General features: G+C 73.8%; 54 protein-coding genes, 1 tRNA gene and 1 pseudogene (1 of these 56 only partly in view). 33 read left to right on the top strand and 23 right to left on the bottom strand.

The features are described from left to right. Positions 1-391, top strand: partial view of a 1-acyl-sn-glycerol-3-phosphate acyltransferase gene (locus tag HPT28_RS04100; protein WP_219089288.1) — the 3' portion only. 320 nt of this gene lie to the left of the window's left edge; only the last 391 of its 711 coding nucleotides appear in the window; its start codon lies off the left edge, out of view; it ends in the stop codon at positions 389-391. A 15-nt stretch (positions 392-406) separates the two neighbouring features. On the opposite strand, the gene HPT28_RS04095 is transcribed toward HPT28_RS04100, so the two are convergent. The 4 genes from HPT28_RS04095 to HPT28_RS04080 all read right to left on the bottom strand — a co-directional run bounded on the left by HPT28_RS04095 (position 407) and on the right by HPT28_RS04080 (position 4,454). Beyond that, positions 407-1,018, bottom strand: coding sequence for a transglutaminase domain-containing protein (locus tag HPT28_RS04095; RefSeq protein ID WP_219089286.1), 612 nt, complete (start codon positions 1,016-1,018; stop codon positions 407-409). A gap of 58 nt (positions 1,019-1,076) precedes the next feature. Further along, entirely contained in the window at positions 1,077-2,192 is a 1,116-nt protein-coding gene (locus HPT28_RS04090; RefSeq protein ID WP_308119065.1) for a low specificity L-threonine aldolase, read from the bottom strand. Then, on the bottom strand, positions 2,171-2,944 hold the full coding sequence (locus HPT28_RS04085) for an SDR family NAD(P)-dependent oxidoreductase (protein WP_219089284.1): 774 nt from the start codon (positions 2,942-2,944) through the stop codon (positions 2,171-2,173). Before HPT28_RS04085 ends, HPT28_RS04090 begins: the two co-directional genes overlap by 22 nt. Before the next feature lie 76 nt (positions 2,945-3,020). After that, positions 3,021-4,454, bottom strand: a complete 1,434-nt coding sequence (locus HPT28_RS04080; protein ID WP_219089282.1) for a DUF6421 family protein — start codon at positions 4,452-4,454, stop codon at positions 3,021-3,023. A gap of 303 nt (positions 4,455-4,757) precedes the next feature. On the opposite strand from HPT28_RS04080, the gene HPT28_RS04075 reads away from it, so the two are divergent. After that, entirely contained in the window at positions 4,758-5,441 is a 684-nt protein-coding gene (locus HPT28_RS04075) for a glycerophosphodiester phosphodiesterase family protein (RefSeq protein WP_219089280.1), read from the top strand. Here HPT28_RS04075 and HPT28_RS04070 read toward each other — a convergent pair. Continuing rightward, entirely contained in the window at positions 5,425-5,979 is a 555-nt protein-coding gene (locus HPT28_RS04070) for a GNAT family N-acetyltransferase (RefSeq protein ID WP_219089278.1), read from the bottom strand. The genes HPT28_RS04075 and HPT28_RS04070 overlap by 17 nt on opposite strands. An 84-nt stretch (positions 5,980-6,063) precedes the next feature. Between HPT28_RS04070 and HPT28_RS04065 the strand changes: the two genes are divergently transcribed. The 5 genes from HPT28_RS04065 to HPT28_RS04045 all read left to right on the top strand — a co-directional run bounded on the left by HPT28_RS04065 (position 6,064) and on the right by HPT28_RS04045 (position 10,613). After that, the gene (locus HPT28_RS04065; protein WP_219089276.1) at positions 6,064-6,456 is read left to right on the top strand and encodes a VOC family protein; all 393 of its coding nucleotides are present in this window, start codon (positions 6,064-6,066) and stop codon (positions 6,454-6,456) included. A 103-nt stretch (positions 6,457-6,559) separates the two neighbouring features. Then, positions 6,560-7,078, top strand: a complete 519-nt coding sequence (locus HPT28_RS04060) for a DUF5134 domain-containing protein (protein ID WP_219089274.1) — start codon at positions 6,560-6,562, stop codon at positions 7,076-7,078. A gap of 83 nt (positions 7,079-7,161) precedes the next feature. Continuing rightward, positions 7,162-8,115, top strand: a complete 954-nt coding sequence (locus tag HPT28_RS04055; RefSeq protein ID WP_219089272.1) for a M56 family metallopeptidase — start codon at positions 7,162-7,164, stop codon at positions 8,113-8,115. 227 nt (positions 8,116-8,342) lie between these two features. After that, positions 8,343-9,077: a TetR/AcrR family transcriptional regulator gene (locus tag HPT28_RS04050; protein ID WP_219089270.1), complete on the top strand. Its 735-nt coding sequence runs from the start codon at positions 8,343-8,345 to the stop codon at positions 9,075-9,077. 132 nt (positions 9,078-9,209) lie between these two features. Beyond that, positions 9,210-10,613, top strand: coding sequence for an FAD-dependent oxidoreductase (locus HPT28_RS04045; protein ID WP_219089268.1), 1,404 nt, complete (start codon positions 9,210-9,212; stop codon positions 10,611-10,613). 12 nt (positions 10,614-10,625) lie between these two features. Here the strand turns inward: HPT28_RS04045 and HPT28_RS04040 are convergent, their stop codons facing one another. Further along, positions 10,626-10,985, bottom strand: coding sequence for a helix-turn-helix transcriptional regulator (locus HPT28_RS04040; RefSeq protein WP_219089266.1), 360 nt, complete (start codon positions 10,983-10,985; stop codon positions 10,626-10,628). Between the two features lie 101 nt (positions 10,986-11,086). Here HPT28_RS04040 and HPT28_RS04035 point away from each other — a divergent pair, with 101 nt between their 5' ends. Then, positions 11,087-12,169: an NADH:flavin oxidoreductase/NADH oxidase gene (locus HPT28_RS04035; RefSeq protein WP_219089265.1), complete on the top strand. Its 1,083-nt coding sequence runs from the start codon at positions 11,087-11,089 to the stop codon at positions 12,167-12,169. A 157-nt stretch (positions 12,170-12,326) separates the two neighbouring features. Then, entirely contained in the window at positions 12,327-13,433 is a 1,107-nt protein-coding gene (locus tag HPT28_RS04030; protein WP_219089263.1) for a sialidase family protein, read from the top strand. Between the two features lie 121 nt (positions 13,434-13,554). Here the strand turns inward: HPT28_RS04030 and HPT28_RS04025 are convergent, their stop codons facing one another. After that, positions 13,555-14,232 carry a uracil-DNA glycosylase gene (locus HPT28_RS04025; protein ID WP_219089261.1) on the bottom strand — a complete coding sequence of 226 codons (678 nt, stop codon included), beginning with the start codon at positions 14,230-14,232 and terminating at the stop codon, positions 13,555-13,557. A gap of 90 nt (positions 14,233-14,322) precedes the next feature. On the opposite strand from HPT28_RS04025, the gene HPT28_RS04020 reads away from it, so the two are divergent. Further along, complete coding sequence (locus HPT28_RS04020) at positions 14,323-15,345, top strand: N-acetylglucosamine kinase (protein ID WP_374226910.1); 1,023 nt, start codon at positions 14,323-14,325, stop codon at positions 15,343-15,345. Between the two features lie 165 nt (positions 15,346-15,510). Continuing rightward, a complete protein-coding gene (locus HPT28_RS04015; protein WP_219089257.1) occupies positions 15,511-16,461 on the top strand; it encodes a hypothetical protein in 951 nt (316 codons plus the stop codon). A gap of 102 nt (positions 16,462-16,563) precedes the next feature. Here the strand turns inward: HPT28_RS04015 and HPT28_RS04010 are convergent, their stop codons facing one another. The 4 genes from HPT28_RS04010 to HPT28_RS03995 all read right to left on the bottom strand — a co-directional run bounded on the left by HPT28_RS04010 (position 16,564) and on the right by HPT28_RS03995 (position 21,629). Next, a complete protein-coding gene (locus tag HPT28_RS04010) occupies positions 16,564-17,610 on the bottom strand; it encodes a lactonase family protein (RefSeq protein WP_219089255.1) in 1,047 nt (348 codons plus the stop codon). A gap of 118 nt (positions 17,611-17,728) precedes the next feature. Continuing rightward, the gene (locus HPT28_RS04005) at positions 17,729-19,252 is read right to left on the bottom strand and encodes an FUSC family protein (RefSeq protein ID WP_219089254.1); all 1,524 of its coding nucleotides are present in this window, start codon (positions 19,250-19,252) and stop codon (positions 17,729-17,731) included. A gap of 252 nt (positions 19,253-19,504) precedes the next feature. Beyond that, positions 19,505-20,743: an SMI1/KNR4 family protein gene (locus HPT28_RS26570; protein ID WP_308119063.1), complete on the bottom strand. Its 1,239-nt coding sequence runs from the start codon at positions 20,741-20,743 to the stop codon at positions 19,505-19,507. A gap of 463 nt (positions 20,744-21,206) precedes the next feature. Beyond that, positions 21,207-21,629, bottom strand: coding sequence for a YjbQ family protein (locus HPT28_RS03995; protein WP_219089252.1), 423 nt, complete (start codon positions 21,627-21,629; stop codon positions 21,207-21,209). A gap of 69 nt (positions 21,630-21,698) precedes the next feature. On the opposite strand from HPT28_RS03995, the gene HPT28_RS03990 reads away from it, so the two are divergent. The 6 genes from HPT28_RS03990 to HPT28_RS03965 all read left to right on the top strand — a co-directional run bounded on the left by HPT28_RS03990 (position 21,699) and on the right by HPT28_RS03965 (position 26,103). Continuing rightward, on the top strand, positions 21,699-22,832 hold the full coding sequence (locus HPT28_RS03990; protein ID WP_219089250.1) for an NAD(P)-binding domain-containing protein: 1,134 nt from the start codon (positions 21,699-21,701) through the stop codon (positions 22,830-22,832). 309 nt (positions 22,833-23,141) lie between these two features. Continuing rightward, complete coding sequence (locus HPT28_RS03985) at positions 23,142-23,930, top strand: maleylpyruvate isomerase family mycothiol-dependent enzyme (protein WP_219089248.1); 789 nt, start codon at positions 23,142-23,144, stop codon at positions 23,928-23,930. Between the two features lie 79 nt (positions 23,931-24,009). Then, a complete protein-coding gene (locus HPT28_RS03980) occupies positions 24,010-24,732 on the top strand; it encodes an MBL fold metallo-hydrolase (protein ID WP_219089246.1) in 723 nt (240 codons plus the stop codon). A gap of 92 nt (positions 24,733-24,824) precedes the next feature. Continuing rightward, positions 24,825-25,115: a YiaA/YiaB family inner membrane protein gene (locus tag HPT28_RS03975; RefSeq protein ID WP_219089244.1), complete on the top strand. Its 291-nt coding sequence runs from the start codon at positions 24,825-24,827 to the stop codon at positions 25,113-25,115. A gap of 148 nt (positions 25,116-25,263) precedes the next feature. Continuing rightward, entirely contained in the window at positions 25,264-25,656 is a 393-nt protein-coding gene (locus HPT28_RS03970; protein WP_219089242.1) for a VOC family protein, read from the top strand. Positions 25,657-25,704: 48 nt separating this feature from the next. Beyond that, a complete protein-coding gene (locus HPT28_RS03965; protein ID WP_219089240.1) occupies positions 25,705-26,103 on the top strand; it encodes an NUDIX domain-containing protein in 399 nt (132 codons plus the stop codon). Positions 26,104-26,133: 30 nt separating this feature from the next. Here HPT28_RS03965 and HPT28_RS03960 read toward each other — a convergent pair whose 3' ends face one another. After that, entirely contained in the window at positions 26,134-27,945 is a 1,812-nt protein-coding gene (locus tag HPT28_RS03960) for an ABC transporter ATP-binding protein (RefSeq protein ID WP_219089238.1), read from the bottom strand. Between the two features lie 115 nt (positions 27,946-28,060). Here HPT28_RS03960 and HPT28_RS03955 point away from each other — a divergent pair, with 115 nt between their 5' ends. After that, positions 28,061-28,519, top strand: a complete 459-nt coding sequence (locus HPT28_RS03955; protein ID WP_219089236.1) for a MarR family winged helix-turn-helix transcriptional regulator — start codon at positions 28,061-28,063, stop codon at positions 28,517-28,519. Positions 28,520-28,616: 97 nt separating this feature from the next. On the opposite strand, the gene HPT28_RS03950 is transcribed toward HPT28_RS03955, so the two are convergent. Beyond that, the gene (locus HPT28_RS03950; RefSeq protein ID WP_219089234.1) at positions 28,617-29,408 is read right to left on the bottom strand and encodes a metal-dependent hydrolase; all 792 of its coding nucleotides are present in this window, start codon (positions 29,406-29,408) and stop codon (positions 28,617-28,619) included. Between the two features lie 148 nt (positions 29,409-29,556). On the opposite strand from HPT28_RS03950, the gene HPT28_RS03945 reads away from it, so the two are divergent. Next, positions 29,557-32,070 (top strand): RNA helicase, encoded by a 2,514-nt coding sequence (locus tag HPT28_RS03945; protein WP_219089232.1) that lies wholly within the window; start codon positions 29,557-29,559, stop codon positions 32,068-32,070. Positions 32,071-32,120: 50 nt separating this feature from the next. After that, positions 32,121-32,498: pseudogene (locus tag HPT28_RS03940) on the top strand (acyl-CoA thioesterase); the annotation flags it as partial. Here the strand turns inward: HPT28_RS03940 and HPT28_RS03935 are convergent. Further along, entirely contained in the window at positions 32,385-33,278 is an 894-nt protein-coding gene (locus HPT28_RS03935; protein WP_308119062.1) for a DUF6397 family protein, read from the bottom strand. The pseudogene HPT28_RS03940 and the gene HPT28_RS03935 overlap by 114 nt on opposite strands. Before the next feature lie 266 nt (positions 33,279-33,544). Beyond that, positions 33,545-33,937 (bottom strand): roadblock/LC7 domain-containing protein, encoded by a 393-nt coding sequence (locus HPT28_RS03930; RefSeq protein ID WP_219089230.1) that lies wholly within the window; start codon positions 33,935-33,937, stop codon positions 33,545-33,547. 90 nt (positions 33,938-34,027) lie between these two features. Here HPT28_RS03930 and HPT28_RS03925 point away from each other — a divergent pair, with 90 nt between their 5' ends. Further along, complete coding sequence (locus HPT28_RS03925; protein ID WP_219089228.1) at positions 34,028-34,627, top strand: class I SAM-dependent methyltransferase; 600 nt, start codon at positions 34,028-34,030, stop codon at positions 34,625-34,627. 121 nt (positions 34,628-34,748) lie between these two features. Here HPT28_RS03925 and HPT28_RS03920 read toward each other — a convergent pair whose 3' ends face one another. After that, entirely contained in the window at positions 34,749-34,931 is a 183-nt protein-coding gene (locus HPT28_RS03920; protein ID WP_219089226.1) for a hypothetical protein, read from the bottom strand. A gap of 183 nt (positions 34,932-35,114) precedes the next feature. Here HPT28_RS03920 and HPT28_RS03915 point away from each other — a divergent pair, with 183 nt between their 5' ends. Together HPT28_RS03915 and HPT28_RS03910 are read left to right on the top strand one after the other, a co-directional pair. Next, a complete protein-coding gene (locus tag HPT28_RS03915) occupies positions 35,115-38,030 on the top strand; it encodes a DEAD/DEAH box helicase (protein WP_219089225.1) in 2,916 nt (971 codons plus the stop codon). Continuing rightward, complete coding sequence (locus HPT28_RS03910; protein ID WP_219089223.1) at positions 38,027-38,983, top strand: SWF or SNF family helicase; 957 nt, start codon at positions 38,027-38,029, stop codon at positions 38,981-38,983. The genes HPT28_RS03915 and HPT28_RS03910 overlap by 4 nt, the downstream gene beginning before the upstream one ends. Positions 38,984-39,080: 97 nt before the next feature. Here the strand turns inward: HPT28_RS03910 and HPT28_RS03905 are convergent, their stop codons facing one another. Beyond that, complete coding sequence (locus tag HPT28_RS03905; RefSeq protein ID WP_219089221.1) at positions 39,081-39,905, bottom strand: SGNH/GDSL hydrolase family protein; 825 nt, start codon at positions 39,903-39,905, stop codon at positions 39,081-39,083. 175 nt (positions 39,906-40,080) lie between these two features. Beyond that, entirely contained in the window at positions 40,081-40,710 is a 630-nt protein-coding gene (locus HPT28_RS27570; protein ID WP_219089220.1) for a septum formation family protein, read from the bottom strand. 306 nt (positions 40,711-41,016) lie between these two features. Here HPT28_RS27570 and HPT28_RS03895 point away from each other — a divergent pair, with 306 nt between their 5' ends. From HPT28_RS03895 to HPT28_RS03865, 7 genes are all read left to right on the top strand, one after another. Beyond that, positions 41,017-41,262 carry a hypothetical protein gene (locus tag HPT28_RS03895; protein ID WP_219089218.1) on the top strand — a complete coding sequence of 82 codons (246 nt, stop codon included), beginning with the start codon at positions 41,017-41,019 and terminating at the stop codon, positions 41,260-41,262. 530 nt (positions 41,263-41,792) lie between these two features. Beyond that, complete coding sequence (locus HPT28_RS03890) at positions 41,793-41,945, top strand: hypothetical protein (RefSeq protein WP_219089217.1); 153 nt, start codon at positions 41,793-41,795, stop codon at positions 41,943-41,945. A gap of 38 nt (positions 41,946-41,983) precedes the next feature. Further along, positions 41,984-42,769 carry a DUF4239 domain-containing protein gene (locus HPT28_RS03885; RefSeq protein ID WP_219089215.1) on the top strand — a complete coding sequence of 262 codons (786 nt, stop codon included), beginning with the start codon at positions 41,984-41,986 and terminating at the stop codon, positions 42,767-42,769. An 82-nt stretch (positions 42,770-42,851) separates the two neighbouring features. Next, positions 42,852-44,303, top strand: a complete 1,452-nt coding sequence (locus HPT28_RS03880) for an acyl-CoA synthetase (protein WP_219089213.1) — start codon at positions 42,852-42,854, stop codon at positions 44,301-44,303. After that, the gene (locus tag HPT28_RS03875; RefSeq protein ID WP_219089211.1) at positions 44,300-45,673 is read left to right on the top strand and encodes a carboxyl transferase domain-containing protein; all 1,374 of its coding nucleotides are present in this window, start codon (positions 44,300-44,302) and stop codon (positions 45,671-45,673) included. The genes HPT28_RS03880 and HPT28_RS03875 overlap by 4 nt, the downstream gene beginning before the upstream one ends. A gap of 151 nt (positions 45,674-45,824) precedes the next feature. Further along, a complete protein-coding gene (locus HPT28_RS03870; protein ID WP_257578002.1) occupies positions 45,825-47,102 on the top strand; it encodes an extracellular solute-binding protein in 1,278 nt (425 codons plus the stop codon). Between the two features lie 106 nt (positions 47,103-47,208). Further along, the gene (locus HPT28_RS03865) at positions 47,209-48,525 is read left to right on the top strand and encodes a hypothetical protein (protein ID WP_219089209.1); all 1,317 of its coding nucleotides are present in this window, start codon (positions 47,209-47,211) and stop codon (positions 48,523-48,525) included. A 33-nt stretch (positions 48,526-48,558) separates the two neighbouring features. On the opposite strand, the gene HPT28_RS03860 is transcribed toward HPT28_RS03865, so the two are convergent. The 4 genes from HPT28_RS03860 to HPT28_RS03845 form a co-directional block, all read right to left on the bottom strand. Beyond that, positions 48,559-49,299 (bottom strand): class I SAM-dependent methyltransferase, encoded by a 741-nt coding sequence (locus tag HPT28_RS03860; RefSeq protein ID WP_219089207.1) that lies wholly within the window; start codon positions 49,297-49,299, stop codon positions 48,559-48,561. Further along, positions 49,296-49,907 (bottom strand): DUF2064 domain-containing protein, encoded by a 612-nt coding sequence (locus tag HPT28_RS03855; RefSeq protein ID WP_219089204.1) that lies wholly within the window; start codon positions 49,905-49,907, stop codon positions 49,296-49,298. Before HPT28_RS03855 ends, HPT28_RS03860 begins: the two co-directional genes overlap by 4 nt. 77 nt (positions 49,908-49,984) lie before the next feature. Continuing rightward, entirely contained in the window at positions 49,985-50,650 is a 666-nt protein-coding gene (locus HPT28_RS03850) for a glycosyltransferase family 2 protein (RefSeq protein WP_219089202.1), read from the bottom strand. Between the two features lie 123 nt (positions 50,651-50,773). Next, positions 50,774-51,790, bottom strand: coding sequence for an NAD(P)-dependent oxidoreductase (locus HPT28_RS03845; RefSeq protein ID WP_219089200.1), 1,017 nt, complete (start codon positions 51,788-51,790; stop codon positions 50,774-50,776). Positions 51,791-51,922: 132 nt separating this feature from the next. Here HPT28_RS03845 and HPT28_RS03840 point away from each other — a divergent pair, with 132 nt between their 5' ends. Both HPT28_RS03840 and HPT28_RS03835 read left to right on the top strand, forming a co-directional pair. After that, on the top strand, positions 51,923-53,119 hold the full coding sequence (locus tag HPT28_RS03840) for a thiolase family protein (protein ID WP_219089199.1): 1,197 nt from the start codon (positions 51,923-51,925) through the stop codon (positions 53,117-53,119). A gap of 102 nt (positions 53,120-53,221) precedes the next feature. After that, positions 53,222-54,628 carry a lipase maturation factor family protein gene (locus HPT28_RS03835; protein WP_219089367.1) on the top strand — a complete coding sequence of 469 codons (1,407 nt, stop codon included), beginning with the start codon at positions 53,222-53,224 and terminating at the stop codon, positions 54,626-54,628. Between the two features lie 28 nt (positions 54,629-54,656). Here the strand turns inward: HPT28_RS03835 and HPT28_RS27340 are convergent, their stop codons facing one another. Next, positions 54,657-55,379 (bottom strand): FAD-dependent oxidoreductase, encoded by a 723-nt coding sequence (locus tag HPT28_RS27340; protein WP_308119060.1) that lies wholly within the window; start codon positions 55,377-55,379, stop codon positions 54,657-54,659. A 377-nt stretch (positions 55,380-55,756) separates the two neighbouring features. On the opposite strand from HPT28_RS27340, the gene HPT28_RS03825 reads away from it, so the two are divergent. Further along, positions 55,757-55,830: transfer RNA gene (locus HPT28_RS03825), tRNA-Pro, on the top strand. Positions 55,831-55,908 lie beyond the last annotated feature (78 nt).

The raw sequence follows: 55,908 nt of genomic DNA, 5'->3' as shown, positions 1-55,908 counted from the left end.
CTCCGGCGAGGTCGTCGGCGTGTTCCCCGAGGCGACGATCTCCGAGTCGTTCACCCTCAAGGAGTTCAAGAGCGGCGCCGCGCGGATGGCCCAGGAAGCCGACGTGCCACTGCTGCCGGTCGCCCTGTGGGGCACGCAGCGGCTGTGGACAAAGGGGCGCCCGCGGGACTTCGGCCGCAACCACTTCCCCATCACCATCCGTGTCGGCGCCCCGCTGCGCCCGCGGGCCGGGGAGTCGGTCGCCGCCGTCACCGAGCGGCTGCGGGACCGGGTGCAGGAGTTGCTGGAGGCCGCGCAGCGCGCCTACCCGGCACGGCCCAAGACCCCGGAGGACGCCTGGTGGCTCCCCGCCCACCTGGGCGGTTCCGCGCCCGCTCCCCAGCACCCGTAGCCGCCGCCACGGCCGCTACAGCTCCCGCGGAAGCATCGTCTCCAGCTCCGTGCGGCTGCGAGCCCGCCGCAGGACGGCCAGGGGCACCGGGTGCGGTTCGGCGTACAGCCGCGGGTCGTCGTACTCGCCCAGCTCCCGGGCGGGCGTGTAGGGCAGGTGCTCCTCGTCCGGGGAGAACCGGCTGACGACGCCGGGCCCGTCCCCGCGGGGGTCCAGTCGCAGCCACGGCCGCCCCGGCAGGCGCACCGCGACGAGGCCGTGGACGACCTCCAGCCGCTGGTAGCACAGCGCCGCCGGGAGGCCCTGGGAGCGCAGCAGGGCGGCCAGGGCGTGCGCTTTGGCGTAGCAGATGCCGGTCGAGCGGGCGAGGACGTCCGAGGCCCGCCAGGTGACGTGCTCCTCACCGCTGTCCATCGAGTGGCGCACCCGGTCGCGGACGTGGTGGAAGGCGGCGGAGGCGAAGGCGACGGCGTCGCGGGGGTGCCCCCTGCCCGAGCGAGGCCGAGAGCCCGGGGAAACGTCCGCCCGCAGCCGGGCGGCGACGTCGCGGACGACGGGATGGTGGTGGTCGACGGCCGGACAAGCGGCCAGGTAAGCGGCCGGCGCGGCTACGGGCACGAGATCCATGGCCCGACCGTAGCCGGAACCATGGACCTCGCGCATATATTTTCCTAAGAGCGCATATTCATGCAGGCGCGGTCATCTCCGCGCGGAGCGCCGCCACGAAGCCGTCGACGTCCTCCTCGGTCGTGTCGAAGGAGCACATCCAGCGCACGACGCCCTCCGCCTCGTCCCAGAAGTAGAAGCGGTAGTGCTTCATCAGGCGCTCGCTGACCTCGTGCGGCAGCCGGGCGAAGACGGCGTTCGCCTGCACCGCATAGAGGATCTCCACGCCCTCGACCGTGCGGACCCCCTCGGCCAGCCGCCGCGCCATGGCGTTGGCGTGCCGGGCGTTGCGCAGCCACAGGTCGCCGGTGAGCAGGGCCTCCAGCTGTACGGACACGAAGCGCATCTTGGACGCGAGCTGCATGGACAGCTTGCGCAGGTGCTTCATCGCCCGCACCGCGTCGGGGTTGAGGACGACGACGGCCTCACCGAACAGCGCGCCGTTCTTCGTCCCGCCCAGGGAGAGCAGGTCCACGCCCGCCGCGTTGGTGAACGTCCGCATGGGGACGTCGAGCGCGGCCGCGGCGTTCGCGATGCGCGAGCCGTCCAGGTGGACGATCATGCCCCGCTCGTGCGCGTGCCGGCAGATCGCCTTGATCTCCGCGGGCGTGTAGAGGGTGCCCAGCTCCGTACTCTGCGTGATCGAGACGACCTGCGGCATGGCCCGGTGCTCGTCGTCCCAGCCGTAGGCCTCCCGGTCGATCAGCTCGGGGGTGAGCTTGCCGTCCTCGGTGGGGACCGTCAGCAGCTTGAGGCCGCCGACCCGCTCGGGGGCGCCGCACTCGTCGACGTGGATGTGCGCGGTGTCCGCGGCGATGACGGCGCCCCAGCGGTCGGTGACCGCCTGCAGCGCGACGACGTTGGCCCCCGTCCCGTTGAACACGGGGAACGCCTCGGCCCGGGGGCCGAAGTGCCGGCGTATGACGTGCTGCAGGTGCTCGGTGTACACGTCCCCGCCGTAGGCGGTCTGGTGGCCGCCGTTGGCCAGCGCGATCGCGGCCAGCACCTCGGGGTGCGCGCCCGCGTAGTTGTCGCTGGCGAAACCGCGTGTCAGGGGGTCGTGGTGCCGTCGGGCGTCGGTCCGGGTGTCGATCCGGCCGGAGCCGGCGTCCGTCAGGGCTTCGGTGTGAGCCACAGGCGCTGTCCGTTCACTTCCTCGGTGGGCATCGTCCAGGTGTCCACGATGGCCTCCGCCAGCTCGGTGACGTCGGTGAAGGTGGCGAACTTGGCGTTCGGCCGCTCCTTGCGCATGGCCTCGTGCACCAGGGCCTTGACCACCAGAATCCCAGCCGCCGCCTGCGGGCCGCTCTCGCCCCCGGCCTTGCGGAAGGCGTCGCCCAGGGCGAGCGTCCACGCCTCGGCGGCCGCCTTGGCCGCCGCGTAGGCAGCGTTGCCCGCCGTCGGCTTGCCGGCCCCGGCGGCGCTCACGAGGAGGTACCGGCCCCGGCCGCTGCGGTTCAGCGCGGCCTCGAACGCGAGCGAGGTGTGCTGGACGGTCCGGACCAACAGCCGCTCCAGCACGTCCCAGTCGGCCAGGTCGGTGTCGGCGAAGCTCGCGGAGCCGCGCCAGCCGCCCACGAGGTGGACGAGCCCGTCGATCCGGCCGAACTCCTTCTCCGTGCGCCGGGCCCACTCCCTGGTCTCCTCCAGGTTCAGCAGGTCGACCGTGTCGCCGGTGACCGTCGCCCCGCCGTGCGCGAAGCGGGCGGCGTCCACCCCCTGGGCGAGCCGCTCGGGGTCGGCGTCCGCGCCCACCACGACGGCTCCCGCCTCGGCGAGCCGCCGCAGCACGGCGTGGCCCGCCGGGCCGCCGGCCCCGGCCACCGCCACGACCGCGCCTTCCAGTGATCCCGCACCGCTTCCGTTACCGGCGGTACCGCTCGTCATACTGTTCGCCTCCACTGTGCCTGCCTGTCGGCCTGAGCCGTCTTCCACTGCCGTCGCCCCGCCCGGTGAGGTGTCCTCACGCCGCTACGGGAGCGGTGACGCTGTCCGCGGTGATGCCCTCGGTGGAGGCGATCACACCACGCAGCTTCTTGGCCAGCGCCTCGTAGAACATGCTCAACGGGAACTCGTCCGGGTGCACCTCGTCGACCAGCTTGCGCGGCGGCAGGGTGAGGTCGAGGGCGTCGGGGCCCTTGGCCCAGGTCGAGCCCGGGTGCGGGGCGAGGTAGGTGGAGACCAGCTCGTAGGCCTTGAACCAGTGCACGAGCTTGGGACGGTCGATGCCGCGCCGGTAGAGCGTCTCGATCTCCTCGCGGAGCTGGACGGTGACCTCGCGGGCCCGGTCCCAGTCGATGCTGAGCTTGTTGTCACGCCAGCGCAGCGCGTCGCTCTGGTGCAGGTAGGCGAAGAGGAGCTGACCGCCCAGACCGTCGTAGTTGCGGTTGCGCCCACCGGTGACGGGGAAGCGGAAGAGGCGCTCCAGGATGACCGCGTACTGCACGTCCCGGCCCTGTGGGAAGCCGTCGGCCTCCAGCTTCACGGCCTCGTGGAAGGCGGTCAGGTCACAGCGGAGCTCCTCCAGGCCGTACATCCAGAAGGGCTGGCGCTGCTTGATCATGAACGGGTCGAACGGCAGGTCGCCGTGGCTGTGGGTGCGGTCGTGGACCATGTCCCACAGCACGAAGGTCTGCTGGGTGCGCTCCTGGTCGCCGAGCAGCTCCAGGGCCTCCTCGGGAAGCTCCAGGCTGGTCACGTCGCAGGCGGCCCGCACGACGCGGCGGAACCGGGCGGCCTCGCGGTCACAGAAGATCCCGCCCCAGCTGAAGCGCTCGGGCGCCTCGCGCACGGCGATCGTCTCCGGGAAGAGGACGGCGGAGTGCGTGTCGTAGCCGCTGGTGAAGTCCTCGAAGGTGATGCCGAGGAAGAGCGGGTTGTCGTAGCGCGTGCGCTCCAGCTCGGCCAGCCAGTCGGGCCAGACCATGCGCAGGACGACGGCCTCGAGGTTGCGGTCGGGGTTGCCGTTCTGCGTGTACATGGGGAAGACGACCAGGTGCTGGCGGCCGTCGACTCGCTGTTCGGCAGGCTGGAAGGCGAGCAGCGAGTCGAGGAAGTCCGGCACCCCGAAGCCACCGTCGGCCCAGCGGCGCAGGTCGGCGACGAGCGCCTGGTGATAGGCCTCGTTGTGCGGCAGCAGGGGGGCCAGCCGCTCGACGGCGGCGATGACGCGCGTGACCTCGGCGGAGGCTTCCTCCCGGGTGGGCGCCTCGTCGGCGGCGAAGTCGATGGAGCCGTCCGTGGACTGCCAGGGGCGGATGCGCTCCACGGCGTCCTTCAGCGTCGTCCACTCCGGCCGCTCAACGATCCGCTCGCTTTCGCTCACCGACGCGGATATCCCGGCACTCACCGGACGAACACCATCCTCAACGCTGACCCGCGAAAGAATCTCCGCCATAACCGTCCCTCCACGGAAGAAAATCTTGTCAGTCTCACCGTAGGCATAGTCGCGCGACCATCTCAAGTGCAGACGCAGGAAATCTTCCCGCGCAACCTGAGAAAACACAGGTTTCTTCCGTCACACCCCTGCGAACCCCAGGAATTTCACTCCCGTATGCCGAGATGGCAGGAGTAGATGACCTTTTGTCGTGTTCACCAGAACAGCCCGTTTCATGCCGTTCGCCCCCCTCAGGGGTTCCGCGCCGGGCGGCGGCTAGGCTGACCGGCGGCCGGACCGGGCACGCGAACAGGAGAAGCGCACGTGGCACTGCTGACCGTCGGACACCGCGGGGTGATGGGCGTCGAGCCGGAGAACACGCTGCGGTCCTTCCGCCGCGCGGAAGCCGAGGGGTTCGACATGATCGAGCTCGACCTCCACCTCAGCAAGGACGGTGAGCTGGTCGTCATGCACGACGCGCAGGTGGACCGCACCACCGACGGCTCGGGGCTGGTCGGTGACATGACGCTGGCGGAGCTGCGCGGACTGGACGCCGGGCTGGGCGAACGGGTCCCGGTCTTCGAGGAGGTCGTGGACGCGGTGGACGTCCCCATGCAGGCCGAGATCAAGGACGCGGCCGCCGCCCGGGTCCTCGCCGACCTCATCGAACGCCGCCGACTGCACGAGCGGATCTGGGTCATCTCCTTCCACGAGGAGGCCCTGCGGGAGACACGCGAACGCCTCCCGGACCTCCCCGTCGCCCTCGTGACCGGCGCATCCACGCCGACGGCGCCCGAGCGGGCCGTCAACCTGGGCGCGGCGATGGTCTCCTGCGAGCTCCCGCACCTGACCGCCGAGACGGTGGAGCGGTGCCACGCCGCGGGCCTGAAGGTGATCAGCTGGACCGTCAACACCCCCGAAGAGCTCGCCCGCGGCCGCGAGCTGGGCCTGGACGGTGTGGTCACCGACCTGCCGGACATCCGGCAAGCCGTCAGCGCAGGGGCTTGACCAGCAGCTCGAAGCGCAGGTCGGGGCGGCGCGGCAGGCCGAAGCGCTCGTCGCCGTACGGGAACGGGCTCATCCGGCCCGTCCTGGTGTAGCCGCGGCGCACATACCAGGCGATGAGGTCCTCGCGCTGTGTGATGACGGTCATCTCCATGGCGCGGGCGCCCCACAGCTCCGCCGCCGTGCGCTCGGCCTCGGCCAGCACCCGGCGTCCCAGCCCGCCGCCCTGCAGCCCGGGCCGGACCGCGAACATCCCGAAGTAGGCCGCCACCCCCTCGGCCCCCGGGCGGCGCTCCAGCTGGCAGCAGGCGACGAGCTCGCCGCCCGCCTCGGCGACCAGCACCCGGCTCTCCGGGTCCTTGAGCACCGCACGCACCCCGTCCGGGTCGGTGCGCTGACCGTCCAGCAGGTCGGCCTCGGTCGTCCAGCCCACCCGGCTGGCCTCACCGCGGTAGGCGGACTCGACGAGGGCGACCAGCGGCTCGACGTCGTCCTCGGTGGCCTCCCGGAACGCGAGCGGGGCGGAGTGTGCGCAATCCATGACCGGAGAGCCTAACCGGCGCGCCGGGAGACCGCGGGCCCGCGGCTGACCCGCGCCCGGGGCCCGCAGCCCTAGAGTCGCCGCATGGTGCATGTGTTGAGCAGCAGGGTGCTGCTGCGGCCGACCGACCCGGAAGAGGCCCGCGACTACTACGGACGCCGGCTCGGACTCACCGTCCAACGGGAGTTCGGGACCGGCCCGGAGCGCGGCACGGTGTACTTCCTCGGGGGCGGCTTCCTGGAGGTCTCCGGCCGTGCCGGGCAACCGTCCGCGCCGGGCCTGCGGCTGTGGCTCCAGGTGGCCGACGCCGCAGAGGCGCACGAGGAACTGACCGGGCGCGGTGTGGAGATCCTGCGCCCTCCGGTGCGCGAGCCCTGGGGCCTGGTGGAGATGTGGGTCGCGGCCCCGGACGAGGTGCGGCTGTGCGTCGTCCAGATCCCCGACGACCACCCCCTGCGCTACCGGCCGGGCATCTGACGCCGCCTGCCGTTCCCGCCCAGCACCCCCTCTGCGCCGGTGCGCCCCCTGTGCGCCGCTCCGGCGCCGGGCAGCCTCCCCGGGACGGGAGGGAGCGGTGGGCATGCACGTCCCGGCACAGGTCGGCTGGCTGCTGGCCGGCGTCTGCGCGCTCGCAGGGGCCCTCTGCCTCGCCCGCGCCCGGCAGGCGGTGCGGGCCGGCGCCCGGCAGGCCGGCCGGCGCCCCGCGGAGGCCGCCGCCGCCGAGGCGGTGATGGGGTTCGCGATGGCCCTGATGGCGATACCGGGCGGCGTGCTGCCCGACGCCGCCCACGTCGCCGTTTTCGGCGCCCTCGCCCTGTGGGCGCTCACGCTGGGGCTGCGGGGCGCCCCGCACCAGTTCCACCATCTGATCGAGGCCGCCGCGATGGCCTGGCTGATGCTGCCGCTCGGCTCGGGGCACGGCGGCGGCCCGCCCGCGGTCGCCGGTGCGCTGCTGGCCTACTTCTGCGCCCGGGCCGTGCTCGGCGGCGTCCGGCTGCTGCCGGCCCCCGCCGGTCGGCCGGGGTCGGGCACGGCCGAGGTGGCGGAGGCCTGCCGGCTGATGCTCACGGTGGCCATGTGCGCCATGGTGCTGGGGTGAGAGGCCGCCAGAGCCCGTGAGGTGTACGTCACTTCGGGGACACCGACGTACCGAGCGGTAGTGCGCGGTCTTACCCTGTGCCCATGACGGTCGCGCTCGCGCTCATCCTGCTGGGTGGTCTGACCGCGGCCCTGGCTCCGCGGCTCCTCGCCCGCAGTTCCTGGGCCGACCGTGAACCCGTGCTCGCCCTGTGGGTGTGGCAGTGCGTCGTGGCGGCCGTCCTCCTGTGCTGCGTCCTGGCCATGGCCCTGTGCGGCGCCGAGGCCTGGCAGGCAGTCAGGGGGCACGTGTTCGCTCCCGCCCCGCAGCAGGTGATCGAGGCGTACGCGCTCTCCGGCGAGGGCGACCCGTGGGCGGCGGCGCTGGCCATCACCCTCTTCGCGTGCGGCGCCTGGACGGCGGCGATGCTCACGCGCGAGGTGCTCGGCGCCCGGGCGGCCCGCCGCGCCCGACGCGCGGAGCTGCGCACCCGCTCGCCGCGGCTGCCGGGTGAGGAGGAGAGCGGCGGCGGACAGCTGACGGTGCTGGAGGCCGAGCGGCCCGACGCCTGGTGGCTGCCCGGCACGGACCCCCGGCTGGTGGTCACGACAGGGGCCCTGAGGCGTCTCGAGGGGCGGCAGCTGGCCGCCGTCCTCGCTCACGAGGAGGGTCACGTGCGGGCCCGGCACGACTGGTTGCTGTACTGCTCCTCGGCACTCGCCTCCGCCTTTCCCCGGGTCCCCGTCTACCGGGCCTTCCGGCAGCAGATGCACCGGCTGGTGGAGCTGGCGGCCGACGATGTGGCGTCCCGCCGCTGCGGGCGGCTGACCACCGCGCTGGCGCTGGTGGGCCTCAACGAGGACCGGGGCGTGTTCACCGCCGGCGGCTCCGGCGGGCCCGAACACCACGACCACCTGCCGCACCGGGTGAACCGGCTGCTCGGCCCTGCCGAGCGGCTCTCGGTGGCCCGGCGGATCCGGGTGAGCGCGCTGGCCTCGCTGATCCCCGTCGTCCCGTTGCTGGTGACGTTCGTGCCCGGGCTGCGGGCACTGGGCTGAGGCCCGGCTGAGCGGCAGCGCCACGGCGGATGGCGGTGGTGGGGCGGCGACGGAAAGCCGGGCGGAAGCCCCGGCGGCACTCGACGACCACACGAAAGACGGGGGCCGGTCTCGGGCGATCCCCCGCGTCGCCCGAGACCAACCCCCTGGGAGCAGACCCGACCAGGCATGCTCCCGCACCTGGCTGAGTATATTGGCTGGGAGCCAGTCAACGCAGGAGTTACAGGATGTCCCCTCGGAGCGCTTCGGTCAACGAAGAATTGCGCCGACGCTCGCGCGAGCGGCTGCTCCAGGCGACGGTGGAGCTGGTCGGCGATCGGGGTTACGAGGCCACCACGCTCGGCGACATCGCGGGCCGGGCCGGAGCCGCGCGCGGGCTGATCTCGTACTACTTCCCCGGCAAGCGTCAGCTTCTCCAGTCCGCCGTGCACCGCCTGATGCACCGCACGCTCAGCGCGGCCCTGGACGCGGAGCCGCGACCGAGCGGTCCCGACGCGGGCCGCGAGATGCTCGCGCGGGCGATCGACGCCATCCTCGGGCTCACCCGCACGCATACCACCCTGATGCGGACGCACATGGCGGGCATACTCCAGCAGGAGGGCTTCGTCCAGTGCGAGGAGCAGCAGCGGCTGGCGGCCGAGCTGCGCCGTGCGATGGAGAGCTACGGCTCGACGGACCTGGACACCGACTACCCGCTGCTGCGCGCCCTGTTGATGGGCGCCGTCGTCGCCGCGCTGCTGCCCGGCATCCCGATGCCCCTGCCCCGGCTGCGTGCCGAGCTGTTCAGCCGGTACGGGCTGGACTGGCGGCTCGGATACCCCCCGGGCGACGAACCTCCGGGCGGGTCCCGCCCGCTGCGGCTGGTGCGCGGCGACTGCCGCTGCGGGGAACCGGGCGCCCCCGACGGCCCCGACGGCCCCGACGGCCCCGACGGCCCTCCACAGGCCACACCCGGGCGGTAGTCAGCGGCTCTCCGCGGCGCGTGCCCGACCTGCACGAAGCGCGCCCACATTCCGGTGGAGCGGGCCGCAACGGAGCCTCGAAGCCCGTTTCCCGCGCCGCGAGCGGTCTCCCGTCCGGCCCTTCGCGGTGCCATGCTGGAGGTATCCAGGCGAAGGGAGACCGCGGCCGTGAGTGCTCTCCAGCGCGTTGCCGTCGTCGGCTCGGGTCCCAGTGGTGTCTACACCGTGCAGGCACTGCTGGACCAGGACCCCACGTCCACGCTCGCGGTGGATGTCCTGGACCGGCTGCCGTGCCCCTACGGCCTCGTCCGTTACGGCGTGGCACCCGACCACGAGAAGATCAAGTCGCTCCAGACCAACCTGCGGCGCGTGCTGGAGGATCCGCGGGTGCGGTTCATCGGGAACGTGCCCGTCGGCGAGGGTGGCGTCGCGCCCGAGGAGCTGCGTCAGCTGTACCACGCCGTGGTGTACTGCGTCGGCGCGGCCACCGACCGGCGGCTCGGCATCCCCGGAGAGGACCTGGACGGCAGCTGCTCGGCGACGGACTTCGTCTCCTGGTACAGCGGACACCCGGACGCCCGGGACGGCTTCCCGCTCACCGCCCGCTCGGTCGTGGTGATCGGCGTCGGCAACGTGGCCGTGGATGTGGCCAGGATGCTGGTCCGCGGAGCGGCCGAGCTGCACACCACGGACATGCCGCAGACACCGTTGGACGCCCTCGCCACCGGGCCGGTCCGGACGGTGCACGTGGTCGGGAGGCGCGGCCCCTCACAGGCCAAGTTCACCACCAAGGAGCTGAGGGAGCTGGGCACGCTGCCCGGCGTGCGGACCACGGCACACGCGTCGGAACTGGCTCGCGACCCCGCCCTCGGCGACCCCGGGGAGCTGCCGGCCGCGGCGCGCCGGAATCTGGCGGTGCTGGAGGGCTGGAGCCGGCCGGACGACCCGGCGGCGCTCCCCTCCGGCTCGCGGATCGACCTGCGTTTCTTCCTGCGACCGGTGGAGATTCTCGGCACCGAGGGCGGCGCGGTGCGCGCCGTGCGTTTCGAGCGCACCGCCCCGGACGGGCACGGCGGGGTGACCGGCACCGGCGAGTTCGAGGACGTCGAGGCCCAGTGGGTGCTGCGTTCGGTGGGATACCGGGGCGTGCCCCTCACGGGGCTGCCCTTCGACGCGGCGAGCGGCACCGTCCCCAACGAGAGCGGCCGGGTGCTCCGGGACGGTGCCCCCTCTCCGGGCGAGTACGTGGCCGGGTGGATCAAGCGCGGCCCCACCGGCGTGATCGGCACCAACCGGCCGTGCGCCAAAGAGACGGTGACGGCTCTGATGGCCGACGCCGAGGCCCTCGCCGCCCGCCCCGTCGCCGGGCAGGACCCGCTCGTGCGGCTGAGCGCGGGAGGGCGTCATCCGGTGCCGTGGTCGGGCTGGCTGGGCATCGAGGCCGCGGAGGCGCGGCTCGGGAGCACCCTGGCCCGTACCACCGTGAAGATCCCCGACTGGGACGGGCTGCTGCGGGCGGCCCGGCAGAGCGCCTGACGGCGCGTCCGCTCAGGCGTCCCGCGGCGGGTTGGATCCGGCGGCGGCCGCCAGCACGCTGTCGAGGAGGCCCGGGAAAAGCGCGTCCAGGTCGTCGCGGCGCAGCCGGTTGAGCTTGGCGGTGCCCCGGTAGGTCTGGCGGATCACCCCGCTCTCCCGCAGGACGCGGAAGTGGTGCGTGCTGGTGGACTTGGTCACCGGCAGCTCCAGCGCGGAGCAGGGCTGCTCCGCCAGGCCGTCCGCCAGCTGGCGGACGACGGCCAGCCGCATCGGATCGGCGAAGGCGTGCAGCACGTGCTCCAGCCGGATCTCCGTACGGTCCGGGTGGTCCAGCTCGCGGCCGGCTGAGGGCGGGGAGGAAGTCGGTGTCACGTCTCCATAGTACGAGATCCATCGTAGTTTGACATCTAACGTACTACGACGACTATCGTATGAGCGCCCACCCAGCGCGACACCGCCCCTGAGGAGTCTTCGTGAGCGCCCTGTTCGAGCCCTGCACCCTGCGTTCCCTCACCATCCCGAACCGGGTCTGGATGGCTCCGATGTGCCAGTACTCGGCCCCGTCCCAGGGCCCACTGACGTCCGTGGCGGGCGACTGGCACTTCGCCCACTACGCCGCCCGCGCCACGGGCGGGACGGGCCTCATCCTCCTGGAGGCCACGGGCGTCAGCCCCGAGGGCCGCATCAGCCCCGCCGACCTCGGCCTGTGGAACGACGAGCAGACGGCGGGACTGCGGCGCATCGCCGACTTCCTCACCGAGCAGGGCACCGTGCCGGGCATCCAGCTCGCCCACGCCGGCCGCAAGGCCTCCACCGACAGGCCCTGGCGCGGCGGCGCGCCTCTCGGGCCGGACGCTGAGGGGTGGCTCCCCTCGGCCCCGAGCCCCGTGCCCTTCGACGAGGACCACCCGGTGCCGCACGAGCTGACCGTCGAGCAGATCCAGGAGATCGTCGGGCAGTTCGCCGACTCCGCACGCCGGGCCTTGACCGCCGGGTTCCGGGTCGTCGAGATCCACGGCGCCCACGGGTACCTCATCGGCGAGTTCCTCTCCCCGCACAGCAACCGCCGCACGGACGCCTACGGCGGCAGCTTCGACCATCGCGTCCGCTTCGCTCTGGAGGTGGTGGACGCGGTCCGCGCGGTGTGGCCCGAGGACCTGCCCCTGTTCTTCCGCGTCTCCGCGACGGACTGGCTGGAGCCCGGCGGCTGGACCGTGGCGGACACCGTGCGCCTCGCCGCCCTGCTGCGGCAGCACGGCGTCGACCTGCTCGACGTCTCCAGCGGCGGCAACGCGCCGAACGTGTCCATCCCCACCGGCCCCGGGTACCAGGTCCCCTTCGCCACGCGGGTGCGGTCCGAGACCGGGCTGCCGGTCGCGGCCGTCGGGCTGATCACCGAGCCGGGGCAGGCGGAGAAGATCGTCGCGGGCGGCGAGGCCGACGCGGTCCTGCTGGGCCGTCAGCTGCTGCGCGAGCCCTCGTGGCCCCGCCGAGCGGCCCGCGAGCTCGGCGCCGACCACGTCGCCGGCCCCGTCCAGTACGGGCGCGCCGCCTGACCTGCCCGGACACCCACCCGGGGCGCCGTTGTCAGTGGCCGGGTGCACACTGACGACACGTTCGCGCCGCGCAACTGGCGTTCGCTCCGCGCGTTCGCACGGTGCGCCTTCGGCAGCCGAAGACGCACGGACAACGGCGTCCCGGAGGTGTCCTCGGATGACTGACGTACTGCTGGCCGTCGGCACGCGCAAAGGCCTGTTCCTCTTCCGGCGGCGGGCCGGCGCCCGTCCGGTCCCACCGGGCGGCGGCTGGCAGCGGATCGGCACGCACTTCACCGACCAGGCTGTTTCCGCCCTGACGCTGGACACGCGCTCCGGCCGTCCCCGAGTGCTGGTGGGCGGGGACAGCGCGCACTGGGGGCCGTCCGTGTTCTCCTCGAGAGACCTGGGCGCCTCGTGGCACGAGCCAGGCCGCCCCGCGGTGAGGTTCCCGGACGACACCGGCGCCTCCCTGGAACGCCTCTGGCAGCTCACCCCGGGCAGCACCGCCGAACCCGACGTCTTCTACGCCGGCACCGAGCCCGCCGCGCTGTTCCGCTCGCTGGACGGCGGCGAGTCCTTCGAGCTCGTCCGCCCGCTGTGGGAGCATCCCCACCGGGAGCGGTGGACTCCCGGCGGCGGCGGGCTCGGCCTGCACACCGTCCTCCTGGACCCGCGCGACACGCGCCGGGTGACGGTCGCCGTCTCCACCGGCGGCGTGTACCGCTCGGAGGACGACGGCGCGAGCTGGGCGGCCTCGAACGCGGGCGTGTCCGCCGTCTTCCTGCCCGAGCGGGAGCCGGAGTTCGGGCAGTGCGTCCACAAGGTCGCCCGGGACGCGGTGGACCCGGACCGCCTCTACCTGCAAAACCACTGGGGCGTCTTCCGCAGCGACGACGGCGGCCGTCGCTGGTCGGCGATCGAGGCGGGTTTGCCGTCCACGTTCGGCTTCCCGGTGCTCGCACACCCCCACCGCCCCGACACCGCCTACCTCTTCCCGCTCAACGCCGACTCCGACCGCGTACCGGCCGGCCGCCGCTGCCGCGTGTACCGGACGGAGGACGCGGGCCGTTCCTGGAGGGGCCTGGCCGCCGGGCTGCCCACCGCCGAGCATCACGGCGCGGTGCTCCGGGACGCTCTGTGCACCGACGGCAACGACCCCGCGGGCATCTACTTCGGCAACCGGAACGGTGAGCTGTACGCCAGCGCGGACGACGGCGAGTCCTGGCACCAGGTCGCCGCCCACCTCCCGGACGTCCTGTGCGTGCGGGCCGCGCTCGCCTGAGCCGTCCCCCGCCCGGCGCGGTCGCGGTTCGGCGCGCCCGGGGCCTCGGCCCGCTCACTGCGTCGTGTCCAGCCCGGCCTCAGGGGGCGCTGTCTCGTGAGCTGTCTCGCGGGGCGCCGCCTCAGGGCAGCCGCCAGTCGACGGGCTGGGCGCCCTGCCGCGCGAGCAGCTCGTTGGCCCGGCTGAACGGGCGGGAGCCGAAGAAACCGCGGTCCGCCGACATCGGGGAGGGGTGAGCGGACTCGATCGCCGGAACGTCCCCCAGCAGCGGGCGCAGGCTGCGCGCGTCCCGGCCCCAGAGAATCGCCACCAGCGGCTTTCCGCGTGCGGCCAGGGCCCGGATGGCCTGGTCCGTGACCTCCTCCCAGCCCTTGCCGCGGTGCGCGCCGGGCTTGCGCGGCGCCGTCGTCAGCGCGCGGTTGAGCAGCAGCACGCCCTGCTCCGTCCACGGCGTCAGATCCCCGCTGGACGGCCTGGGCAGACCCAGGTCCGTGTGCAGCTCCCGGAAGATGTTCTCCAGACTCCCGGGCAGGGAGCGCACCTCCGGCGAGACGGCGAAGCTCAGACCGATCGCCATCCCCGGCGTCGGATAGGGATCCTGACCGACGATCAGGACGCGGACCTCGTCGAACGGCTGCTGAAACGCGCGCAGGACGTTCTTCCCCGCGGGCAGGTACGTACGGCCGGCCGCGACCTCGGCGCGGAGGAAGTCCCCCATGGCGGCGATGCGCCCGCCCACGGGTTCCAGGGCCTTCGCCCAGCCTGCTTCGACAACTTCATGCAAGGGTCGTGGTGCCACGACGCGTCACTCTACTGGTCCACGCCCGCACTCCCGGAACTCCCGCCGAAGCAGCGCGCGCGGGCCGCGCTCGGCGCTACCCTCCTGCTCGTGGAGAGCTTCGAGCCCGACGGACGGACCGTCACACGAGCGGCACCCATCGCGGGCGGTCTGGCACTCGGCGTCGACTCCGGCGGCTCCGGTCTGCGGGTCGCGCTGACCGAGGTCACCGCGGGCCGCCCCGTACCGCTCGGCCGCGTGGTCACCGCTCCGCCCGTCCCCACCGGCCCCGAGGGGCTGGACGCCGGGGTGCTGCTGCACCGGGTTCTGGCCGCGGCCCGGTGCCTGCGAAGCGATGCGGGCCGGGCCGGCGGCCGGATCGAGGCCGTGTGCGTCGGGGCCGCCGGAATGGCGTCCCTGGGGACGGGCCTGCGGGACCTCCTGCCGGAGGCCCTCGCGGAAGCACTCGGCACGCGCCACCTCGCCCTGGCCGCCGACGCCGTGACGGCCTACGCCGGAGCGCTGGGCGAGCGGGTGGGGGCGGTGGCCGCGATGGGCACCGGCGTGGTCGCCGTCGGCACGGACCTGCGCGGCTGGCGGCGCGCCGACGGCTGGGGGCATCTGCTGGGCGACTGCGGCGGCGGCGCCTGGATCGGCCGGGCGGGGCTGGAGGCCGCGCTGCGGGCCCACGACGGCCGGGACAGCGGCTCGGCCGCGCTGCTCGCCCGGGCTCGCGCCGTCTTCGGAGCCGTCGAGGAGCTGCCGCGGAAGCTCTACCCGCGCACCGACCGGCCCGCCGTACTGGCCTCCTTCGCCCCCGAGGTGGCGTCCTGTTCCGCCGACGATCCGGTGGCGGCCGACATCCTGCGGGCCGCCGCCGGGCACGTCGCCGACGCGCTGGCCACCACGTGCCCGGAGCGCGAGGGCGCGGCCGTGGCGCTCACCGGCGGGCTGCTGCGGCTGGGCGAGCCCCTGCTCGGCCCCCTGCGGGCCCAGCTCGCCGCCCGGCTGCCGGACGTCCCCGTCCTCGCCCCGGCGGGCGACCCGCTCTCCGGCGCACTGCTCATCGCCGTCCGACAGGCCCGAACGGATGTGCGACTGCCGGCCGACGACGCACTGCTGCGGATCACCTGACGGCCACCGGGAAGAGGACCGGCGCGGACGGAGCCGGACGGCTGTGGTGGTTCCACGAAACACCCGGCGTGCGCGCGCCACGGCGCGCGGGATGAATCACCCACGGGCGGATAATCCACCCCCGGCAGAACCGTCATGTCCGCCAAGGCATTAGCATGCGGCGCCATGAGCTCCTCCACTGGACCCGAAGGCGGCCTGCCCGTACGAATGCCGCGTCCCCGCAAGCCCGGCAGGCATCGCCGGCCGGAGCCCGTCGTCGCCCCCGAGGGCGCCCCCGCCCTGGTGCTGGCGGTTCCCGGGGCCCCGTCCGACGCGGCACGTGGACTGGCCGAGGAGATCATCAGCATCGCGCGTTCCGAGCTCCCCGGCCTGGACGCCCGTATCGCCTTCGTCGACGGGACGGATGAGGCGTTCCCCGGCGTCGAGGCCGTGCTGGCCCAGGTCGCCGCCGAGCGGGCGGCCCGCGCCGCCCGCCGCGCCCAGGACCCGGCCGCGGCGGAGGAGGCCGTCGAGGAGCCGGGGCCGGAGGGTCCCGCGCCGTCGGCCGTCGTCGTGCCGCTGCTGGCCGGCCCGGACGCCTCGGTGCTCGGCCGCATACGCGAGGCGGTGCGGAGCAGCGAGGCGGGCACGGAGCTGACCGACGTGCTCGGCCCGCACCCGCTGCTCGCCGAGGCCGTCCACGTCCGCCTGTCCGAGGCGGGCCTGGCCCGCGCCGACCGGGCACGCCTGTTCACCGTGGCCACCGCCGCCGACGGCATCGTGCTGGCCACCTCGGGTGGTGCGGAAGCGGTGCAGGTCGCCGGCATCACCGGCATGCTCCTGGCCGCACGGCTGGCCGTGCCGGTGCTGGCGGCGCCACTGGACGAGCCGGGCGCCATCGCCCGGGCCGCCGGGGAGCTGAAGTCCTCGGGCTCCCAGCAGCTCGCCCTCGCCCCGTGCCTCATCGGCCCGGAGGCGCCGGAGGGCCTGGTGGAGACCGCGGCACAGGAGGCGGGTTGCCACGCGGCGGAGCCGCTGGGCGCCTACCCGGCCGTCGGCAAGCTGGTGGCCTCGGCGTACGGCGCCAAGGCGGGTATCAGCCCGGCGAGCGCGCCGCAGGGCACGATGGTCCGCTGAGGGCCCGGACGTCCGGTCGCCGCGTGCGGCCGGAGTGACGTGCGGTGGGGGCGGGAGCTCGGGGCCCGCCCCCCACCGCACTTTCGCGTCATGGCGCCCCGGTCAGTCGAAGACGACGCAGCTCGGCGCGGCGATGGCGAGGCTTCCGCCCAGGTGGGGCACGCCCGTGGCGGGGTCGAGGTCGAAGCGGGCCACGTCACCCGAGCGCTGGTTGGCCACGTGGAGGTGCCGCCCGGCCGGGTCCACCGCGAGGTCCCGGGGCCAGTGACCGCCGCACGGCACGGTGGTGAGCAGTTCCGGCTTCCCGGCGTCACCGGCCAGGGACAGCACGGCGATCGTGTCGTCGCCACGGTTGGCCACCCAGGCGTGCCGCCCGTCGGCCGAGACGGCGAGGGCCGAGGGGAAGTTGTCTCCCCGGGAACCGGGCGGGCGCGTGGGCGTCCGGCCGACCGGTTCCAGGGCTCCGGTGGCGTCGTCCCAGTGGCAGGCGGTGACGCTCGACTCCAGCTCGTTGACGACGTAGGCCCAGTCGCCGCCGGGGTGGAAGGCCAGGTGCCGCGGCCCGGTACCGGCCGGCATGGGCACCTCGTGCCGGGGCACGGCGCCGGAGTGGTCGAGTCGGCACACCCGGACCGACTCCGTGCCGAGGTCCACGGTGAGCAGCCAGCGCCATCCGGCGTCGGCGACCACGCAGTGCGCGTGCGGGCCGGCCTGCCGCTCGGGATCGGGGCCGCTCCCCCGGTGCGCGCGTACGCTGCGGCCGCCCGCGTCGGGAAGCGCGCCCGGGCCGAGCGGCAGGGTGCTCACACTGCCGGAGCCGTAGTTCGCTGTGAAGACGTACCCGGCGGCGACGGCGAGATGGGTGGGCGCGTCCCCGCCGACGGGTACGGGTTCGGCCAGGAGGCGGGGCGTTCCCCCCTCGGCCACGGAGAAGGCGGCCACGGCGCCGTCCGGCGTCTCGCTGACGGCGTAGAGGGTGCCGGAGCCCGGCGCGAGGGCGAGGAACGAGGGGTCGGGGACGGCGCCGGTCCGCCCGAGGACGGTGAGCGCACCGCTGGCCGGGTCCACGGCGGCCGCCGTGAGCCCGGCGCCCCCCTCGGAGGTGAACGAACCGATGTACGCCCGCCGTCCGCCTCCAGAGTCGGCCACCCCACCGCACCTTTCACCCGCGTCTTCGGCCGGGAAGCCCCGGATGGAGGATTCCCGAGCAGGCACGGTAGCAGTTGGTCTGGACCACAGTGCACCACCGATGCCGGTCCGCCGCGCGTCACGTCAGCTGGAGCGGGCTCCGGGGTGCGCTGTGCAGCGGGACCACCAGGCCCGCGAGGGCCGACTCCAGCCCGTGCAGATGGGCCAGCGCCCCCTCGGCGTCCGGCCGCTGCGCCACAGCGGGGACACGGACGGGCACGGTCTGCGGTGTCCGCCCGTGCCGTCGGGCATCTGGGCCCTGTTGCCGGAGCAGCCGCTCGACGGCCTCCTCGACCCGGCGACAGGCCGCCGTGAGCCGCTCGTCCTGTGAGGCGTCCGGGTCCGCGGCGACGCCCGCCAGGGCCCGCGCCCGGGCGGCACAGGTGTCCAGCAGCTCCAGGACCCGCCGGGCGCGGACCTTGCGCGCCCGGTGCGGATGGAGCGGGTGGAGGAGCGGGGCGAGGGCCAGCCGGGCGCGGCCCAGCAGCAGCTCCAGCTCCGCCACACGGGCCGCGGGATCAGCGCTCCCGTCGCCGGCGATGCGGCGCGCCGACTCCTCGGTGCAGCGGTGCAGGCACACCAGGGCGCGCTGGATCCAGGCGTTCGTCGCGGCGTGCGTGGTCACCGGCAGCACGAGCGCGACGGCGAGGGCCGCGCCCAGCGCCCCGACGAGCGTCTCCCCCACCCGCAGCACCAGCAGCCCGGAGTCCAGCACACCCAGGAGCCCGTACAGCAGGCCGACCATCACGGTCACGAAGAACATCATCCACGAGTACGAGACCGGGGCGGTGTAGAAGATCCCGAAGACGCAGACGGCGACGAGCAGGGCTGTCGGCGCGAGCGCCCCGTCGACGGGCAGCGCTATGGGCAGCCCGGCCAGGATGCCGAGCACCGTGCCCAGCACCCGGCGGAAGCCGCGGACGAGCGTCTCACCGCGCGAGGCGGTGTTGACGAAGATCCACCAGGCCGCGCCCACCGCCCAGTACCAGCGCGCGTCCGACAGGGCCTGCCCCGCGAGGAGCGCGACCCCGCAGGCGACGGTCGCCTGGACGGCCTGACGGGTGGTGGGCCGGGCCAGCCCCCGCTCGTCACCCTGCGGCGGCACGGGCGGCGGTGGGTCGCGCCGCTCGATCGGCCACCCGGCGAAGCGGACGGCCGCCGCGGCGGCGAGGGCCAGGAGCAGGGCGGCGGTCAGGGCGGGCAGGTCCCTCGGCAGCGGTTCCAGGAACTGCGCCACGAAGAACGTCATGAAGGCGAAGATGCCGAGCGCGTTTCCGCGCGGCCCGTAGCGCCGGGCGTACACACCGGCGAAGACGATGGCGAGGAACACGGCGTCCCGGACGAGGGGGGCGTCGTGCAGCAGGGCCGCCGTGCCGAGGACGGGGAGCCCGACCAAGGGAAGCAGCAGCGTGGTGCGCGCCTGCGCGGCCACGCTGGGGTCGGTGACGGTGAAGAGGGCGAGCAGGGCGGCCAGGCCCGCGGTGATGGCCGCCGGCGTGCCAAGCCCCGCGGCGGCGGCCACGGTCACGGCGAGCCCCACGCCGAGCACGGCGCGGCTCGCGGTCCTGAGCCTCAGTCGCCCCGGGTCCGGGGCTGTGAACATCGTCTTCACGGCGGTCGGCCGCCCCCTTGTCCTGCTTCACGCCGTCCGTGGCCGATCCGGGGGTGGTGGACGGCCGAGGCACGACGAAGGCGCCGCGGTCCGGTACCGGCCTCGTTGCCGTCCGGCGCTACGCGGCGCCCATGTGCATGTATGCGACACCTAAAGTCGATGGAAGCATGCCGCGCCACGCCCGGCCAAATCCCCGCGGGGTGACAAGGCCCACGCGCGCACGGCTTCACACGGCCTTCGCGCTCACAGCGTGCCGGCGGCACGGGGAGCGCCGTCGGTGGCCAGGCCGAGCCGTGCCGCCAGGTCGAGAGCGTCGGCGAAGTCGACATCGTCACCGGCCAGCCGGGCGGCGGCGAGGGCGGAGGGCTCCTCGCCGGACTCCAGCAAGGCGGTCCACTGCCGCTGGGTGAGGGCGAGATAGCGCAGGCTCGGAAGGCCGACGAGAACGGACAGGTCGGTGACGTCGGCCCCGGGGAGGTCGAGCCCGCGCAGGTTGGAGGACGTACGCAGCGGCGCGACGTCCACCGGCGTGGTTGTCCTCAGGGCGAGTGAGGCCGGATGGGGATGGCCTGACAGAGGGGTGAGGTCACCGCCCACGAGCGCGATGCGCAGGGACTCGACGGTCAGTCCGCGCAACGGCGTCGGGTCGGCGGTCGTGCAGCGGTTCAGATGCAGCAGGCGGAGCGCGGGCGCGGCGGTGAGCGGGGCCAGGTCGACGATCCCGGAGACGTCGTTCACGTGGATGGCCTGGAGTGTGGGCGGCACCTCGGCGGGGATGTCGCCGATGATCTGCCGCGTGCCGCCGCCGTCGTCCGGTAGCCGCAGGTGGATGTGGTCCTCCACCTTCTCGAAGCGGCCCTTGTCCAGCAACTCCAGGTGCTGCCCGAGCAGGGAGGTGATGGAGTCGGCCACGTACTCGGGGCCCTCGTCGAAGTCGCGGCCGGTGGCGATGACCTGGCCCGGCCGACCGTCACGGGCGGGAGCCATGTCCACGGCCAGGAAGTTGCCGTCCTCACCGGTGGCGAACCGGATCCAGCCCGGATGCCCGCCACATCGGCGGACGGTGTCGGCAGGCGTGCCGTCGAAGACCACGGCGTCCCACTCCAGGTCCCAGCCGAACCAGGGGCGGTCCTGCCACTCGCGCCAGTCCGTGTATTCGGCGACGAGGCTCTGAAGGGACAGCCAGGCGTAGTTCTCGGTCAGGTAGCGGAAGCCGTCGCCGTCGGCGATCAGGTACAGCGCCCGCAGATCCGCGGGCAGGGAACGGCCGAGGGGTTCGCTCGGCCTCGTCGAGTGCGGCCTCGGTGACCGGCGGGGGAAGCGCCTCCGGATGTCCGAGGATGGCGGCCCGCCGCTCGCGGTAGGCCCGGAACCGCGTCGCGGCCAGCTCCGGGTCGCCGGCCGGGGCGGCGGAACCGGCCTGCTGGCCGAGGCCGGGCTGCGGGAGGCGGTACCCGGGGTCCAGGCTGATCTCGAAGCCACCGCCGTGCCCCGTCACACGGCCGACGGCATCGGTGAACGCGACGAGCCGGTACTCACCGCCGGGCCGGCAGTCGATCTCCCAACTGACCCGGTCCCAGCCTGGATCGACGGCCAGCTTCTCCGCGAGATCTCGCAGCGGACCGTGCAGCCCGTCGAAGGCCGCGAACCCCGAGAAGGCGTCGGCACCGGCGTAGCCGCCGGTCATTCCGGTCCCGCCACCGCCCACCTGCCCCGCGATGCGCGCCCCGGTCCAGTCCGACGGCGCGTGCAGGGCGATGTGTTCGGCCATGCGACGGGCGACCTCTTCGACCCTGTGCTGCTGTCTCCCTTCTGCGACGAGGCTGCGGGCCACTCTCCCAGGGGCCACTGACACCCCGGCCATCAGCGGGTCCGGTGCCGCGGACGGTGAGCAGTACGGCCGACGCGGGGGCCGGGCGGGACGGCGGAAGCCGGTACGCCGGAGTCAGCCCAGGAAGCTCAGTCGCACCTGGCGGTGGGGGTTGTCGCGGTTGGTGTCCACGAGGCACACGGACTGCCAGGTGCCGAGCGCGAGGCGGCCGGCGAGGACGGGAAGGGTCGCGTGCGGGGGCACGAGGGCGGGCAGGACGTGGTCGCGGCCGTGGCCGGGGCTGCCATGGCGGTGCCGCCAGCGATCGTCGGCGGGCAGCAGGTCGTGCAGGGCGGCCAGCAGGTCGTCGTCGCTGCCCGCACCCGTCTCCAGCACCGCCACCCCGGCCGTGGCGTGCGGCACGAAGACGTTGAGCAGGCCGTCGCGGCCCCAGGCGACCTCGTCGAGGTGGCGCTCACACTCCGCGGTGAGGTCGTGGACGGTCTCCGTCGAGCCGGTCGTGATGTCGAGCACGCGCGTCCGGAAGTGTTCGCTCATGCCCCTATCCTGCCCTCCGCCCCCCGACCTGCGGGGAAGTTCCCCGGCCCGGGGATGGTTGGCACGGGCATGGAGTACGTGGAGGTCGTCGTCGTCGGAGCGGGGCAGGCGGGGCTGTCCAGCGCCTACCACCTGCGCAGGCGGGGGTTCGCCCCGGGCCGGGAGTTCGTCGTCCTGGACCATGCGCCACGGGCCGGGGGCGCCTGGCAGTTCCGCTGGCCGACGCTCACCTACGGCGCGGTGCACGGGATGCACGCGCTTCCCGGCCTGGAGCTCGGCGAGGCGGATCCGGACCGGCCCTCGGCGGAGGTGATCGGGGACTACTTCGCGCGCTACGAGGAGGCCTTCGACCTGCCGGTACGGCGGCCGGTCGACGTCCGCTCCGTGCGTCCGGCGGACGACGGCGGTCTGCTGGTGCGGACGTCGGCGGGGACGTGGCACACCCACGCGCTGATCAACGCCACGGGAACGTGGGAGCGTCCGTTCTGGCCCCGGGTGCCCGGGCAGGAGGGATTCCGGGGGCGGCAGACGCACACGCGTGACTACCCGGGGCCGGAGGCCTTCGCGGGGCAGCGCGTCGTGATCGTCGGCGGCGGAACGTCCGCGGTCCAGCATCTGCTGGAGGTCGCCGGGACGGCCACGGAGACGACCTGGGTCACGCGCCGTCCGCCGCTCTTCCGCGAGGGGCCCTTCGACGCGGAGGCCGGCCGCCGTGCCGTCGCTCTGGTGGCCGACCGGGTGCGGCGGGGGCTGCCGCCGCGTTCGGTCGTCTCCGTGACCGGCCTGCCGCTGACCGACGCCCTGCGGCAGGCCCGGGAGCGTGGCCTGTTGGAGCGCCTGCCGCTGTTCGACCGGATGGCCCCGGACGGCGTCGCGTGGGACGACGGCCGTTTCGTGGCCGCCGACGCCGTGGTGTGGGCCACCGGCTTCCGTCCCGTGCTGGACCACCTCGCGCCCCTGCGCCTGCGCGAACCCGGCGGCGGAGTGCGGCTGGAGGGCACCCGTGTCGTCCGCGACCCCCGCGTGCACCTGGTCGGCTACGGGCCGTCGGCGAGCACCATCGGGGCCAACCGCGCCGGGCGAACGGCCGTCGCCGACCTGTACGCCCTCCTCGGTCGCGGCCAGAAGGACGCAAGAGAGGTCGAACACCCTCACGGTTCTTCATCCTTGCAGATGATCGTTCCCCAACTCGCTGTCGCCTAGCTGTGTGACACACGATGCTGACGGTGTGCAAGCGACGGGCTGCAGACCGCGACTGCACCCCCGCCCGGTGTCCCATGACGTGGCGGGGCAGTCCCACCGACCATGCAAGGAGAACGTACGACCATGGATCTGCTCACCAACCTGCTCGCCGGTGTCATCCACTTCGTGGGCTGGCTGATCTGACAGACCCCGACGCCCGGCGCCGTCCTTCCCCGTCCCAGGGGAGGGCGGCGCCGCCGTGTGCGAGCTCCGTCCGCCGCACCGGTAATCCGTTGGTAGGAGAGCCGCGGACTGCATAGCCTCCCGCCCATGACGTTGACCTATGAACGCTGTTGCGACGAGATCCCCGCCCAGGCCCGGGCCCTGACCGCGGTCCTCGGCTCGGCCGACCTCGGCCGCCGGGTAGCCACCTGCCCCGACTGGACGCTGGAGGAACTCGTCGAACACGTCGGCCAGGCGCACCGCTGGATGGCCGAGATCGTGCGCACCCGCGCCAAGGGCGAACTGAAGCCCGAGGACGTTCCTGACGCCCAGGCGCCGAAGGGCGACGCGGCGGCCCTCGGCACCTGGCTCGTGGCGGGCGCCGACCGCGCCGCCGCCGCACTGCGCGCGGCCGGGGCCGGCACGCGCGTATGGACCTGGTGGACCGACCAGCGAACGGACTTCTGGGCACGGCGCATGGTCCACGAGACGGTGGTCCACCGGGCGGACGCCTGCCTGGCCGCCGGCGTGCCGTTCACCGTCACGCCGGAGGTCGCCGTCGACACGATCGACGAGTGGCTCGAGCTCGTGAGCAGCCCGGTGGTGCAGGAGGAGGACGAGGAGCTCCAGGCCCTGCGCTCCCGAGCCGGGGCGAGCCTCCATCTGCACGCCACCGACACGCCTGCCGTCCTCGGTGCCGAGTGGCTCATCGAACTGACCGGCGAGGGCATCACCTGGCGTCGCGACCACGCGAAGGCCGCGGTGGCGCTGCGCGGCGAACTCACCGACGTGCTGCTCGCGTTCTACCGCCGGATGCCGGCCACGGACGAGCGCGTCGAGGTGATCGGCGACGCGGAGCTCCTGGACTTCTGGCTGGAGAAGGTGAGTTTCGCCTGACAGCCCGGACGCGCGGCGACCTGCTCAGCCCCTGGCTTAATCCTTTGCCCTGACGGGGCGTCCGCCCGAGGCTTGCGTCATGGAGACCATCACGCTGCTGCCGCGGCTGCACCTGCTGAGGTTCGAGGTGGGGCAGGCCTACCTGTGGGCCGAGGACGACGCACTGACGCTCATCGACAGCGGCCCCGTCGGCTCCGCGGACGCGATCGCCGGAGCGCTCGGACGCCTCGGCCGGGACACCGGGGAGATACGCCGTCTGGTCCTCACCCACTTCCACGAGGACCACACCGGAGCCGCCGCGGAGATCGCGGGCTGGGGCGCCGTCACCGTCTGCGCACACCGCCTGGAGGCGCCCGTCATCCGCGGAGAGGTGGCCGGGGACCCGCCCGACATGGACGAGGCGCCCCCGTGGGAGCGGGACCTGTGGGCGAGTCTGCCTCCACTCCCACCCACACCGCCCACACCCGTGCACCGGGAGGTCGGCGACGGGGACACCCTGCCCTTCGGCGGCGGCGCCCGCATCGTGCACGGCCCCGGGCACACCAGGGGGAGCATCGGCGTCCACCTGCCCGCACACGGCGTGCTGTTCACCGGTGACACCGTGGCCGGCACGGGGGACGGCGGCGCCATGCTCGGCGTCTTCAACCAGGACCGCGCGCGCACGCTGGAGTCCATGCGCGGGTTCGGCCGGCTCGCTCCGGAGATCGCGTGCTTCGGCCACGGCGACCCCGTGCTCCGCGGCGCGGGCGAGGCGATCACGGCATCGGTGGAGCGTGAGGCGAGCCCCGTCCCGGAGGGCTGAGCCACCCGCTCCCCCTCGAATCCGCAGTCGGCCGGGCCGTTCTGAGTACCCGTACTCATGTCCGCGTGGACGCGCGGCGGGATCCTGGACGTATGACGACGCCTGTCCAGCGACCGACCACCACCGCGTTCTACGTCCAGTCCATCATCGCCTTCGGGCTCTCCCTGGCCGCCGTGGCGATCGGTGTCGCCTATCTGCCGCTCGGGCCCTGGGAGCGGGCCTTCCTCGCCCTCGGGCTGCTCTTTCTCGTCTCCTCGTCCTTCACGCTGGCCAAGTGCGTGCGTGACCGCCAGGAGATGCAGTCGGTGACCAGCCGGGTCGACCAGGCCCGGATGGAGAAGCTGATCAGCGAGCACGACCCGTTCGAGGTCAAGAACTTCTGACCGCCGGGCCGCTCCGCCCGGCCGCCCCGGCCCGGCGGCGCTCCGTCCGGGCCGACGGCGAGCGCGCCGTCCGGACACGCGACCGCCCGCGTCGTCAGGCTGCCACAGGCGACGGGCCCGGCCGCCCGTGCCGACGTAGCATCCGGACATGGCCGCACGTTTCAAGGATCTGGTCCTGGACGCCAACGACCACCAGGCGCTGGCCGACTGGTGGTGCGCCGCGCTCGGGTACACCAGACGTCTGCCTCCACCGGGGGAAGCGGATCCGCCGCCGGAGTGGCCGGTCCCGATCCACGACCCGCAGGGCAACGGGCCCCTCATCTGGGTCAGCCCCGTCCCGGAGTCCAAGTCCGTGAAGAACCGCATGCACCTGGACGTGTGGGGGAGAACCGACGAGCTCCTCGCCCTGGGGGCCACCCTGCTGCGGGCCCGGGAGGGCGAGCGGGACTGGGACGTCCTCGCCGACCCGGAGGGCAACGAGTTCTGCGTCTTCACCCCCGACGCCCACGGCATCCCCGCCTCCCGCCTGACCCGGCGCTGACCACGCACCACCGGTAGCCTGAGCCGCCGAGACGGGGAGGGTACGGCCTTGACGACGGTGATCGACACGGTGGCCTGGATCGAACTGCGCGCGGGGCGCATCCTGGGCGCCCGCACGCGGGGCAACCGGTGGTTCTACATTCCCGGGGGCAAGCGCCACACCGGGGAGAGCGACGTGGAGACGCTGGTGCGGGAGGCCGAGGAGGAGCTGACGGTCACACTGCTCCCCGCCACCGCACGGCACGTGGGCACCTACGAGGCCGCAGCGGACGAGGGCAGCGCCGTCCGGGTGACGATGGCCTGCTACACGGCGGACCACCGGGGCGAACCCCGGGCCTCGGGCGAGATCGAGGAAGTGGCCTGGCTCTCCTACGCCGACCGCCTCCGTACGCCGCCGGTCGACCGGCTCGTCTTCGACGACCTGCGCGCCGCCGGGCTACTGGACTGAGCCGCACCCACCGCCCGGGCTCCCGCCACCTCAGCCCACGACGTCCGCGGACGGCGGGGCCCCGTGGGTGTCCCGGCGCACCAGCGCCGCGTAACGGCCGTCACGGGCCATGAGCTCCTCGTGCGTGCCGCGCTCGGCGATGCGGCCGCCGTCCAGGACGACGATCTGGTCGGCTGCGCGGACGGTCGACAGCCGGTGCGCGATGGTGATCGTCGTCCGGTCGGCGGACAGCTCGTCCAGCGCGGACTGGACCGCCCGCTCGGTGCGGGCGTCGAGCGCGGACGTGGCCTCGTCGAGGATGAGGACCGGCGGATTGCGCAGGATCGTGCGGGCGATGGCCAGCCGCTGCTTCTCACCGCCGGAGAAGCGGTAGCCGCGCTCGCCGACCAGCGTGTCGTACCCCTCCGGCAGGGCGGCGATGTGGTCGTGGATCTGCGCTGCCCGGGCCGCCGCACGCAGTTCCTCGTCCGACGCCTCGGGCTTGGCGAAGCGCAGGTTCTCGGCGACGGAGGCATGGAAGAGGTAGGTCTCCTGGGACACCACACCCACCGTCCGGGCCAGCGAGTCGAAGTCCAGGTCGCGCACGTCGACGCCGTCCAGGGTGACCCGGCCGCCTGTGACGTCGTAGAGCCGGGCCACCAGATAGCCCAGCGTCGTCTTGCCCGAGCCCGTGGACCCGACCAGGGCCAGACTGCTGCCCTGCGGAACGGTGAGGTCGATCCCGTCGAGCGTGGGCGCCGCGTCGGCGTACCCGAAGGTGACCTTCTCGAAGCGGACCTCGCCCCGAGGAGCGGTGAGCCGGACCGGGTCGGGCCGCTCGGCCAGCTCCAGCGGCAGGTCGAGGTACTCGAAGATGCGCTGGAAGAGGGCGAGCGACGCCTGGATGTCGACGCCGGTGTTCAACAGCGAGACCGCGGGCCGCAGCAGCCCCTGCTGCAGGGTGACGAAGGCGACGAGCGTGCCGATGGAGAGCTCGGGGCCGCCGAACCGCAGCATCACCCCGGCCGACCAGTACAGCAGGGCCGGGATCGCCGCCATGATGATGCCGATCGTGGCCATGCGCCAGCGTCCGGCCATGCTGGAGCGGATCTCCAGACCGGCGAGCCGCTCCGACTCCTTGGCGAAGCCGTCGACGAGGGATTCGGCCCGGCCCATGGTGCGGCCGAGCAGAATTCCGCTCACGGAGAGGGACTCCGTGACCATCGCGGCCATGGCGGCCATCTGCTGCTGTCGCGCGGTGGTGATCCGCTTGCGCTCCCGGCCGACACGGCGGCTGATCCACACGAAGAGCGGGAGCAGGGCCAGCGAGACGAGGGTGAGCCGCCAGTCCAGCGCCAGCATGGCCGCGATGGTGGCCACGACGGCGGTGAGGTTGGAGACGAGCGAGGTCGCGGTCGAGGTGACGGTGGCCTGCATGCCGCCGATGTCGTTGGCGATCCTCGACTGCACCTCACCGGTGCGGGTGGTGGTGAAGAAGGCCAGCGGCATCTGCTGGAGCCTGCCGTAGACCCCGGTGCGCAGGTCGTGCATGACGCGCTGCCCGACCGTCGTGGAGATCAACGTCTGCAGTACACCGAACACGCTGGTGAGCACGGCGGTGGCGATCATTCCGAGGGCGAGCAGCGAGAGCAGGCCGGTGCGTCCCTCGGGAATGGCCACGTCCAGGATCTCGCGGAGCAGGAACGGAGAGGCGACGGTGACCAGCGAGGCCGCGCAGACGAGCAGCCCGACGAGGGCCAGTCTGCCGCGGTAGGGCCGGAACAGCCGCACGATGCGGCGGATCTGGACGGGCTGGGCGGGGTCCCTGGGCGGTGGTGTCCACCCGGGTGCGTCGTGGTGCATGAGCTCCTGACAGTCGGCTGAGGTGGAAGGACGCGGGTCGCAGGCCGCACCCGTCCGACCCTAACAGAACAGTTACCAGGGTTCACAGTGAACGAGGTCCTGCTAGCCTGGCGCCATGGCCCGCCCCGACTCCTCCGCCTCCGCCGACAGCCCGCTGGCCGACCAGCTCATCCGCTTCACCCGGCGGTTGCACCGGGCACAGCGGCGGCGCCTGGACCCGCTGGGCGTCACTCCGGCCCAGGCACGGCTGCTGGGGGTCGTCGCCCACTGCCCGGCACCGCCGCGGATGGCCGATCTCGCACAGCGGCTCGACGTCGTGCCGCGAGCCGTCACCACCCTGGTGGACGGGCTGGAGAGGCAACAGGCGGTACGGCGCGTAGCCGACCCGGCCAACCGCCGTGTCACCCGTATCGAGCTGACGGCCCCAGGGCGGGCTCTGCTGGACACCCTGCGCCAGGCTCGCAGGGAGGCGGCGGAGGAGCTGCTGGCCCCGCTCGGTTCCAAACAACGGGAGCAGCTGAGCGCCCTCCTCGGAGCGCTGGACCCCGACGCGGAGCACCCCGGCCGCACGTGAGGCGGCCGCGCCGGGCTCCCGTGCGGACTCCGCCCCCTCGGCGGGAGTGCCGCCGGGGAACGGGAGTACCTCGGAGGCCGTCCGCCGCCGACGGCCCTCAGCCGAACAGCCCCAGGGCGTAGATCGCGCCGCCGGCGCCGACGACTCCGAACGCGGGCATCAGCACCTTGTTCTCCACCCAGTGACCGGCCCGGAAACGCATGAACCGCGGCGTGCCGACGGGGTACCAGCGCTTGCCCTCTATCGGAAGCGGCCACAGCACCGGGCATCCGGAGATGGTGAGCGCGTCGCCGATGGTGTGCACGACCGCGCCCAGCACGATCGGGAGCCCCAGCCACAGGTACTCCGGCCCGCCGCCGAAGAGCCAGTCCGAGCCGTTGCCCGGTCGGTCCAGCACACCCGCGAGTATCCAGGCGGTCGCCGCGCCCAGCAGCCACACGAGCACGTCGCTGGAGACGCGGGCCGCGCGCCACAGGAGCCCCTCCACGGCGAGGACCATGTGCACGAAGAGGATGCCGAGCACCGCCCAGCGTCCGCCGAAGGCGGCGGCCGCGGAGAAGCCGGCGCCGAGGGCCACGGCCCACACCCAGGTGTGGGTCAGAGTGCGGTGCCCACCGGAGCGCCGCCGCTCGCCCCGCCCCCGTGTGGCGTTGAACACGACGGTCGAGAGCTGGTCGATGAGGATCGCCAGCCAACGGGAGATGGGCCCGAAGGCGCGGGAGATGGTGGCCGACTTCTGGTCCAGGTCGGGGGCCAGGGCCGCGCCGGCGCAGATCAGCGCACCGGCGACGAGCACCGGCCAGGGCATCGAGTGGCCGAACGCGTGGGCGACGGCGCCCGCGCCGAGCCAGGCCGTTGCCCCCGACAGTGAGTGCGCCGGTCCCATCATGTCTGTCCCACCCCATCGCTGTTCCGTGCTCCGCCCCGGCGGGCAGGCAGGCACCCGGCCGCCCGCGGTCCGGGACAGCGTAGTGCCCGGTGATCTTGCAGCCCCCGCCGGTTCCCTCGTTGGAGGTGGAGGCAGGCAGTATGGGGGTGTGACCCTCATCGATCAGCTCCCCACGGACGCCGACCCCGACGCCCTCTTCGAGGCCTTCTCCTCGTGGACGGAGGAACGGGGCATCTCCCTCTACCCCGCCCAGGAGGAGGCACTGATCGAAGTCGTCTCGGGGTCGAACGTCATCCTGTCGACACCGACCGGTTCGGGGAAGTCGCTCGTGGCGGCCGGTGCCCACTTCGCAGCGCTGGCGCGGGACGAGGTCACCTTCTACACCGCCCCGATCAAGGCGCTCGTCTCGGAGAAGTTCTTCGACCTGTGCAGGCTGTTCGGCACCGAGAACGTCGGCATGCTGACGGGTGACGCCTCGGTCAACGCCGACGCTCCGGTCATCTGCTGCACAGCGGAGGTGCTGGCCTCGATCGCGCTGCGCGACGGCAGGGACGCCGACATCGGCCAGGTGGTGATGGACGAGTTCCACTTCTACGCCGAGCCGGACCGCGGCTGGGCATGGCAGATCCCCCTGCTGGAGCTGCCGCAGGCGCAGTTCGTCCTGATGTCGGCGACGCTGGGCGACGTCTCCCGGTTCGAGGAGGACCTGAAGCGCCGCACCGGACGGTCCACGGCAGTGGTCCGTTCGGCCACCCGGCCGGTGCCGCTCAGCTACGAGTACCGCACGACGGGGCTCACCGAGACGCTCACCGAGCTCCTGGAGACCCGCCAGGCGCCGGTGTACATCGTGCACTTCACGCAGGCGCAGGCGGTGGAGCGGGCCCAGGCCCTGACGAGCATCAACATGTGCACCAGGGCGGAGAAGGACGAGATCGCCGCCCTCATCGGCAACTTCCGCTTCACCACCAAGTTCGGCCGCAATCTCTCCCGGTACGTGCGGCACGGGATCGGCGTGCACCACGCCGGAATGCTGCCGAAGTACCGCAGGCTGGTGGAGCGGCTCGCCCAGGCCGGGCTGCTGAAGGTCATCTGCGGAACCGACACGCTCGGGGTGGGCGTCAACGTCCCGATTCGCACGGTGCTGTTCACCGCGCTCACGAAGTACGACGGCAGCCGGGTACGCACGCTGCGGGCCCGGGAGTTCCACCAGATCGCGGGCCGGGCCGGGCGGGCCGGATTCGACACCTCGGGCTTCGTGGTGGCGCAGGCGCCCGAGCACGTCATCGAGAACGAGAAGGCGCTCGCCAAGGCCGGGGACGATCCGAAGAAGCGGCGCAAGGTGGTCCGCAAGAAGGCCCCCGAGGGGTTCGTGAGCTGGAACCAGAACACGTTCGAGAAGCTCATCGCCTCCGAGCCGGAGCCGCTCACCTCCCGGTTCCGGGTGACGCATGCGATGCTGCTCTCCCTCATCGCGCGCCCCGGTGACGCGTTCACGGCGATGAGGCGGCTGCTGGAGGACAACCACGAGGACCGCAGGGCCCAGCTCCGGCACATCAGGCGGGCCATCGCGATCTACCGGTCGCTCCTGGACGCCGGGGTCGTCGAGCGGCTTCCCGAGCCCGACGCGCAGGGCCGCTCGATCCGGCTGACCGTGGACCTCCAGGAGAACTTCGCGCTCAACCAGCCCCTGTCCACGTTCGCACTGGCCGCGCTCGACCTGCTGGAGCCGGAGTCTCCCTCGTACGCGCTGGATGTCGTCTCCGTCGTCGAGTCGACGCTGGACGATCCCCGCCAGATCCTGGCCGCCCAGCAGAACAAGGCCAAGGGCGAGGCCGTCGCCGCGATGAAGGCGGAGGGGGTGGAGTACGAGGAGCGGATGGAACGGCTGATGGACATCACCTACCCGCGCCCGCTGGAGGAACTGCTCCTGCACGCCTACGGGCTCTACCGGTCCTCGCACCCGTGGGTGGGCGACCATCCGCTCGCGCCGAAGTCGGTCGTGCGCGACATGTACGAACGCGCCATGTCCTTCAGCGAGTTCGTCTCCTTCTACGAGCTCGCCCGCACCGAGGGCATCGTGCTGCGCTACCTGGCCGGCGCCTACCGCGCGCTGCAGCACACCGTCCCCGACGACCTGAAGTCGGAGGACTTCCAGGACATCGTGGAGTGGCTCGGCGAGCTGGTGCGGCAGGTGGACTCCAGCCTGTTGGACGAGTGGGAGCAGCTGGCGAACCCGGCCGAGGAGACCGCTGAGGAGGCGCGGGACCGGGCCGACCACGTGCGTCCGGTCACCGCGAACGCCCGGGCCTTCAGGGTGCTGGTGCGCAACGCCCTCTTCCGGCGGGTGGAACTGGCCTCCCTCGACGACGTGGAGGAGCTGGGCCGGCTGGACGGCGAGGCGGGCTGGGACGCGGACGCGTGGGCCGCGGCGCTGGACGACTACTTCGAGGAGTACGAGGAGCTGGGGACCGGCCCGGACGCGCGCGGGCCGCACCTGCTGAGCATCGAGGAGGTGCCCGAGGACGGGCTGTGGCGTGTCCGCCAGACATTCGCCGACCCCAAGGGCGACCATGACTGGGGCATCTCCGCGGAGGTGGACCTGACGGCCTCCGACGCGGAGGGGCGTGCGGTGATCAAGGTCACCGGAGTCGGCCCGCTGTGAGGGCCGCCCGGTGACGAGGCGAGGAGGCCCATGAGGCAGGACCCGCCCGGCAGCTGCGCTGGCACGAGGACGAGGTGCGCGGCGCGGAGCCGCGCAGTGCCGTGTGGATGCGGGCCGTCGGGCCGTTGGGTGAGGACCCGCTGGTCCACACGTGTGCGCTCACCTACGCCAGCGACATGATGCTGCTGGACGCGGTGCGGGTACCCGTCGAACCCCTGTGGGGCCCACGGGGCTTCGACATGGCCTCGCTGGACCACGCGATGTGGTTCCACCGGCCGTTCCGAACCGACGAGTGGTTCCTCTACGACCAGGAGTCACCCATCGCGACCGGTGGGCGGGGGCTGGCCCGCGGCCGAATCCACGACCGGGCCGGGCGGTTGCTGGTCTCCGTCGTGCAGGAGGGGCTCTTCCGCCCGCGCGGCGGCTGAGGAGACGACGGCCCGTCCGTGCCTGCGGGCCTCGGTGAGCGCCAGCGTCAGGTTCAACCGGTGCCCGTGGACCTCGTCCGGCGGCTGTGCGGTGAGCACGGCCGCGGCAGCCGAGCTCACCGTCGGTGAAGCGGGCCGAGCGGTCAGCAGTGCGGGACGCAAGGCGTCCAGCACGAGACGTTCCCGGCCGTCCGGCACCACCTCGTCCACGACCTCGACCGGCAGCACAGCGGTGTACACGGCCGCCGCCGACCACGGACCGCCTGCCTGGCGGAGCAGCTGGGCGACCCGCCGGGCACGCCAGAGCCGCGCCCGGCAGTCCGCCCCCTCGGCCAGCAGCTCGCGCACGGTGCGTGGCAGCGCCCCGTGGAGCAGGCCGGGCCGCCCGGCGCCGAACTGCTCCAGCTCGACGGCGAGGTACCGCCACACCAGGCGCCGATAGCGGTTGACCGTGAAGGCGGCCGGGCCGAAGCAGCCCGCTCGGGCGAGGCGGGTGAACCGCGCCGAGCTGATGCCCAGCTCGGCGGCCCCCTCGCTCGCGCCGACGAGCCGCAGCCTGGCGCGCAGCGGTGCCGGGAAGCCCGGCTCCGCACGCAGCCTGGCCAGCTCGCTCACCGGGACCCGGCGCCGGCCCCCGGGCCGTACCGGTGGCGCGGTGGCCACCTCGCCCAGTTCCACAGCGAGCGCGAACTCCCGTGGCGCGAGGCAGAGCGTGCGGCGGGCCCGCTCGCGTGCCACGCTGCCGCCGGAGACCGCGCGCAGCGGACGCCCGTCACCCACGCGCCCCTCGCGTGGGGCACGTGGGACCACGACGTCGGAGTACCCGACACTGCGGCACCCCACCTCGCGCCGCCGCTGGTCGAGCCATCCGACGCGCTCCGGACACACGAACATGGGTCCTCCCCGTAGCTTGGCCGATCACTGTGTGTCACGACCGTAGACCCTGGCGTCGCCCCCCGTTGCGCCCTGTGGACAACCCGGCGAAAGCCCTGATCAGCCTGGGTCAACCCCGGCTCGGCCCACCACGCGGATCACCGGGCGCCGGCTCAGCGGCGGCCGCGCTCGGCCACCGCCAGGTGCTCCCCGACCCGTCTCACGAGCAACGTCATCTCGTAGGCCACATGACCGACGTCGGCCTGTGCGGTGGCGAGCACGCACAGGCAGCTTCCGTGCCCCGCGGCGGTCACGAAGAGGACGCCGTCGTCGAACTCGACCACCGTCTGCCGGGCCTGACCCGCGGTGAAGTGCCGCCCCGCGCCCTTGGCCAGGCTGTGCAGGCCGGAGGCCAGTGCCGCGAGGCGGTCCGCGTCCCCCCGTGGGATCGCCCGGCTGGCCCCCGTCACCAGACCGTCCGTGGACAACACCAGCGCGTGCCGAACCGTCGGCATCCGCTGGGTGAGGTCTTCCAACAGCCAGTCGAGCTGTGTGCTCAGCGCCATTCCCCTACCCCCTTCGTCGTGGCACCCCTACCCACCCCGGATGTGGGCCCAACACCGTATGCCCCCGGCGGAATGGGGGATCATGAAGGCATGACGCAGCACGATCGTTCTTCGGTTCAGGCGTTCTTCACTGAACGTGCGGCGGCATGGGACGCGCGCTTCCCGGACGACGGGCCCGCGTACGCGGGCGCGGTGGACGCGATGGCGCTCCGCCCGGGCGACCGGGTGCTCGACGCCGGCTGCGGCACGGGCCGGGCGCTACCGCTGCTGCGGGACGCGGTCGGGGCGCGGGGCGTCGTACTCGGAGCCGACCTCACCTGGGCGATGCTGCACGAAGCGGACCGGGCAGGGCGCGGCCGGGACGCCGCGCTGGTCATGGCCGACGCCGCGAGGCTGCCGCTGCGGAACGCGGCCGTGCGCGCCGTGTTCGCCGCCGGGCTGCTCACCCACCTCCCCGATCCCGAGGCGGGGATGTCCGAGCTGGCGCGGGTCACGGAGCCGGGGGGCCTGCTGGCGCTGTTCCATCCGCTCGGCCGCGCCGCTCTGGCCGCCCGCCACGGCAGGACGCTCAGCGCGGACGACCTGCGGGCAGAGCCGGTGCTGCGCCGCTTGCTGGCGGCCACGGGGTGGGTTCTGACGTCCTACGTGGACGAGAAAGACCGCTTCCTCGCGCTCGCCGTCCGGCGCTGAACCGCACCCGCTCACCCGGTGCGTGCCGACCTGGCGTGTGCTCGTCCGGGGCGTGCTCGCCCGTGCGGTGCCGCGCTTCCCGGTGCCGACCTTCCCCAGGTCGAGCCGAGACCGCGCGGGGCTACCGGCCCAGCTCCCGGCGCGTGACGCGCCGCAGGCGGCGCCGCTGCGAGGGGTCGAGCGCCAGGTAGGCGACCGCGGGCACCCCGAACACGATCAGCACCACAGCCCACAGGGGGAGCCAGATCAACAGCAGCAGGCCGACGGCCACTCCGCCCACGGCGATCTTCGCTGGTGTGCTCATTCTCTTCGCCTCCTCAGCGCGGGCGGCCGGTACGGCCGGTCCGCCCGTCTACTAGAACGCCATCCAGCCTCCCGACGTTCCATCCGCCCCTATGCGACTGTGCCCATCCGGCTGCGCCTTCCACTCATCGCGAGCGTGCTGTAGCCTCGACCGCTCCCCTGGTAGTCAAATTTGAGGAATCATGTGAGCTCCGCCCACTCCGTCAACGCGCGGTCCCGGATCTCCACACTGAGCGGGTGCGCCGCCGTCGTCGAGCCCGCCGACCCGCCCCGGCTCTCCACCGTCGCCTTCTGGCGTTTGGACGGGACGCCGCCGTACGACACCGCGGTCCCCCCTCTCGGTGAGCCCGCGGAGCTGACCGTCGCGCTCCCCGGTGAGGACGGTGGCGTCGGGCTGCGGACGGTCCCGGGACTCCGGCTCTCCGTGGCCGAGGCCCTGCCCGTCCTCACCCGGGCCCGAGCCGCCGCCTCGACGCCCGGCACCGAACCGTCCGCGGCCTTCTGGGGCGCCGCGGCGCTGCTGGCCCTGCAGCTGGCGGCCCGCGGGCGGCTCCTGCCGGGTCTCACCCCGGCCGACCACGACGCCTGGCGGCTGGGCCCGCTGGACCCGGCCGACGTCGACCGCCTGCGGGAGCTGGCCGACGCCATGCCGCCGCACGCCCGCGCCGTCCCGCTGCCCGGCGGCGAGCCGCCCCGGCTCCCGGATCCGGAGCCACTGCTGCGCGCCTTCGTGAACGCCGTGGCGGACGGGCTCCCGCGCTCCCCCGCCGCCGCGCTGGCGGCCGGTGGCCGGGCGTTCGCCGCCCGCGAGCCGCAGCGGCTGCCCGGCCGACGGGCCTGGGCCGAGGAGATCGCCGCGGGACAGGACGCGGGAGTGCGGCTGTCGCTGCGCGTGGAGGTACCGGGCCTCGGCGGGGACGGCGCACAGGACGCCCGGTTCCGCGCGGTGTTGCAGGTCCACAGCCTGGCGGGCCCCACCGCCGTCGCCGACGCGGCCGAGCTGTGGGCGGGCGCTCCCGCCGCGGCCGGTTTCGGCCCACGGGCGCGTACCGACGCGCTGTTGACGCTGCGCAAGGCCGCTGCCGCGTGGGAACCCCTCCGCCCGCTGCTCCACGCCGCGGTGCCGGACCGCGTCGAACTGGCCGACGAGGACGTCACCTCGCTGCTCTCCCCCGCCACCGGGCGGGCACTGGCGGCGGCCGGCATGGAGGTGCACTGGCCCCGGGAGCTCGTGCGGTCGCTCTCCGCCCGGGCGGTGATCGGCGCGCCGCCGGAGCGCGGAACCCCGGTCGGCGGCGTGTCGCCACTGTCACCGGGCGCGCTCTTCGAGTTCACCTGGCGTGTCGCCGTGGGCGACCAGGAGCTCACCGCCGCGGAGCTGAACGCTCTGGCGGAGTCACGGCGGCCCCTGGTGCGGCTGCGCGACCAGTGGGTGCTGCTGGACGTCGACGAGCTGCGGCGTGCCCGGGACCGCAAGGGGCGCACGATGACCGGCGGGGAGGCGCTGGGCAGCGCGCTGGCGGGCTCGGTGGAGGAGTCCGGGGAACGGGTGGAGGTGCGGGCCGAGGGCGCGCTGGAGGAGCTGCGCGCCCGGCTGGCCGACCCGGAGTCCGGCGCTCCGGGCCACGGCCCCGTGCCGGAACCGGTGCCGCAGCCCGCCGCGCTCGCAGCCACGCTGCGCGACTACCAGCTCCGCGGCTTCAACTGGCTGCACCGCATGACCTCGCTCGGGCTCGGCGCCTGCCTGGCGGACGACATGGGCCTCGGCAAGACGGTGACGGTCATCGCCCTGCATCTGCACCGCCGGTCCGTGCCGGGCGCGGAGGGACCGACACTGGTCGTCTGCCCGGCCTCGCTGCTCGGGAACTGGCAGCGGGAGATCGAGCGGTTCGCTCCGGGCAGCCCCGTGCGCCGCTACCACGGCAGCGGGAGGGAGCTGGAGGCTGTGGCCGACGGCGAGTTCGTGCTGACCACCTACGCCACCATGCGGCGGGACGCGAGTGAGCTGGCCGAGACCGGCTGGGGCCTCGTCGTCGCCGACGAGGCCCAGCACGTGAAGAACCCGTCCTCCGCGACGGCGCGGGCGCTGCGGACCCTGCCGTCGGCCGCGCGGGTGGCGCTGTCCGGCACACCGGTGGAGAACAACCTCTCCGAGCTGTGGGCCCTTGTGGACTGGACGACCCCGGGCGTCCTCGGGACCCTCCCGTCCTTCCGCCGCCGGTTCGCCGACGTCGTCGAGGCGGGCCGCGACCCGGCGGCGGCCGAGGCCCTGGGCCGGCTGATCCGCCCCTTCCTGCTGCGCCGCAGGAAGACGGACCCCGGTATCGCGCCAGAGCTGCCCCGCAAGACGGAGACGGACCGCCCGGTGTCGCTCACCGCCGAGCAGGCGGGGCTGTACGAGGCGGTGGTGCGGGAGGGGCTGGCCGCCGTCTCGGGCAGCGAGGGCATGGCCCGGCGGGGGCTGGTGGTGAAGCTGCTGACCTCGTTGAAGCAGATCTGCAACCATCCCGCTCAGTACCTCAAGGAGGAGCCGGCACCGTCGGGCGGAGGACGGCCGCGGCTCGCCGGGCGTTCGGGCAAGCTCGAGTTGTTCGACGAACTCCTCGACACCCTCCTCGCGGAGGGCGCGGCGACACTCGTCTTCACCCAGTACGTGCAGCTCGCGCGCCTGCTGGAGGCTCATCTGACGGCCCGTGGCGTGCCGGTGATGCTGCTGCACGGCGGCACGCCGGTGGGCCGGCGGGAGGAGATGGTCCGCCGTTTCCAGGCCGGGGAGGTGCCGGTCTTCCTGCTGTCGCTCAAGGCAGCGGGCACGGGGCTGAACCTGACCCGGGCCGAGCACGTCGTGCACTTCGACCGCTGGTGGAATCCGGCCGTCGAGATGCAGGCCACCGACCGGGCCCACCGCATCGGGCAGACCCGCCCCGTCCAGGTGCACCGGCTCATCGCCGAGGGCACGATCGAGGACCGCATCGCCGAACTCCTCGCCCGGAAGCAGGCGCTGGCCGACTCCGTGCTGAGCGCGGGCGAGGCCGCGCTCACCGAGCTGAGCGACACCGAGCTGGCCGATCTCATCGAGCTGCGTGGGAGTGGCGTATGAGCACACCGACCGAGGGATTCGAACGCGTACTGAGCGCCCCGCCACCGGCCCGGGGCCGACGGTCAGCGGCCACCTGGTGGGGTGTGCGCTGGCTGGCGGCGCTCGAGGACGCGGCGCTGGAGCCGGAGCACCTCAGGGCCGGACGGCGACTGGCGCGGGCCGGAGCCGTCGGCGCCGTCTCGGTGCGCCCCGGGCGCATCACAGCCGTCGTCCAGGGCCGGGACGGGACCGGTCACCGCTGCGACATCCAGCTCCCGGCGTTCGACGGGCACACCTGGGACCGGCTGGTGGATGTGATCAGCGCCGAGGCCGGCCACGTCGCCGCGCTGCTGGACCGGGATCTGCCCACCACGCTGGCCCAGGACGCCGAGGCGGCGGGCGTCGACGTGCTGCCGGGGATCGGCGAACTGGAACCGACCTGTGAGTGCGGGGCCTGGGACCACTGCCCGCACTCCGCGGCGCTCGGCTACCACTGGGCGCGGCTGCTCGACGGGGAACCGTTCCTGCTGCTCCTGCTGCGCGGGCGCGCGGAGCAGGAGCTGGTGGCGAGTCTCCAGCACCGCGTGGCCGTCCGCGCCGCCGCGGGCTCCACCGCCGAGGACGTGAGGGGGACCCCGGCCGCTCAGGTCTACGCCACCGCCGTCCCACCGCTGCCGGGGACACCGCCGGAGCCGCCGGCGGGCGAGGCGGGGCCGCCGATCCGGTGGGGCGGGAGTACGCCACCGGGCGATGGCATCGACACGGAGGCACTGGAATTCCTGGCCGCCCAGGCGGCGGGGCGGGCCCGGCTGGCCCTTGCGGAAGCCCTGGACCCGCGGCACGCCGACATGCCGACGCCCCCGGAGCCGACACTGGGGCAGGATGCCCGACGCCTGGCCGCCGCCCGCCCCGGGGAGCGGATCCTGCACCGGCTGGCCCCCGTGCTGCCCGACGCCGACGGCGCACTCGCGTGACGGTGCGCCGGCGTGTCGGCGCGTCAGCGCGCGAACGCGGTACGGCCGCCGGCTGTCGGCGGCGGCCGTACCGCGTCGCGGTCGGGCGGGGTGTGGATCAGGCCAGGCCTTCCAGCACGGGGTAGTAGCCGCTGGACTGGCCTTCGGCCGTCGGGTGGTAGGAGTCGCTGATGGGCCAGGTCGTACTGTGCAGCCACGCGTCGCCGGAGCAGATCTCGTGCCCGGTGAAGGCACCGCGGACGTCACCGTAGGTGAAGCCGTGGTCGGCCGCGCGCTTGCTCGTCACGTCGTGCAGGTCGTCCGCGGCCGCGTTGATGGCCGCCCGGGAGCGCTCGCTGATGCCGAACCAGCAGCTCCCGTTGAGCTGGTACATGCGCGGGTAGCCGAGCACGACGACGTGGGCGTTGGGCGCGTGGGCCCGGATCGCGTCGTAGGCGGCGTCGAGCCGGCCGGGCAGGGTCTGGCTGATGTAGGCGCGGGCCTCCTCGACGCGCGCGAGGCAGGCGCTCTCACCCTGGAGCACACAGGTGGTCATGGCGTCGGCGAAGCCCGCGTCGTTGCCGCCGATGGAGATGCTCACCAGGGTGGTGGCGGCGTCGAGCGGGCCGAGCTGGTTGTTGATGACGTCGTTGGTCCGGGCGCCCGAACAGGCGGTGAAGTCGAAGGACGAGGGGGAGTTGGCGCTGCGCCAGAGCTGGGGGTAGGCACGCGTACTGCGCTTGCAGTCACCGCCCTCGTAGTTGCCGGCTCCCACTCCGGACGAGTAGGAGTCGCCGAGCGCGACGTAGTTGACGGCCGCGGCTTCCTGCGCCGCCGCGGTGGCGCCCGTCAGACCGGTGAGTGCGGCGAGGGCGGCCACCGCGGTGGCGACGGACGCGAATCTGGACAGTCTCACAGAACCTCCCGTGTGGGGGTGGGACATGGAGGAACGCCTGTGACAACTGTCGTAGCAGCGCACAACCCGTTCGAGAAGTGTCCATGCCAAAGATGACGAGGTCTTCCCTCGCATGAACGACAGATGTTGCTTCTCGTACCGGTTTTGACAGGGAAATTGACACCCCGTCAGCTGATGCGGTGACAAAGCCTCCGGACTGCGCTTATTCCAGGGGGCCGTCGAGCTTGTCGCCGTCCCCCGCGAGCAAGCTGCAGGTGACCGTCCGCATGCCCAGCGTGAACCCGCTCTTGCTCGGGAACTGCGCATACGTCTTCAGCCCGGCGGTCGAGGGCTGCCGCCGGCCGACCTCGCGCCACTTCGCGTCGCACAGGTCCTGCGCCTCGGCCTCGATCTCCTTGTCGGTGTCCATACCCTCTTCGGGGAGTTTCGCCTGGTGGATGACCTCACCGTCGTGCGGCGCGTCACAGGATGCCTTCTCGTTGAAGCCCTTCTTGTCCGCCTGGTCGAAGCAGTCGCCGGGATCGAGCTGGAAGGGCATGTACATGTTGTCGGTCGGACTGGGCATGATCGACTCCCAGTCGAGCCCGGACGGCGATGCGTCCGGGTCCCCGGAAGGCGTCTCGTAGGGGTCGTACGGGTCGTCGCTCGGCGTCTCGGTGGGATCCTCGGACGGGCTCGGCCGCGGGTCGTCGGACTCGGACGGCCCCGTGGCGACGGACCCGGAGAAGGAGGGGTCCGGCCGGGCCTCGTTCTCCCCGTCATCCCCGGTCAGCAGGAGGACACCCCCGGCGATCAGCGCACCCACGACCACGACAGCGACCACGACGGTCACGACGAGCACCCGGGTCCGCCGGCCACCGCCCGGCGGCGGAGGCGGGGGCGGCCACCCGCCCGGCGCCGTCGGAGGCCCGAAACCGGTCGGCGGACCGAACCCACCGCCGGAGTAAGGGTTGTGCGGTGGCTGAGATGGGGGCTGCGGCATTGACATACGGTCACTGTGTCATGCTTGCGTCACCGAACGTATCCGGACCCCAGCCCTCCTCCGAGCCCGGGGATAATATCGGCCAATGGGAATGTTCCGGCCCTCACGGGCGTTGTAGGGACATTGGAAGCCGCAACCGCTGGACGGGAGGCGACCGTGGAGCCCGAGCCGCACGAGCGGGGCGAAGACCGCGGAGACGACTGGGACGCCCAGGAGCTCGACGAGGACTTCATCCGCAGCGCCGACGTGAAGGAACCGGCCGCGAGGACGCGGATGCTGCGGGAACGCTGGCGGCGCAGTCCCCCCGAGCCGGAGCCGTGGCGGGCGGACGAGCCTCCGGCCGGCTGGCTGTTCAGCCGTGGCAGGCCAGGCCGAAAGCGGCGTAAGCGGCGCGACGAGTAGGCGTCCCGTCGGCCACCGCGCACGCTCGTCGCCCACGGCGGGCCGGCCAAGCGGAGAGCGTCGGCCTATGGGTGCCGTAACCCCCTTCTCCTGATATTCATCAGATCCGGCGAACAGCCTCGTCTGGAGTCATGTCCCCGGCTCCCTCGGCGCACGATCGCTCCATGGGAAGTCTCAGGCACGCCGCACGGGTGGCGGCGCCCTTAGCGGTGCTGGCGCTCCCGCTCGGAGCCGCCGCACACGCCGCGCCGCCGCAAGACTCCTGCGCGTTCGCCGGGGGTGACCGGTCCGTACACGAGCTGATGGAGCGGGCGCGCGCTGGCGAGTCCATCGAGAGCCTGTGCCGCTCCGTGGCACCTCCCCCGCCACCGCCGCCGCCTCCGCCTCCGCCCCCGGAGCCTCCGCCACCACCGCCACCACCACCGGCTCCTCCGCCACCGCCTCCTCCCCAGGAGCCCCCGCCCGAGCCGGAACCGGAGCCCAGCCCCCCGCCGGAGCCCAGCCCCGAGCCGGAGGCCGAGGCCGCTCTCGTGGCTCCGCCGTACAGGCAGGCCGGTCGCCGCACGCCCGAGCCCGGGCTCTCCACGACACGGCGGGTCCTCCTGATCGTCACCCCCGCCGTCCTGGCCGCCGCGACGCTGCGCCCGCGCGGCGGCGCCGTCCCGGCTTCCCGCTCCGAATAAGCCTCAGCGCGTCCGCACGCTCTCCCTGGAGGTCCCCGTTGTCCGCTTGGCTGTTGCTCACCGTGGCCATGGCCTCGGCCTTCGGCCTCGTCCTCGCCGGTGTCGTGGTCTGGCAGCGCACCCGCGAGCGGCGGGCCGGGGAGGAGCTGGAGGACGATCCCTCGCAGACCCCCGATGTGCTCGAGTACCTCATCATGATGATCGGGGTCGTCTACGCCATCGTGCTGGGGCTCGCCATCGCAGGCGTGTGGGAGGCACGCAACGGGGCCACGGAGTGGGTCCGGTTGGAGGCTCAGGCGCTGCACGAGGTCCACGAGCGGCTCGACGCCTACCCCGACCCCGTCCGCACCGAGGTGCGCGAGGACGTGGAGGAGTACGTCGCCTACACGGTCAACGAGGAATGGCCGAAAATGATCGAGCAGGGGCAACTCACTGAGCGTGGCGACGTCTTGTTCGACCGCGTCCGCACGGGCGTCACCCGGTTCGAGCCGTCGACGACACTCGAGTCCCACGCCTACCCCGGGCTGGTGGACCAGGTGACGGCGGCCGACGAAGCCCGCAGCGCCCGCGGGCAGAGCACGGGTTCCACGATGCCCGCCGTGGTCTGGTTCGGACTGATCGTCGGGGCGCTCGTGGTCATCGGCATGGTCTTCGTCCTGCAGATCCGCCGCACTACCCGAGAGCTGGCGCTCGCGGGCCTGTTCAGCGCACTGATGGCGTTCCTGCTCTTCCTCATCTGGCACTTCGACGCCCCGTACGAGCGCGGCCTCGCCGACTCCACCGAGCCGTTCGCCCAGCTTCTCCCCCAGGCCGTCGGGCGGTGAGGCCGGGCCCGACCGCCCTTGCCGCGCGGCCGCTTCGCTGATGAGATCGTGATCGACGAGACGATCCAGCGAAGGAGCCCGAGTGTCAGCACTCTTCCCCGCCCTCGGCCAGGAGTCGTCCAAGCCAGCGCTCTGCTTCGGCGATCTGGTGCTCCCCTATACCCGGCTCGCCCAGGTCGCCGGGGCACTGGCCGGAGAGCTCGCCGGGCGCGGCCGGGTGGCCGTGTGGGCCACTCCGACGGCCACCACCGCGGTCGCCGTCGTGGCCTCGTTGCTCGCCGGCGTCGCCGTCGTCCCGCTCAATCCGAAGAGCGGCGAGCGGGAGCTGGCGCACATCCTGGCGGACTCCACGCCCGACGCCGTCCTCACCGGCCCGGACGACGTACTGCCCAAGGCCGCCTCCGGGCTGGACCGGCTCACCGTCGGTTTCGAGCCTCCGAACGGGATGGCCGCCGTCCCGTGGCACCTGGAGCCCGCGCAGGAGGACCGGGCGGCGCTGATCGTCTACACCTCGGGGACGACCGGAGCGCCCAAGGGCGTGGTGCTGTCGCGGCGGGCGGTCGCCGCCACGCTCGACGCCGTGGCCGACGCCTGGGGCTGGACGGGTGACGACGTCCTCGTCCACGCCCTGCCGCTCTTCCACGTGCACGGGCTGATCCTCGGCGTACTCGGCCCGCTGCGGCGCGGCGGCACCCTCCGCCATCTGGGCCGGTTCTCACCGGAGGGGGTCACGCGGGCCCTGGCCGAGCAGGGCGGCACCATGCTCTTCGGCGTCCCGACGATGTACCACCGGCTCGCCGAGGCGGCCGGGGAGGACACCGCGCTCGCGGCGGCCCTGGGCGGCGCGCGGCTGCTGGTCTCCGGCTCGGCGGCCCTGCCCGCCTACGACCACGAGCGGATCCGAGTGGCGACGGGCGCCCGCGTCATCGAGCGTTATGGCATGACCGAGACGCTGATGAACACCAGCACACGGGTGGACGGGCCGGCGCGGCCCGGCACGGTGGGCGTCCCCCTACACGGTGTGGACGTGCGGCTGGTGGACGAGGACGGCCAGCGCATCGAGGGCGGCGACGGCGAGACGGTCGGCGAGCTCCAGGTCCGGGGCCCGAACCTGTTCACGGAGTATCTGAACCGGCCCGACGCCACCGCCGACGCCTTCGACGGCGGCTGGTTCCGCACCGGCGACATGGCCATCCGGGACGCCGACGGCTACTACCGGATCGTCGGCCGCAAGTCGACCGACCTGATCAAGAGCGGCGGCTACAAGATCGGGGCCGGCGAGATCGAGAACGTCCTGCTGGAGCACCCCGGCGTCCGCGAGGTGGCGGTGACCGGCGAGCCCGACCCCGATCTGGGGGAGCGCGTCGTCGCCTGGGTGGTACCGGCCGAGGAGTCGGCGCCGCCGGAGGAACAGGCGCTCGCCGAACACGTGTCGGCCCAGCTGTCCCCGCACAAGCGCCCGCGCGCGGTGAGGTTCGTGGCCTCGCTGCCGCGCAACGACATGGGGAAGGTCATGAAGCGGGAGCTGCGGTGACGCGGCCGGGCGGCCCGGGCTCGGCGCGGGCTACGATCGCGGCCGTCGCCGACACGTTCACCGAGTTCCGCGGCGAGGCGGGTGACGCGGGCGCGGCGGGCCGGGCCCTGGACGACGGACCGCTGGGCTGGGACGGATACGGGGAGGCCAGGGCGCGCGCCATGGCCCGGACCGGCGAACGTGAGTCCGTGGTGTGCGGGGTAGGGCGTGTCGGTGAGAGCGAGGCCGTACTGATCGCCTTCGAGTTCGATTTCCTGGGCGGCTCGCTCGGCGGCCGGACGGGGGACCTGCTGGAGGAGGCACACACCCGGGCACGGGACCTGTCGCTGCCGGTCGTCTCGCTCATCGCCACCGGTGGCAGCCGGATGCAGGAGGGCATGCGCGCGCTGTCGCAGCTTCAGCGGATCGCACGGCAGTCGGCCCGCACCCGGGCCGCGGGGCTCGCCCAGATCGCGGTCCTGCGCGACCCCGCGACCGGTGGCGGCTGGGCCACCCTCGGTGCCGGGGCCGACGTGCTGCTGGCCCTGCCCGGCGCCCAGATCGGCTTCGCCGGCTCCCGGGTGCGGCCTCCCGGCGCGGACCCGCGTGCCTACACCGCCGAGGGGCAGCTCGCCGCCGGGCACATCGACGCCGTCGTCCCCGAGCCGGAGCTGCGTACGGCGCTGGGCCGCTGGCTGTCGCTGCTCACCCGCCCGGCCACCGGCCCGGCCCAGCCACCCGCCGCGCTCGGCCGGGCCGGGCTCCCGGACAGCGGCTGGGCGGCCGTCCAACAGGCTCGTGCCGAGGACCGGCCGCGCGCCGACGCCTACCTCGACGCCCACTTCACCGCGCGGGCCGAACTCTCCGGGGACCGCTGCGGGGGCGTGGACCCGGGCGTGCGCTGCGGCTTCGGCGAACGGTCAGGGCGCACCGTGGCCTTCGCCGCGCAGCTGGGCACGCCCACCCGCCCGGCCGGCTTCCGCACCGTCACGCGCCTGCTGAGACTGGCCGGGCGGCTCGGTACGCCCGTGCTGACCCTGGTGGACACCCCGGGGGCTGCCAACGACGCGGCCGCCGAGCGGGAGGGCGCGGGGGCCGCGATCGCCGAGTGCTTCGCGGCGGTGGCCGAGTCCCCGGTGCCCGTCACGACCCTGGTGATCGGGCAGGGGGGCTCGGGCGGTGCCCTCGCGCTGGCCTCCCCCGGCCGCACCTGGCTCACCCCGGACAGCTATTTCTCGGTGATCGGTCCGGAGTGGGCGGCGTCGATCCTCAAGCGCGGCCCCGGCGAGGTCCAGCGGACGGCGAACGAACTGCGGGTTCGGCCACAGGACTTGGTGGCACTCGGTGCCGCCGAGGGCATCGTCGGGAACCGGCCGCCGGGCATCGCCTGAGCGGAAGGGCACAGCGCCGCCCGGGGCATCCGTTCGAAGGTTCGTTCCCACGACTTGACCTGCTCGTTGGTCTATGCCAATCCTTGGCTTCTGCCTCCCCCCACGGCAAACCGTTCGATACCGTCCCGACACCGGGATCAAGGGGTGAGGTATGCCCGGACACCTGCTGAGACGCCTGGCCACCGGCGCCACCGCCGCCGTGCTGGCCGGAGTGCTCACCGCCTGCGGTGGCCCGGTCGGCGGCGCCGACGAGCCCGACCCGCTGCGTGTCTGGCTGATGAACAACAGTCTCACCGAGGAGCTCACCCACCGGATCGTCGCGGACTTCGAGGACCGCAACCCGGACCGCCGGGTCGAGGTGACCGTCCAGGAGTGGGCGGGCATCGGCGAGAAGGTGACCGCGGCACTCGCCTCCGACGAGGCCCCGGACCTCATCGAGGTGGGCAACACCCAGGTGGCCCGCTACGCCGCCACCGGCCACCTGCGCAATCTCACCCTCCAGGTGCCCGAACTCGGCGGGGACGACTGGATCACCGGCCTGGAGGAACCGGGCAAGATCGACGGCTACCAGTACGGCATCCCCTACTACGGCGCCAACCGCGTCGTCATCTACCGCAAGGACCTCTTCACGGACGCCGGCATCACCGAACCGCCCGCCACGCGCGAGGAGTGGCTGGAGGTCACCGAGCGGCTGAACCGGCCGGAGGCGGGCCAGCAGGGGATCTACCTGCCCGGACAGAACTGGTACGTCCTGGCCGGGTTCATCTGGGACGAGGGCGGCGAACTGGCCGTCGAACGCAGCGGCCACTGGGAGGGTGCCCTGCACACGCCCGCGGCCCTGCGCGGGATGGAGTTCTACCGCGAGCTCCACGCCCTCGGCGACGCACCGGCCGACCGGGACGAGGCCGAGCCCGAGCACGGCGAGGTCTTCGCGGAGAACGAGATCGCCCAGCTCATCGCCCCTCCCGGCCACAGCCGCATCATCATCGAACACAACCCCGAGCTGGCGGACAAGCTCGGATACTTCCCCATCCCGGGCAAGGAGCCCGACACCCCGGGGGCCGTCTTCACCGGCGGGTCGGTGCTCATCATCCCGGAGAACGCGGGCGACCCCGAGGGCGGTTACGCGTTCCTGCGCACCCTCACCAGCGACACCTGGCAGCGCGAGATCGCCCGCACCATGAGCTACGTGCCGAACAGGACGACGCTGACGGACGCGTTGAAGGGCGACCCGGGGGCCGAGGCCATGGCCCGCGGCGCCGAGTCCGGCCGTGCGACGCCCAACTCCCCGGCCTGGGCAGGACTGGAAGCGGAGAACCCGATCAAGGAGTACCAGACGGAGGTGCTGACGGGGGCCGATCCGCGGACGGCGGCCGAGAAGGCCTCACAGACCGTCACCGCACGGCTGCGGCACACCGGGACGGGGTGACCACACGCCGCCCGGGCCCACCCACACGGCACGCGGGCTCGTCCGAACTCGGCGGCTCCGGGCGTGCCGTGACCGGCGCGGGCCCGCGCCGACCTACGGTGAACCGGTGCGAGACCGCCCGTCATTCCGCAGGGACCTGTACGCCGTCGGGGCCGCCGTGGCCCTCGTCGTACTCGCCGTGGCCGTCGGCCACCGGATCCAGGAACGGGACGGCACGCTCCGCGTCGGCTGGCCCCCCCTGTACGCCAACTGGGAGCCGCACGTCGGGCCGGGCACGTCGGCCGCGCTCACCGTCGCCGTCCTCGTGGTCCTCTACGGGCCCGCCCTCGCGCGCCGACTGCGTGCCAGCACGCTGCCGTGGGCGGTCTTCGGCGGCTCGCTCGCGTGGGTGTGGTCCCTCGCCCTGGTGGACGGCTGGGAGCGCGGGGTGGCGAAGCGGCTGACGACCAAGTACGAGTACCTGCGGTCGGTGGGCGAGGTCGAGGACGTCGGGGCCACCCTCCGGGAGTTCACCAGCCGCATCCTGATGGACGCGCCCGACAACTGGCCCGCTCACGTGGCAGGGCACCCGCCTGGCGCCCTGCTGACCTTCGTGGGCCTGGACCGTGCCGGGCTCGGCGGCGGCGCCTGGGCGGGCGCCTTCTGCATCGTCGCCGCCGCCGCCGCGGCGCCCGCGGCCGTGGTCGCCGTCCGGGCGCTGGCGGGGCCGGAGGCGGCCCGCCGGGCGGCGCCGTTCCTGGTGCTGGCGCCGGCCGCCGTCTGGCTGGGCACCTCCGCCGACGGCTACTTCACCGGTGTGAGCGCCTGGGCGGTGGCGCTTCTCGCCCTGGCCGCGACCGGCGCGGTCCGCAGGCCCGCACTGGCAGCGCTCGCCTCCGGAGCGCTGTTCGGCTGGACGGTGTACCTCTCCTACGGGCTGTCGCTCATGGCCGTCATCGGCGTCGCCGTCCTGGTGGCCGCCCGCACCGCGCGCCCCCTGCCCTGGGTACTGCTGGGGGCGGTGCCCTGGCTTATCGCCTTCACTCTGGGCGGCTTCTGGTGGTGGGAGGGGTACGTGACGCTCCACGAGCGCTACTACCAGGGCGCCGCCGGTATCCGGCCCTACGCGTACTACGTCTGGGGGAACCTGGCGGCACAGGTGTTCTCGGTCGGACTGGCCACCGTCGCCGGGCTGCGCCGGGCCGCCACGGCGGCCCGGCACCCCTCACCACTGGTGATCCTGCTCGCCGGCGCCCTGCTGGCGATGGTGACGGCCGACCTCTCCGGCATGAGCAAGGCGGAGACCGAGCGCATCTGGCTTCCGTTCGCCCTGTGGCTGCTCCCGGCCGCCGCGCTGCTGCCCGAGCGGCAGCACCGGGGATGGCTCGCCGCCCAGGCCACGCTGGCCCTGGCGGTCAACCACCTGCTGCTCACAGGGTGGTGAGGGCGCGCCGAACGTGCCGGTGGAGACCCGCGTCTAGCGTGCCGGTGGTGACCCGGCTGCATCCGCCCCCGCTCCCCCCGGCGGCGTCCGGGCGCCCGCGGACAGCGGCGAGGGAGCCCGCAGGGCCAGGAAGCGGCGCTCACGGGCCGTCCACTCCTCGACCACCTGCCAGCCCGCCGCTCCCGCGCGCCGCCGCAGGGCCGACGTTCCAGCGCGCGCCCAGGGAAAGGGCGGGCCCCGGTGCCCCCGTCCGTCGTCCAGGCTGACCTCGAGACGCTCCTCGACGTCCGCCGCGGCCGCCTCGGCGAGCAGCAGCCCGCCGGGGGCGAGCAGGGCGGCCACCCGCCGCAGCAGCGCCTGTGGATCCCCGCCGATCCCGATGTTGCCGTCCAGCAGCAGGGCGCTGCCCCAGCGGCCCTCGGCGGGCAACGGCTCGAAGACCGAGCGGCACAGCGCCGGACCACCCAGCCTCCGGGTGCGGTTCACCGCTTCGGGTGCCGGATCGATGCCGAGCACCGGCCGCCCGAGCCGGGTGAGGGCGTCGACCATCCGGCCCGGCCCGCAGCCGATGTCCAGGACGGCGCCGGAGCACCGGCGCAGCACGGCGAGGTCGGCCTCGTCGGCCCGGGCGCACCAGCGCTCGACGTCCAGCGGGAGCAGCCGGCCGTCGGGGCCGCGGAGGAACAGCGGTCCGCGTCCGGCCCTCAGCGCCACCGTGTAGGGGTCCGCGTCCCAGGGCAGCGGGCCGTCGGCCGTGGGGCACGTCGTCGTCATCGCGCCCCCGCGGGAGACAGGGCCGTGTACGCGGCGGCGAACCGGCCCGGCCGGCAGGCGGCGACCTCGGCGGCGTCTGCGGCGGTGTCGACGTCCCGCAGAAGCGGCAGCAGGCCCACCCGCAGCCCCCTGCGCTCCAGCCGGTTCCGCTGGTGGGCCCCGGTGTCCGGCCGGGACATGGGCACCCCGTGGACGAGCGCGGGCTCGGGGGAGGCGAGCCCCAGGGCCCAGAAGCCGCCGTCGACGGCGGGGCCGAACCAGGCGTCGTGCTCGCCCCAGGCCCCGGGACGCAGCACCGGGCCGAGCTGGCGGGCCGTCAACTGCGGCGTGTCCATGCCGATGAGCAGCGTCGGTCCCGCGCAGGCGCCCAGCGCGCGGGCGATGCGCGCGTCGAGCCCCTCACCGCCCTGGGGCACGACGTCGAACCCGCCGGGGAGCCAGGGCCCGGGCCGTCCGGCCAGCGCGAGGACGCGCCGGGTCACGGGCAGCGCGGCCACCGTCTCCAGGGTGTCGGCGAGCGCGGCCTCGGCGAGCGCGGCGGCCTGGGCGGGGCTGAAGGGGGGCGTCAGCCGCGTCTTGACCCGGCCGGGCAGCGGCTCCTTGGCCATGACGAGCACCGTGAGCGGCACGATCCCGGGCCGGACCTCAGACCGGACGGAGCCTTCGGGGCTCGGAGCGGCCGCCGTCACCGCAGGACCGCCCGCATGTCGCGCACCGCGCCCAGCGTGCCCAGCCAGGTGCCGGTCACCTTGGAGCGTCCCGTTCTCGGCCGGTAGGGCACCGTGGTCTCCCGGATGCGCCAGCCCGCGTCGGCGGCCCGGACGACCATCTCCAGTGGGTAACCGCTGCGCCGGTCGGACAGGGCGAGGCCGAGCAGCGCCTCCCGCCGCGCCGCGCGCAGCGGCCCCAGGTCGCGCAGCGACACCCCGGTGCGGCGGCGGACCATGCGGGCGAGCGCGACGTTGCCCGCCCGCGCGTGCAGCGGCCAGGCGTTCCGCGCCGTGGGACGGCGGCGGGCCAGGACGAGGTCGGCCTCGCCGCTGCGCACGGGACCGGCCACCGTCTCGACGGCCGCCGGGTCCAGGGAGCCGTCGCAGTCGCAGAAGGCGACGATCTCGGCGTCGGCGGCGCGCAGCCCGGCGTCACAGGCCGCGCCGAAGCCGCGGCGGGGTTCGCGCACGACTCTGGCCCCCAGTTCACGGGCGAGTTCCGCGGAGCCGTCGGTGGATCCGTTGTCGACGACGATGGGCGTCCAGCCGAGGGGCACCCGGGCCAGGACCCAGGGGAGCGCGGCGGCCTCGTCGAGACAGGGAAGCACCAGATCGCCCCGATGCGTTGGGCTGTCGTTCATCTTGCCCACCCTAAGAGGACATAGCGTCATAACCATCGCGTAACGCCACGCGAAACGCGGAGGAAGACGAACGCGCCCGAGTGCTCGCCTCGCCGGCTCACCCGAACGGGGTGGCCGGACCCCTCACCGTTCCGCGAGCGGCGCCCGCGCGAAACGCTCCACGCCCTCCCGGAACCCCACCCGCGGGCGCCAGCCCAGCTCGTCGCGCAGCCGCTGCGAGGAGGCGGTGATGTGCCGGACGTCCCCGAGGCGGTACTCGCCGGTGACGACGGGAGTGGGCCCGCCCTGGGCCGCGGCGAGCGCCGAAGCCAGCTCCCCCACCGTGTGCGGCTCGCCGCTGCCGGTGTTGTAGGCGCGCAACTCCCCAGCCGGGCGGCCGGCGACGGCCTCCAGCGCCACCACGTTCGCCCGGGCGACATCGTCGACGTGCACGAAGTCCCGCCGCTGCCGCCCGTCCTCGAAGACCCGCGGCGGCTCGCCCCGCTCCAGCGCGGAACGGAAGAACGACGCCACACCGGCGTACGGCGTGTCGCGGGGCATGCCGTCCCCGTAGACGTTGTGATAGCGCAGGCTGATGACCCGTCCGCCCGTGGCCCGCGCCCAGGCCGCGGCCAGATGCTCCTGGGCGAGCTTCGTCGTCGCGTAGACGTTGCGCGGGTCCACCGCCGCGTCCTCGGCGACGAGGCCGGGCAGCAGCGCGGCTCCACATTCCGGGCACGGCGGCTCGAAGCGCCCGGCGTCCAGGTCCGGCACGGCGCGCGCCCCCGGCCGCACGACACCGTGCACCGCGCACGCGTAGCGCCCCTCCCCGTAGACGACCATCGACCCGGCCAGCACCAGCCTGCCCACCCGCGCCTCGGCCATCTGCTCCAGCAGCACGGCGGTACCCAGGTCGTTGACCCCCACATACGCCGCGGCATCCCCGAAACCGCGCCCCAGGCCCACCATGGCGGCCTGGTGGCTGACGGCGTCCACGCCCGCCAGCGCCTTCGCGACGGCCTCGGCGTCCCGGACGTCGCCCTGCACCGACGCGGCGCAGGGGACGAGATCGAACGCGACGGCCTCGTGCCCCGCGGCTTCCAGGGCGGTGACGATGTGCGAGCCGATGAAACCGGCTCCTCCGGTGACCAGAACACGCATCCGGCAACCCTAGGGGCCCGATCGGGCCGAACGGCGCCTTTCCGGCGAAGCACGACAAGGTGTCGCGGACCCGCGGGCGGCGGTGTCCCGGACTCTGGTCAAGCGGCGCACGGGCCTGACACGATCGCTGCCATGACCAACGATCGCCTGCGAGATGTCTACGTCGTCGATGCCGTCCGCACCCCGGTCGGCAAGTACGGCGGCGGCCTCGCCACCGTGCGCCCCGACGACCTCGCCGCCCACGTCGTGCGCGCCCTCGTGGACCGCTCGCCCGAGCTGGACCCGGCCCGCGTCGACGACGTCGTCCTCGGCAACGCCAACGGCGCGGGCGAGGAGAACCGCGACGTCGCCCGCATGGCCGTCCTGCTGGCCGGGCTCCCGGTCACCGTGCCGGGCTCCACGGTCAACCGGCTCTGCGGTTCCGGCCTGGAGGCCGTCGTGCAGGCCGCCCGGGCCGTGGCGACCGGGGACGCCTCGGTCGTCATCGCGGGCGGCGTGGAGTCCATGAGCCGCGCGCCGTGGGTGATGCCCAAGCCCGAGCGGGCCTTCCCGGCCGGGGCACCGGACCTCCACTCCACGACGCTGGGGTGGCGCATGGTGAACCCGCGCATGCCCGCCGAGTGGACCGTCTCCCTGGGCGAGGGCGCCGAACTCGTCGCCGACCGGCACGGCATCACCCGGGAACAGCAGGACGCCTTCGCCCTGGCCAGCCACGAGAAGGCGGCGCGGGCCTGGAAGGACGGCGCCTACGCGGCCGAGGTCGTGCCCTACGGGGACAGCGAACTGCTGCGCGACGAGACCATCCGCGAGGCCACGTCCCTGGAGGCGCTGGCGAAGCTCAGGCCCGTCTTCCGCAAGGACGGGGGGACGGTGACCGCCGGCAACTCCTCCCCGCTCAACGACGGCGCCGCGGCCCTCCTGCTGACCGACGAGGCCGGCCTGCGCGCCGTCGGCCGGGAACCGCTGGCCCGGGTGCGGGCCTCGGCGGTCACCGGCATCGAGCCCCAGCTCTTCGGCCTCGGCCCCGTCGAGGCCGTCCGCCGCGCCCTGGAGAAGGCCCGGCTGCGCTTCGACGACCTGCACACCGTCGAGCTGAACGAGGCGTTCGCCGCTCAGGCCCTCGGCTGCCTCGCCGAGTGGCCCGAGCTGGACCCGGCGAAGGTCAACCCGCGCGGCGGCGCCATCGCCGTCGGCCATCCCCTGGGCGCCTCCGGAGCCCGCATCGCCGGGGCCGTCGCGCACCAGCTCGCCCAGGCCGGATCCGGCACCGGCCTCGCCGCGCTGTGTATCGGCGTCGGGCAGGGGCAGGCGCTGGTCCTGGAGCGCTGACGGGCGCGGACCCGGCACGGGGCGGCGGCCCGGCCGGGCGGGCGACGGCGCGCCGGGCGGGGTGCGCGTCGCCCGGCGCCGACGGTGGTACCCGTGTCCGTCATGGAGTGGCTCACGGCACCGGAGTACTGGACGGCCCGGCTCGTCTTCCAGCGCGGCCTGGCAGCGGTGTACCTCATCGCCTTCGCCTCGGCGGCGCTGCAGTTCCGTGCCCTCATCGGCGCCTCGGGCATGACCCCCGTCCCGGTCTACCTGCGCCGGGTGCCGTTCCGCGCCGCGCCCAGCCTCTTCCACTGGCGGTACTCCGACCGGCTCTTCGCCGCCGTCGCCTGGGCCGGCGCGGCCCTCTCCGCCGCGCTCCTGGCCGGCCTGGGAGACCTCGTCCCGCTGTGGGCGACGATCCCCCTGTGGCTCCTGCCCTGGGCTCTCTACCTGTCCATCGTCAACGTCGGGCAGACCTGGTACGCGTTCGGGTGGGAGTCGCTGCTGCTGGAGGCCGGTTTCCTGGCGGCCTTCCTCGGGAACGACGAGGTCGCCCCTCCCCTGCTCACCCTGCTGCTCCTGCGGTGGCTGGTCTTCCGCGTCGAGTTCGGCGCCGGGCTGATCAAATGGCGCGGAGACCGGTGCTGGCGGGATCTGACCTGCCTCTACTACCACCACGAGACGCAGCCCATGCCCGGCCCGCTGAGCTGGTACTTCCACCACCTGCCCAAGCCCCTGCACCGAGTGGAGGCGGCGGCCAACCACGTCGCCCAGCTCGGGCTGCCGGTCCTGCTGTTCGCGCCGCAGCCCGTCGCCACCTGGGCCGCGGCGGGCATCGTCCTCACCCAGCTCTGGCTGGTCGTCTCGGGCAACTTCTCCTGGCTCAACTGGCTGACCATCCTGCTCGCCGTGACCGCCGTGGACGCCTCCGGCCTGATCACCACGCCCGCCCACGGGGAGACCCCCGGCTGGTTCACCGCCGCCACCCTCGCCGTGACGGCGCTGGTGGCCGTCCTCAGCTACTGGCCCGTGCGCAACCTCGTCTCCTCCCGGCAGGAGATGAACCGCTCCTTCAACGCCTACCACCTGGTCAACACCTACGGCGCGTTCGGCACCGTCACCCGGCTGCGGCACGAGGTCGTCATCGAGGGCACCGACGCCGACCGCCTCACCGAGGCCACCGTGTGGCAGGAGTACGGCTTCCGGGGCAAACCCGGCGACGTCCGCCGTCTGCCCCGCCAGTTCGCGCCCTACCATCTGCGGCTGGACTGGCTCATGTGGTTCGCCGCCCTCTCCCCCGGCTACGCCCGCCCCTGGTTCATCGGGCTGCTCGAACGGCTGCTCGCAGGCGACCCCGCGACGCTGCGGCTCCTGCGCCACGACCCCTTCCCGGACGCCCCGCCCACGCACGTGCGCGCCCGGCTCTACCGGTACCGCTTCACCACGGCGCGCGAGCGTCGCGCCACGGGGGCCTGGTGGCACCGCGAACTCGTCGGCCCCTACGCCCCGGCCCTCTCCCGGCGCTGAGCCCGCCCCGCGAAGTGTGCCCCGGGCCTCACCCGGGAAGGCGTGCCGTCTCCGGAGACGCCGTATCCAGCGGCACCGCGGACTCCGGCACCAGCCCGAGCTGCACCGACGGCCGGGGCAGCACCGCGTTCAGCATCCGGTCGGTCAGGACCCGCGCCCTGTTCCCCGGCAACGAGGCCAGATGGCAACCCCGCGTGAGCACCCCGGCCGCGAGCCCCGCCAACGGCACCCGCAGGGGGTTCGCCGCCGCTTGCAGCCCGCCCAGATCCACCGCGAAACCCAGGTCGTGGTGCCGGTACTCCCGCCGCGCGCCCACCCCGCAGGAGGCCGCGATGTTGTGCGCGGCCGCCCGGCCCTGCCGCACCGCGTGCTGGGCCGTCATCGGCGTCGTCTCCCCCGGCCGCGTCAGGTCCGGGACGGCTGCCGCGTCCCCGCACGCGAAGACCTCCGGATGCCCCGGAACCGTCAGGTACTCGTCCACGAGGACCCTCCCCTGCTCCGTGGGCAGGCCCAGGTTCCCCACCAGCGGATCCGGCCGCACCCCGACACACCACACCAGCGAGCGGGTGCCCACGAAAGAGCCGTCGTCCAGCAGCACGCCGTCCGCCGTCGCCTCCCGCACCGACGTCCCCGGGCGCACGTCCACGCCCCGCCCCCGCAGCACCCGGTCGGCGGTCGCCGACAGCCGCTCGTCGAGCGTCGGCAGCACCCTCGACGCGAGGTCGAGCAGCAGCCACCTCGGCCGGGCCACCCCGTAGCAGCGTCCCCGCCAGCGGCACCGTCACCCTCCTCGGCTCCAGCGTCCCCGCGGTCACCTCGGGCAGCAGCGGGAGGTGGAGGAAGTAGTCGTTCGGGTTGACCACCACCACCTCGGCGGCCCCCCGCGCCCTGCGCGACAGGCCCCGGGCCGCCTGATACCCGGCGAAACCAGCCCCCACAACGACCCTCCGGGGTCGCCTCACACCGCACTCCCACCCTTCGCGATCACGGACATCACCGACACCGGGTATCCCGGCCCCCAGCCCCCGAAACCCGCGCGTCAGAAGGGGTGCGCGAGCACCGCGCCGAGTGAGGTACAGTTTTCCTGCACGAACGGCCGGGGCCGAAAAGCCCAGGCCGCGAAGGCACCGGGACGTGGCGCAGCTTGGTAGCGCACTTGACTGGGGGTCAAGGGGTCGCAGGTTCAAATCCTGTCGTCCCGACGGTGCGACGAAGGCCCGCCGATCTGGATCGATTTCCAGGTCAGCGGGCCTTTTTCGTGTCGGCCGGGCGGCTTGAGC

It is taken from the genome of Streptomyces sp. JJ38 (genome assembly GCF_019303475.1).
Lineage (GTDB): Bacteria > Actinomycetota > Actinomycetes > Streptomycetales > Streptomycetaceae > Streptomyces.
The sequence above is the reverse complement of the archived record's forward strand: the minus strand, read 5'-3'. Positions and strand labels throughout refer to the sequence as shown.

Bases quoted from the DNA above. Each gene is read 5' to 3' on its own strand.
- HPT28_RS04095 (WP_219089286.1), bottom strand. From the start codon at position 1,018: ATGGATCTCGTGCCCGTAGCCGCGCCGGCCGCTTACCTGGCCGCTTGT.
- HPT28_RS04085 (WP_219089284.1), bottom strand. From the start codon at position 2,944: ATGACGAGCGGTACCGCCGGTAACGGAAGCGGTGCGGGATCACTGGAA.
- HPT28_RS04080 (WP_219089282.1), bottom strand. From the start codon at position 4,454: ATGGCGGAGATTCTTTCGCGGGTCAGCGTTGAGGATGGTGTTCGTCCG.
- HPT28_RS04070 (WP_219089278.1), bottom strand. From the start codon at position 5,979: ATGGATTGCGCACACTCCGCCCCGCTCGCGTTCCGGGAGGCCACCGAG.
- HPT28_RS04065 (WP_219089276.1), top strand. From the start codon at position 6,064: ATGGTGCATGTGTTGAGCAGCAGGGTGCTGCTGCGGCCGACCGACCCG.
- HPT28_RS04060 (WP_219089274.1), top strand. From the start codon at position 6,560: ATGCACGTCCCGGCACAGGTCGGCTGGCTGCTGGCCGGCGTCTGCGCG.
- HPT28_RS04055 (WP_219089272.1), top strand. From the start codon at position 7,162: ATGACGGTCGCGCTCGCGCTCATCCTGCTGGGTGGTCTGACCGCGGCC.
- HPT28_RS04050 (WP_219089270.1), top strand. From the start codon at position 8,343: ATGTCCCCTCGGAGCGCTTCGGTCAACGAAGAATTGCGCCGACGCTCG.
- HPT28_RS04045 (WP_219089268.1), top strand. From the start codon at position 9,210: ATGCTGGAGGTATCCAGGCGAAGGGAGACCGCGGCCGTGAGTGCTCTC.
- HPT28_RS04030 (WP_219089263.1), top strand. From the start codon at position 12,327: ATGACTGACGTACTGCTGGCCGTCGGCACGCGCAAAGGCCTGTTCCTC.
- HPT28_RS04015 (WP_219089257.1), top strand. From the start codon at position 15,511: ATGAGCTCCTCCACTGGACCCGAAGGCGGCCTGCCCGTACGAATGCCG.
- HPT28_RS04005 (WP_219089254.1), bottom strand. From the start codon at position 19,252: ATGTTCACAGCCCCGGACCCGGGGCGACTGAGGCTCAGGACCGCGAGC.
- HPT28_RS03995 (WP_219089252.1), bottom strand. From the start codon at position 21,629: ATGAGCGAACACTTCCGGACGCGCGTGCTCGACATCACGACCGGCTCG.
- HPT28_RS03990 (WP_219089250.1), top strand. From the start codon at position 21,699: ATGGAGTACGTGGAGGTCGTCGTCGTCGGAGCGGGGCAGGCGGGGCTG.
- HPT28_RS03985 (WP_219089248.1), top strand. From the start codon at position 23,142: ATGACGTTGACCTATGAACGCTGTTGCGACGAGATCCCCGCCCAGGCC.
- HPT28_RS03980 (WP_219089246.1), top strand. From the start codon at position 24,010: ATGGAGACCATCACGCTGCTGCCGCGGCTGCACCTGCTGAGGTTCGAG.
- HPT28_RS03975 (WP_219089244.1), top strand. From the start codon at position 24,825: ATGACGACGCCTGTCCAGCGACCGACCACCACCGCGTTCTACGTCCAG.
- HPT28_RS03970 (WP_219089242.1), top strand. From the start codon at position 25,264: ATGGCCGCACGTTTCAAGGATCTGGTCCTGGACGCCAACGACCACCAG.
- HPT28_RS03960 (WP_219089238.1), bottom strand. From the start codon at position 27,945: ATGCACCACGACGCACCCGGGTGGACACCACCGCCCAGGGACCCCGCC.
- HPT28_RS03955 (WP_219089236.1), top strand. From the start codon at position 28,061: ATGGCCCGCCCCGACTCCTCCGCCTCCGCCGACAGCCCGCTGGCCGAC.
- HPT28_RS03950 (WP_219089234.1), bottom strand. From the start codon at position 29,408: ATGATGGGACCGGCGCACTCACTGTCGGGGGCAACGGCCTGGCTCGGC.
- HPT28_RS03930 (WP_219089230.1), bottom strand. From the start codon at position 33,937: ATGGCGCTGAGCACACAGCTCGACTGGCTGTTGGAAGACCTCACCCAG.
- HPT28_RS03925 (WP_219089228.1), top strand. From the start codon at position 34,028: ATGACGCAGCACGATCGTTCTTCGGTTCAGGCGTTCTTCACTGAACGT.
- HPT28_RS03920 (WP_219089226.1), bottom strand. From the start codon at position 34,931: ATGAGCACACCAGCGAAGATCGCCGTGGGCGGAGTGGCCGTCGGCCTG.
- HPT28_RS03910 (WP_219089223.1), top strand. From the start codon at position 38,027: ATGAGCACACCGACCGAGGGATTCGAACGCGTACTGAGCGCCCCGCCA.
- HPT28_RS03905 (WP_219089221.1), bottom strand. From the start codon at position 39,905: ATGTCCCACCCCCACACGGGAGGTTCTGTGAGACTGTCCAGATTCGCG.
- HPT28_RS03870 (WP_257578002.1), top strand. From the start codon at position 45,825: ATGCCCGGACACCTGCTGAGACGCCTGGCCACCGGCGCCACCGCCGCC.
- HPT28_RS03860 (WP_219089207.1), bottom strand. From the start codon at position 49,299: ATGACGACGACGTGCCCCACGGCCGACGGCCCGCTGCCCTGGGACGCG.
- HPT28_RS03855 (WP_219089204.1), bottom strand. From the start codon at position 49,907: ATGGCCAAGGAGCCGCTGCCCGGCCGGGTCAAGACGCGGCTGACGCCC.
- HPT28_RS03850 (WP_219089202.1), bottom strand. From the start codon at position 50,650: ATGAACGACAGCCCAACGCATCGGGGCGATCTGGTGCTTCCCTGTCTC.
- HPT28_RS03845 (WP_219089200.1), bottom strand. From the start codon at position 51,790: ATGCGTGTTCTGGTCACCGGAGGAGCCGGTTTCATCGGCTCGCACATC.
- HPT28_RS03840 (WP_219089199.1), top strand. From the start codon at position 51,923: ATGACCAACGATCGCCTGCGAGATGTCTACGTCGTCGATGCCGTCCGC.
- HPT28_RS03835 (WP_219089367.1), top strand. From the start codon at position 53,222: ATGGAGTGGCTCACGGCACCGGAGTACTGGACGGCCCGGCTCGTCTTC.